The following is a 57671-nucleotide window of genomic DNA, read 5'->3' on the forward strand; positions in this document are numbered from 1 at the left end:
AGGGCGGGAGTGCTCACAACGTCGGCCGCGAAGGGCGGATCATGGCCGCACTCAACGACAGCAGCGTGCCGGTGCCGACGGTCCTCGACATCGTCGATGACCCCGAGGTCCTCGACGTGCCCTTCGTGTTCATGGATCACTGCCCCGGATTCCCGATCAATACCCCTTCTGAGTGGGAGTCGATCCCTGCCGAGAACCGCCGCAATTGCGCCTTCGGCACGGTCGACGCATTGGCTGCCATCCATTCCGTCGATGTCGATGCCGTCGGCTTGTCCGATCTGCGCCGACCGGGCGGACTCATCGACCGCCAGCTGCGACGCTGGATCGGACAGGTCGAGGCGATCGCAATGCGCGAGACCCCGATGATCCACGAGGTCCACGATGCGCTCCGCGAGGCCATGCCCGACCCAGCACGCTCACCCGTGGGAATCGCGCATGGGGACTTCAAACCGAACAATATGATCTTCGCACCCGATGGTTCGGTCAACGCCGTCGTCGACTGGGAGCTGACGGCCATCGGGGAGGTGCTCACCGACCTCGGCTATTTCATCGCCATGCTCACGGTGCCGGACCAGTACACCAGCATCTGGGTGCCTCGACCCGACGACGGCTTCCCCACCACGGACGAACTCATCGACCACTACCAGGACGCCACGGGCCACGAAGTCCACGATGTCGGCTACTACTCGGCCTTCGCGATGTGGAAGCTCGCCTGCATCCGCGAAGGCGTGTACACGCGACTGGCGACGGGAAAGATGGGCGACCTCGATCTCGACCCCGAAGAGGCCGGAGCAGGAGTCGAAGACCTCGCACGTCAGGCACTCGGTCTGTTGGAGAAGTCATGACCTCGGCCTTGGCAGGCAGGCGGGCAGTCGTCACCGGAGCCGCCGGAGGAATCGGCGCGGCACTGGCCGCTGAGCTCATCGACCGCGGGGCCGCCGTCGTCCTCGCCGACCTCTCCCCTGCCGTCAGCGACACTGCCGCCGGTCTCGGCACATCGGCATTCGCGTGGACCGGGGATGTGTCCTCGGTCGAGGGAATCGGTGCGCTCATCGACTTCGCCGACGACTGCCTCGGCGGGATCGATCTGTACTTCGCCAATGCTGGGATCATCGGGCCGGCGATGCTCGGTGAGGACGACGCGGACTGGGACTCGATCATCGACGTCAATATGCGCGCTCATATCCGGGCCGCTCAGGCGCTCGTCCCTCGCTGGCAGGAAGCCGGGTCCGGATATTTCGTCGCCACCGCCTCGGCGGCGGGCCTGCTCACGCAGATCGGTTCGGCCGCCTACTCGGTGACCAAGCACGCTTCGGTCGGATTCGCCGAATGGCTGGCCATGACCTACCGCGACGACGGAATCCGCGCCTCGGTGATCTGTCCGATGGGAGTGAACACGAATCTGCTCGACGATGCCGGATCCGGCGGAGGTCCCGCGCAGAAAGCCGTGACCTCAGCCGGGACCGTCCTGGAACCCGCCGAGGTGGCCACCATCGTTCTCGACGCCGTCGAGGACGAGCAGTTCCTCATCCTGCCGCACCCTGAAGTCCTCGAGATGTATCGGATGAAAGGCAGCGACTACGACCGCTGGCTGCACGGAATGTCCCGTTACCAAGCCCGACTCAACGCAGAGTGACAGCGAGCCTCGCCACCGGGTGAGACCCGCCTGAGACCAGACCTCACAGCAGTGTGAGACCCACCGAGAAACAAGGAGCCCACGTGTTGGAAACCAGCGAACGCGGACGCGAGTATCAGGAGCGCCTCAACGCGTTCATGGACGAATTCGTCTACCCGGCCGAGCCGGTCTACGCCGAACAGATGGCTGCAGCGGCCAGTCCCCACACGCAGCCGCAGATCCTCGAAGACCTCAAGGCCGAAGCGAAGAAGCAGGGCCTGTGGAACCTCTTCCACCCGCACCCGCAATGGGGTCCCGGCCTGACGAACCTCGAATATGCGCCGCTGGCCGAGATCACCGGACGCAGCCTGGAGATCGCCCCCGAAGCAATCAACTGCAATGCTCCGGATACCGGCAATATGGAGGTCTTCACGGTCTTCGGCACCGATGAGCACAAGGAGAAGTACCTCAAACCGCTGCTTGCCGGAGAGATCGCTTCGGCCTTCGCGATGACCGAGCCGGCCGTGGCCAGCTCCGATGCGACGAACGTCGAAATGTCCATGGAACGCACCGAGGACGGTTTCGTGCTCAACGGCCGCAAATGGTTTGCATCGAACGGAATGCACCCGAACTGCCGCGTGCTCATCGTCATGGGCAAGACCGATCCCACCGCCGAGGTGCACCGGCAGCAGTCGATGCTCGTCGTGCCGATCGATGCCGCCGGAGTCACCGTTGTGCGCAACCTTCCCGTGTACGGCTACGCCGACCGGGAGGGCCACGCCGAGATCATCTTCGAGAATGTGCTCGTGCCGTTCAAGGACATCCTCAAGGGTGAGGGCGAAGGCTTCGCCATCAGTCAGGCGCGGCTGGGTCCGGGCCGCATCCACCACTGCATGCGTGCCATCGGTGCCGCCGAGCGGGCGCTCGAGCTCATGGTCAGACGTGCCGAAGCTCGCGTGACCTTCGGTGAGAAGCTGTCGAATCGAGCGAACATCCAGGACTGGATCGCCGAATCCCGGATCGAGATCGACCAGGCTCGGCTGCTGACCCTGCACGCTGCGGACATGATGGACAAGTACGGCAACAAGGTCGCAAAGAACGAGATCGCCCAGATCAAGGTGGTCGCACCGACCATGGCGTTGAAAGTCATCGATTGGGCGGTTCAGGTCCACGGCGGCGGCGGAGTCACCGAGGACTTCCCGCTTGCCCGCATGTGGGCGCATATGCGCACCCTGCGTCTGGCCGATGGACCGGATGAAGTGCACAAGCGCTCCATCGCCCGCAACGAGATCAAGAAATACCGCGGCTGAGATCGCCTCTTCCGCAATCTAGTGAGAGCCCACCGGGCCCGGAGCAGTGCGCACGAGCCCGGTACCACCTGCGAAAGGATGTTCAATGACGAACAATTGGTTTGAGGACCGCCCCTGGATCACCACTTTGGGTGATCTCGCTCAGGAGCCCTATGTGCTGCCGGACTCGACGCCCTTGGCCGACCTGGCCGCTACTGTCGAGGCCCGCGGCGATGAGGAGGGCGTCAACTACTACGGATTCACCCTGACCTGGGCGGAGTTCGACCGGTGGTCGACGGCGTTCGCTGCCTTCCTCTCGAGCCAGGGCATCAAGCCCGGTGACCGCATCGGCATCTATGACCAGAACACCCCCGCGTTCGTGATCTCCACGTATGGGATCTGGAAGGCCGGCGGCACCGTCGTCCCCCTCAACCCCATGTACCGCGGCGAGCTCGAGCACATCTTCGCCGATTCCGAGGTCAAGGGACTCGTCGTCTCTCAGGCCGCCTATCTCGACCGAGTCAAGGACTATACGGCGGACCTGCCGCTGGTCGTGCTCAGCGACGACCGAAGCTTCCAGACGGATGGCCCGGAAGCGATCTTCGCAATGTTCGACAAGCTGCCGCGGTTCGAGGAGCTGCCGCCGGCCGAGGGACGTTTCGCGTTCGCAGACGCTGTTGAAGACCATCTCGATGCCGATTTCGCCCCGCACTCCCCTGCCCCGTCGGATCTCGGCCTCATCGCCTATACGTCCGGCACATCGGGACGGTCGAAGGGAGCAGCTGCCACTCATGCGAATATCTCGAGCAACTCGCGTTACTGCCTGCGCAACCCGATTCTGGGCCCCGGCGACGGCTACGTCTCATTGGCGCCGCTGTTTCATATCACCGGGTTCATCTGCCAGTTCCTTGCGGCTGTCGCAGGCGGTGCCCGCCTCATCCTCAACTATCGTTTCGACCCGGGTTCGCTCATCGCCCTGTGCGATCGGGAGAAGCCCGCGTACATGGCCGGCCCGGCCACGATCTACACAGCGATGATGGCGCACCCGGATTTCAGCGCCGAGAAGTTCGCGTCCTTCAAGTCCCTCATGTCCGGTGGCGCGCCGCTGCCCGAGGGGCTGGTCAACAAGTTCGAAGAACGCGCCGAGATCTACGTCGGTCAGGGCTACGGCCTGTCGGAGACCTGCGCGCAGGTCGCCACCGTGCCGCACGGTTTCCAGGCCCCGGTCGACCCGGACAGCGGAAACCTCGCCTGCGGTCTGCCGCAGCCGGACGTGATGATCCGCATCCTCGATGACGACGGTCAGCCCGTGGGCCCCGGGGAGGTCGGTGAGGTTGCGATCTCCGGACCGCAGGTGGTCTCCAGTTACCTCAACAACCCGCAGGCCACCGCAGAGCAGATCCCCAACGGCGAGCTGCACACCGGCGATGTCGGGTTCATGAATGAAGACGGGTGGCTGTTCATCGTCGACCGGAAGAAAGACATGATCAATGCCTCCGGCTTCAAGGTCTGGCCGCGAGAGGTCGAGGACGTGCTCTACATGCATCCCGCCGTGCAGGAGGCAGCAGTCGTGGGCATCCCCGATGACTACCGCGGAGAGGACGTGGCGGCCTTCGTCACGCTGCAGCCCGGCGCCGAGGCGACCGCAGAGGAGATCGTCTCCTTCTGCCGGGAGCGTCTCGCCTCCTATAAGGCACCGCACCAGGTGACGTTCATCGATCAGCTGCCGAAGACGAGTTCCGGCAAGATCCTGCGGAGGACCATCCGCGCCGATGCCGTCGAAGCCGCTCAAGCGGCTAAGCAGGCGGCCGCTCCCGCCGACTGAGGCTGGAGCGGCTCATCGCATCACATTTGGTGCAGACGCCCCCACCTTTGGTGCACTGCGCTTTCACATTTCGTCCCCTGCATCTGGCTCGAAACAGTTGCAGGGGACGAAATGTGTTCTGCCCGCACGGAACGTCCGCAACTCGTTCAGTCGGGCAATGTCAAAGGCGGTTCAGCTCAGGCTGACGGTTTCGGCGCCGCCGATGGAGCTGAAACGATCGGGCTGGCAGGTGAGCAGGATGACCTGAGCCGTGCGACCGACATTGCCGAGAATGACGTTGAGTGCAGCCAGTCGCTGCGCATCGGAGAATCCGAAGGCATCGTCGAGGATGACCGGGGCACCGGATTCCCCATCGACGAGCGTGGCCACGGCAAGGCGGCCGATGAGCGCCAGCTGCTCCTTCGTTCCGCCCGAAAGCGCGTCGAAGGCGACCGTGCGCCCGTCGAGCGTGCGGGAGACGATTTCGAGATTCTCGGAGATCTCCACCGACAGTCCCTGACCGAAGATCACTCGCCCAAGCTTCTCGATCGCTTCCTTGAACGGGGCGACGTACCTCCGCTGAGCCTCTTCCTTGTGCGCGAGCACGGTATCGCGCAGCAGACGGATCGCATTCGCCTGACGCTGCATGCGAGCCAGCCTCGATCGAATGGACTCCAGGTTCTGCTCTGCGACTTTGAGCTTGTCGTAGATGCCTTCGGCCGCGCGATCCTCGATGAGGGCCGAGAGCTGATCGACTTCCTGTCGGTCCTTCTCCTGCTGCTTCTGCTTGCTCTCGAAGAGCTGGAGAGCATTCTGCCGACGCATCTCCAGGGTCTCCGGGTCGGCGGCGTCGTATTCGGAGCGTGCGGCAGCGGCCTCGTCCTCCAACCGCGTCAATGTTGCCGCGGCGGCCGTCAGTGCTTCGTCGAGCGACTCATCGGAGTTCGATTCCCTGTCCGTGCTCAGGCGGGTACTGAGGTTCTGCAACGTCGTCGCCGCCTGCTCGTGCGTCGACTGTGCACGCACCGCAGCCACACGTGCCTCATCTCGGTCGGCGCGGATACGGTCGAGCGCGGTCCTGGCCGTATCGACCTGTGCACTCGCATCGTCGACGGCTGCCGTCGTCGCTTCGACTCTGGCTTGGAGATCGTCGATCGACGTGGCGGAATCGTTCGTGTCTGATTCGTCTCCCGCCACATGTTCGGCTCGGGTGAGGGCGGCATTGAGCTCATCGCGGTCGTCGTCCCCGATGAGCACACGCAGAGTCGATGTGGCTTCTGCCAGCACTGCCTCGGCATCGGTGCGCACCTCGCTGCGTTCTCGTGCCTCCTCAAGGGTGGCCACTCCGAGGCGGTCGAGCTCCGCGTCGAGATGTGCCTGAGCGGATTCGAGATGCCGGTCGAGCTCGGCCGGCGACTGCCCCGGTCGCACGGTGATGTCGACGACGGAGTCGATGAGGATCTGCAGGTCCGAGGTGACGGCGAATTCCTCGGCAGAATCCTTCGGCACATCGGTTCCGTCGATGCTCACTGCGGTGTCGCCGAGGCGGCGGGCGACGATCTGTGCCGCAGCCGCCGTCTTCGCGTTCTGCGCAATGCGCAGCTCGGTGAACAGTCCCCCGAGTTTCTCGACGTCCTTCGCGGTCACAGTGATCGACCCGATCGTCGCTTTCGCTTCGGCGACACGATGTTCCTGCTGACGGATATCGGTCAGTCTCTTCCGCAGAGTGTCGACCTCTCTGCGTGCGCGGACACGAGCGAGTTCGGCAGATGCGCTCTTCGCCTGGTCCTGCGCGCTGACGAGTTCGGCCTGTCTGGCCTCGAGGCTCTTCTGCGCTTCGGCGAGAGTCGAGTCCTCTTCCTGCTGTGCGGCCGTGACCTTCTCGAGTGCGGCGTCGGCAGTCTTCACTGCCTTTTCAGCCGAGGCGACCTCAGTGATGAGTGCCTGGCGACGGTCACGTGCCTCCTCGGCACGCTGTCGTTCTCTCTGCGCGGCGCTTGCGCGTTCGAGCGCACGGTCGAGTTCAGCCTTGAGCCCGGACACAGCCTGCACGGCTGCCTCAGCGTCTTTGCGTTCGGTCACGGCCGACTCCAGTTGGGCACGCACACCCTTCAGCCGCTCAGTTGCTCGAGCATGTCGGTCGACGAGCGCGTCCATGTCGGCGCTGCGAGCCACCAAATCACGATACTGTTCTTCGGCGGCGGGAAGCTGCTCGGTGAGTCTGCGCAGTTCACCGGTCTCTTTGCCTTTGGCCGTGAAGAACCTCAGGTATTCGGATTCGACTCGGTCGAGGAAGGCATCGTGGTCGGCCGGCTCCTCCCCGGCATCGCCCAGAGCCCCGTGCAGGGCCTTGATCTCGGCCAAAGACGCCTGATCGAGGCTGCGTCCCTGAGCGACGTCGAGGGCATCGAGCAGGTCGACGTCGACGGTTTCGTCGAGGATCGCCAAGAATCTTTCGTGTGCCTCGTTGCCGCTGAGCTGTTCGGAGACAGGCTTGAGAATGCTCAGTTCGGTGAAGGGCTGTTTGATCCAGCGTTTGCTGTACCGGAGCTCGTAGCCCCCGGTGCTCAGGTGCAGGTTGACCCGTGGGCCGACGTCGGAGCCGACCGGCTGGGTGTCTTTGACGCTGGCCTTGCGCGAACTGTCCTTGTCCTCACGCAGCTGTGTGATGGCTTGGTGGATCGAGGACTTCCCGACCTCGTTCGGACCTTCGACGATCGTCACTCCGGAGCTGAAGTCGACAGTGGCGTCGCTGATTGCTCGGTAGTCGATGAGGCGAATGGAATGAAGTCTCATGAACCGCTCCTGGCGAATCGGAAGAGCAGGCCGAGTGCGTCTTGGGCCGCGACCGCTGCGTCGTCGTCTGCTGTGGCTCGTGTGGAGAGTTCGTCGAGGGTCTCCTGCAGATACCCGCTCAGTCCGAGATCGGCGAAGTCTTCGTCGGCGGCGACGACCGCCAAGTCCATGTGCCGCTCCCAGAGTGAGACGAGGGCGAACAGATCGGAGAAGTGATCGAGCTGTTCATCGAGGCGGGCTTTCGCCGCCGTCGGCAGAGTGCCGCGCAGGATCAGCCACACCGCCGTGCGGTCCTTGTCGGGGACGGCGTTCATCCGCTCATCGAACTCGGTGACATCCTCGGTGGAGTTGAGGTCGGCTTCGATGACGGTGAAGGCCCAGGTGCCGACGTGGACCTTGTCGACCTCGGCCCGATGGGTGTCGGGATCGATGTCGACGACGAGGACGTTGCCCGGATCGGTCTCACGTCGAGAGGTCACCTCCGGTGCCCCCGGGTACCAGATGCGGTCGGCGACTTCGAAGGTCGCGTGCCGGTCACCGAGCGCGACGAACTGGGCGCGATCCTCACGCAGCAGAGCCTGCAGATGGTCGGTGTCGATCGTCGCCAGCGACTCCCGGTCAGGGTCAAGGACGCTGACGGCTCCGTGTCCGGCGATGATGCGGATATCACCGGCAGCCACCTCGGCGAGGTCATTCGTCGCCGCTGCGACGAGATCCCCTTGGGGATGTTTGGAGAACCAGGGGGCTCCGATGATCTCGACCCCGGGACCGACGGTGAAGGGACCACTGTCGCGCAGGACGTGCACATGGGAGGGCACTCGCGAGGAGAATGCTGCGGAGTCGTAGATCGAGGCGGCGTCCAAGGGGTCGTGGTTGCCGGGAAGCAGGACGACCGGGACGGTGAACGCGTTGAGGACTTCGAAGGTGCGGGCGATGATCGCTCGGTCGAGCTGGTTGGTTTCGAAGACGTCTCCGCAGACGAGGACGAACTCCGCGTCCGTCTCGGCGGCGAGCGCACCGATGCGAGCCACGGCATCGAGGCGTGCGCGGTGGAACCTCGGGCGCGCCTCGTCGCTGAGGTAGTGCGCGGTCATGCCCAGCTGCCAGTCCCCCGTGGCGATGAATCTCATCTGCTCCTCCTCGATCGGTCCCATCTTACGGTCGCGGGCTCACCATATCGGCCGCCACTGACATAAGTGATGCACAGCACACTTTGCATCGCCGCCAGAGGTCCCACCTGGGCGGATGCCAACGACGCACCGCGCAGACCTCGCTCGACCAACGAGTTCCGTCCCTCAGCCATACCACCACTCGTCGACTTAGGTTAGGCTAATCATTTGTGAACGCGATTGCACTGACTGCCACCGGCCTCAACCTGGGCTACGACCGCACCGAGGTCGTCCATGACGTGAGCCTGACGATCCTCCCGGGACGGGTGACCGCCCTGCTCGGCCCCAACGGATCGGGCAAGTCGACCGTCCTGCGATCACTGGCCCGACTCCACCCGATCGCCTCGGGCGATGTCGTCATCAGCGATGCAGATGCGGACACTCCGTCGAGCACTCTGACAGCCAGAGAATTCGCCCGGTTCGTCACCCTGCTGTCCCAGTCTCGCCCGCACCCGTCGGGCTTGAGCGTCCGTGAGATCGTCACCTTCGGCCGTCACCCCCACCGCAAGCGCTTCGCCGGTCTCACCGAGGCCGATCGCAGCGCGGTCGATCGTGCACTGACTCTCACCGGCACCATGGCGATGGCCGATCGTCCGGTCGACCAGCTCTCCGGCGGTGAACTCCAACGCGTGTGGCTGGCGACCTGCCTGGCGCAGGACACCGGTGTGCTCCTGCTCGACGAACCGACGAACCATCTGGACCTGCGCTACCAGGCGGAGATCCTCGACCTCATGCGCGAACTCGCCGATGACCACGCCATCGCCGTGGGCGTCGTCCTCCATGATCTCGAGCATGCGGCCACCGTTGCCGACCACGTGGTCCTGCTCGAACAGGGCCGCATCCGTTCGGTCGGCACCTGCGAGGACGTCTTCACCGCCGAGACGCTGAGCGAGGTCTACGGGCTGCCCATCGCGACTCGCATCGATGCGGACACCGGCCTGGTTCGGGTCGAGGCCCTCCACCGACGGACCCGCCGTCCGGCCGCAGCTCACTGAAGCGCCCACGCTCCACCCTTTGACGTTCACACCCTGATATCGCACCGCCTCGAATCCGATCGCCGATCGGCCCACAGAAAGAAGACCATGACCACAACACCTCTGTCGCGCACCTCGTTCGCCGCCTTCGCTTCGGCAACAGCGGTCTGCGCACTGGCCCTCACCGGGTGCGGAACGACCGACACCGACGCTCCCGCCGATGCGAAGTCACAGACCTCGGCATCGTGCGCGGACGACTCGAGCACCACCTCGGCGGATCCGGTAACGGTCACCGACGACACCGGTCACGAGATCAAGCTGGACAAGCCGGCGGCGAAGGTCGTGTCCCTCGAATGGCAGTACACCGAAGATCTGCTCTCCCTCTGCGTCGATCCCGCCGCTGTCGCCGATGCGAAGGGCTTCACCACTTGGGACACTGCGGAGAATCTTCCCGAGTCGACCACCGACGTCGGCACCCGCCAGGAACCCAATGTCGAGTCGATCCTGTCGGCCGACCCGGATCTCGTCATCATCGAAACGACGAACCGCAAGGACAAGATCGTCGGTCAGCTCGAGGACCAGGGAATCCCCGTGATGGCGATGGCCGGCGCCGACAGGAAGGATCCCGTCAAGCACATGAAGGACACATTCACCACCGTCGCCGAGGCCACCGGTCGCACCGAGCGCGCAGAAGCCGTCCTGACCGACTTCGATAAGAAGCTCGAAGAATCCAAGAAGGCCATCGCCGAGGCGGACCCGGAGACCACCGAGTTCGTCTACTTCGACGGCTGGGTCAACGGTTCGAATGTGGCGTTGCGCCCCTTCGGCCAGGGTTCGCTCATCGGCGAACTCGGCGAGGAGCTGGGCCTGAAGAACGCATGGACCGGTGAGGTCGACCCCGCGTACGGATTGGGACAGACCGATATCGAAGGCATCTCGAAGGTCGGCGACGCGAACTTCTTCTACACCGGAACCGAGGACCCCGAGTCCGAGGACTATGTCGAGCTGCTGAAGAAGAACGACATCTGGGCGAACATTCCCGCCGTGAAGGACGACCGCACCACGGCCTTCCCCGCAGGGATCTGGACCTTCGGCGGACCCAAGTCCTCCGAGAAAGCCCTCGACGCCTACGTCGACGCTCTGACGAAGTAATCCGTGGCCTCTCCCCTGACCCGCCAGATGACGCCCAGCCCGACGACAGCGACACCGGAACCGACCGTGGTTCCGGTGCGCGGTCGCGGTGTCGTCGGTGCTCTCTCGACCGCCGCCGCCCTGCTCGGGCTCGTCGCCATCCTCGTCATCGCCTCCGCATGGCACATCACACAGGGGACCTCGGGCATCGGCATCAGAGAGCTGTTCAGTGCCGTGACCGGCACACTCTCCCCCGCCGAGGATGGCCCCAGTGCCCGTGACATCCTGCTGGGGTCCCGGCTGCCGCGCGTGGGGGCAGGGATCCTCGTCGGCATCGCCTTGGGCGTTGCCGGTGCCCTGTTCCAGTCGCTCGCGCGTAACCCCTTGGCGTCGCCGGACACCCTGGCGGTCACCGGTGGGGCATACTTCGCCGTCACCGTGGTCACGGCCTTCGGCATTGCGATTCCGATCTGGGCCTCGGGCGGGGTCGCCTTCCTCGGCGGTCTGCTCGCCGCGGCCCTGGTCCTGGGTCTGGCTGGAGGCGCCGGTGCCTCGACGACTCGGCTCGTGCTGGCGGGCACGGCCACGGCGATGGCGCTGCAGGCGGGGACGTCGACGCTGCTCATCCTCTTCGCCGAGGAGACGACGAGTCTCTTCTCCTGGGGTTCGGGCACTCTCAATCAGCTCGACGGCTCCGCGGCTCTGCGCAGCATTCCGGTCATCGCCGTCATCGCTGGTGCTGCGATCCTGCTGTCGCGGCGTCTGGATCTGCTCGGGCTCGGGGATGATGCCGCCTCGGTTCTCGGAGTCCCGGTCAGGTCGACTCGGGCCATCGGCATCCTCCTCGCCGTGATGCTCACCGCCACCGCGGTGACTCTGGCCGGCCCGATCGGCTTCGTCGGTCTCTGCGCCCCGGTCATCGCCAGACTCCTGGCCCGCATCATCCCGGGCCTCGGCCGTCACGCCGTGCTCTTTCCGGCCGCCGGGCTCATCGGTGCGATCGTCGTCATCGTCGCCGATGCCCTGCTGCGCGCCATCGTCGGCGCCACCGAGGCGATCACCCTGCCCTCGGGAGTCACGACGACCGTGCTCGGGGCGATCGTCCTCGTTCTGCTGGCGCGGTCGATGCGCACGGCATCACCGGCGACGACCACCTCGGCGGCGAATTCGACGGTGATCGGTCCCCGCCGGGCCGGTCTCGTCATCGCTGCCGGCGTCCTGGTCCTCATCGCCGTCGCAGTTCTCGGTCTGCTCACCGGGGAGCGGTTCTACCTCCTCGGCGATGCGCTGCTGTGGCTGCAGGACCGGGCGGCGCCCGTCATCGACTTCGCCTTCGATTCGCGTGCGCCCCGAGTCGCCGCGGCTCTGGCAGCCGGTGCAGCGCTCGGACTCTCCGGCACCCTCGTCCAAGCCAGCGCGCGCAACCCTCTGGCCGAACCCGGGCTGCTCGGCATCACCGGCGGGGCCGGTCTTGGTGCCGTCATCGTCGTCACCCTCATTCCCGGCGCCGGGGTCGGCCTCGTCTCTGCGGTCGGGATCGTCGGTGCGCTTCTCGCCTTCGCCATCGTCTACGGACTCTCGTGGCGGGGCGGGATGAACACGGACCGTCTCGTCCTCATCGGCATCGGCCTGTGGTTCGGGTTCACGGCTCTGACAACGCTGTTCCTCGTCCGGGCGAATCCCTGGGACACTCCGGCCCTGTTCACCTGGCTCTCCGGTTCGACGTACGGACGGACCTGGGCCGATATCGCGCCGGTGGCGCTCGCTCTGCTCGTCGCCGTGCCGCTGGCGTTCGTGTGGACGCGCGAACTCGATCTGCTCGCGCTCGACGATGACACCCCGCGGCTGGTCGGGGTTCCGCGGGAACCGGTGCGCCTCGCCGTGCTCATCACGGCGGCCATCCTCGCGGCGGTGAGTGTGTCGGCCGTCGGTGTCGTCGGATTCATCGGTCTCGTCGCTCCGCATGCTGCACGGGCCCTGGTCGGCGCCCGTCATGCTCGGGTCGTGCCCACAGCAATGCTTCTCGGGTCCGTCGGCCTCGTCGTCGCCGACGCCCTGGGGCGCACGGTCATCGCGCCGGCGCAGATCCCGGCCGGACTCATCGTCGCCCTCATCGGCGCCCCGTACTTCGTCTACCTGCTGGCCCGGACCCGCGCGTGAGGATCAGTCCTCGTTCGACCCGTTCGCCGCGTTTTCGCGGATGAAGTCGCGCAGATGCTCGACCACACGGCCGGGCCTGCGGACGGCTGAGCACAGGGCGATCTCACGAGCATGAGCGGGACCGTCCAGAGCCACCTCGGTGATTCCCTCGACCGGGCGCACCGCAGGTGGGATCAGTGCCACTCCCATTCCGCGGCCGACGAATTCGCGGATCGTCGAGAATTCGGTGACTTCGATCTTCACCTGCGGGTCGAAGCCGCTGTCCCGGCACCACTGATCCGTCAGCTCCCGGAGGTTGTAGGTCGCAGGAGTGGAGATGAACTCCTCGTCGGCGAGCCGGTCCAGGCTGATGCTGCGTGCTCCCGCCAGCGGGTGCGTATCGGACAGGGCGGCGATGATCGTCTGCCGCGCGAGCACCTCGTGGTTGACCTCGGGTGGAGGCGGAATGATGATCGCCAGATCGAGGGTGCCCGCCTGCAGGTCAGCGACGAGTTCGGCACCGTGAGCCTGTTTGAGGTCGAGGCGGATGCCCGGATGTTCGCGGTTGAAGACCGCGAGCAGATCGGGCACCTCACCGGCACCCATCGTCAGGGGAAACCCGAACCTGATCCTGCCGTGTTCGGGATCGGCCGCCTCGGCGAGATCGACCAATGCCGCATCGATCTCCCTCAGCGGGGCACGCACCGCGCCCACGAGATCGATGGCCGCCGTCGTCAGACCGATGGCGCGACCGCGCGGGACGGTCAATGCCATGCCGAGGTGGCGCTCGAGTGCGTGGATCCGTCGACTCATCGTGGACTGGGGTATGCCGAGGGCGGCCGCCGCCTCGGTCAGGTGACCGTCCTGATCAGCCAGTTCGACGAGTTCTCGCAGCGCCGTCAGCGGCGCCGTCCGAGCATCGGATGATCGTTCCATATTCGGATCATACATATCCGATCACTCATTGGACGGATGATTCGCGTAGGCGCATGGTGAGAACATGACCGCTAACCCCACGCACACCAATCAGCTTCCGGATGCCGACGTCGTCCTCATCGGCGCAGGCATCATGTCCGCAACGCTGAGCTCGATGCTGACCCTGCTCGATCCCGATCTGCGGATCCTCGTCCTCGAGAAGGCCACGGACTCAGCCGGAGAGAGCAGCGAGGCGTGGAACAATGCCGGCACCGGACATTCGGGGTATTGCGAACTCAACTACATGCCCGATCCCGCGGACGGATCGAAGCCGCGACACATTGCCGAGCAGTTCCACCTCACCCGGCAATGGTGGGCACGTCTTGTTCGGCAGGGCGTGCTCGATCCGACGGATTTCATTCACACGACTCCGCATATGAACCTTGTGTTCGGTCGTGACGATGTCGCTTATCTGCGCCGCCGTGTCGACACTCTGCGTGCCGATCCCCTGTTCGCGGAGATGGAGTATACGGAGGATCCGGACACCATTGCCCAGTGGGCGCCGCTGACGATGGAGGGTCGGGTCGACGACGGCGAACCGATCGCCGCCGCCCGGCACCTCCGCGGCACCGACGTCGATTTCGGCGCCCTGACTCGGGCTCTGCTCACGCTCGGATCCACCGAGGTGCTCACCGGTCACGGGGTGACCGGGATCGAGCGGGAAGCAGACGGATGGTCGATCACGGGATCGTCATCAATGGGATCGTTCGCTGTGCGGGCAGGCACCGTCTTCGTCGGGGCGGGCGGCTTCGCGCTCAGACTCCTGCAGAAAGCGAAGGTACCCGAAATCCGCGGGTATGCGGTCCTGCCTGTCGGTGCCGCCTTCTATCGGTGTGCGGCTCCCTCGGTCGTCGCCCGGCATGAGGGCAAGGTCTACGGTCAGGCCGACGGGGGCGCTCCGCCGATGTCGGTGCCGCATCTGGACCGGCGCGTCGTCGACGGCGAGGAGCATCTGATGTTCGGTCCGTATGCGACATTCAGCACGAAGCTGCTCAAGCACGGTCGGCTCTCGGATTTCTTCACGACTGTTCGACCCGACAATCTCCATGTCATTGCCGCCACTGGCCTGCAGAACCTCGACCTCGTGTCATTCCTCGTCAGGGAACTCGCGGCCAGCCCGACACGGAAGTTCGCTCAGCTGCAGCGCTTCTTCCCACGGGCCCGACGCAACGAGTGGACGCTGCTGCCCGCCGGGCAGAGAGCGCAGCTGGTCAAACCGGATCCGAACAAGATCGGCGTCCTGCAACAAGGCACCGAGCTCATCGTCTCCGCCGACGGATCGATCGCGGGTCTCATCGGAGCCTCCCCCGGAGCGTCGACAGCGGTGCCGATCATGTTCGATCTGCTCGAGCGGGCCTTCCCCGCCCAGTGGCACGGCGGCTGGAAGTCACAGATCGCCGAGGCGGTCCCCGACCTCGATCGCACCGACTGGACCACCGAGGATGTCGCCCGATCTCATACCGATACAGACGCGGCCCTCGGACTTTCTCCTTTCAGCTCCGAGTAGCCCGCGCGTATCTCCGCTGTGCGGGCTCGGCCGGCGAACGATGGGTCTGACGACTGCCGACAGAAGTCGCAGATCAGAAGTCTCATCTCGCCGGTCGAGACGTTGGCGGAAAGACACAGTGGAAATCCGCGAGCTTTGTGGCAGGTTGAATTGCATGGCAGGCGTTTCGACCTTAATGTGACTCACAACACTTACTGTTAGGGAGATCACACATGAGGCGCCTGTCCCGCAATCTCGTCGCAATCTGCTCCACCCTCGCACTGACCGCTGGGCTCGCTGCCTGCGGCGGCGGCTCCGACGAAGCCGGCGGTGCCGGCGACACGATCGTGGCCGAGACCGCCTTCAACCTCAAGACGATCGACCCCCATCGACAATTCGAGTTCACCGGGTCGACGATCGACAACGCCATCTATCAGACGGCCCTCGAGTTCGAGGACGGTGACCTCACCAAGCCGACCGACGGACTCTGCTCGTACGAGATGTCCGAGGACGACAAGGAGATGACGCTGACCCTCAAGGACGAGGACGCGAAATTCTCCAACGGCGATCCCGTCACCGCCGACGACATCGTCTTCTCCTTCGAACGTCTTCAGGGCATCAAAGGCAACCCCTCCTTCTTCCTCGCCGGAGTCAAGGTGAAGAAGGTCGACGACAAGACGGTCACGCTCACCAGCGCAGAACCCAACCCCGCACTGCCCTACATCCTCCCCAACTCCTCGATCGGCATCGTCAATTCGAAGGTCGTCAAGGAGAACGAGGGAACCACGGACGAGAACGACGGTGCCGAACAGTTCCTCAATGAGAACTCCCAGGGCTCGGGACCGTACAAGGTGGAGAAGTACGACGCCGACAGCCAGGTCGTGCTGACCGCGAACGAGCACTACAACGGTCCCGAACCGAAGTACAAGCGAGTGGTGCTGCGCAATGTCTCCGCCGAGACGCAGCTGACCGATATCCAGTCGGGTCAGGCGCAGGTCGCCTTCGACCTCAACGCCGATCAGGCGAAGCAGATCGATGAGTCGATGGGCAAGATCTCCAGCCTGCCCTCGACTCGCAGCCTCTACATCTTCAACAACACGGATGAGAAGATCGGCGGCCCAGCAGCAGACCCGGACTTCCGCAAGGCCGTCATGGCGGCGATCGACTACGACAAGCTCACCGACCTCGCCGGTAAGGGATCGCAGCGGATGGCCAGCCTCGTACCGAACGAGTTCGTCGGTGCCGTCCCGAAGGACCAAGCACCCGAACGCGACCTCGCAAAGGCGAAGAAGCTGCTGAAGAAGGCCGGCTACGACGGTGAGAAGGTTCCTTTCCACTACTCGAGTGACCAGGCCGTCAACGGAGTCGACCTCGCGCAGCTCGCCGAGACCCTGCAGGCACAGCTGAAGGAGGCCGATATCAACCTCGACCTCAAGCCGGCCCCGAGCTCGACTCAGCTCGACGGCTTCCGCTCGGCCAAACAGCCGATGGGCATCGGAACCTGGGGCGCGGACTTCCCCGATCCGACGAACTACAACGTCTTCATTCCCGGCGGCGACGTCGCCGATCGCGTGAACTGGAAGGACGACCCGAAGCTGAAGAAACTTGCGGACGAAGCGGCCGAGGCGAAGGGCGATGCCCGCGACGCCGCCTACGCGAAGCTGTTCAAGGCGACCACCGACACCGCGGTGTGGATCCCGCTCGTCCAGCCGGTCAGCACCATCGCCGTCGGTTCGGGCATCACGAAATTCGTGTCCAACGCCGACGTCTCGTTCGACTTCGCAAAGGCAGAGTGAGGATGGCGGAAGCCACCACAGCGCCGCACGATGCTCCTGCCGCGTCCGCCTCTGGTGAGACGGACGCGGCGCAGCGGATCAAACCGCCGAAGCTCCACCCGCTCCTCCGATTCATCCTCATCCGGATCGGGATCTCGATCATCCTGATCTGGGGCGTGACCGTGGTGACGTTCCTGCTCACCAACCTCGTGCCCACCGACCCGGTCGCGGCCATCCTCGGCGACCGGGCGGCAGCAGATCCGGAGATCGTCGCGCAGACACGGGAGAAGCTCGGCCTCGACCAGCCGCTCCTCGTCCAGTACTTCACCTACCTGGGCAATCTGCTCCAAGGAGATCTGGGCGTCTCCAACCAGACCCGCACGCCCGTGCTCGCCTCGATCGGTCAGGTCTTCCCCGCATCGATCGAACTCGGCATCGGAGCGATTCTCATCTCCGTCCTCCTCGGACTGCTGCTCGGTCTGCTCAGCGCTCTCAAACAGAACAGCATCGTCGACCACGCGATCCGCACCCTCAGCCTTATCGGCATCTCGGCGCCGACGTTCTGGATCGCCACCGTCGCCTACTTCGTGTTCTTCTTCCAGCTGCGAGTCGTCCCCGGCGCCGGACGACTCGACCCCTGGATCACCCCGCCGCCGAAGGTGACAGGCCTCTACACCGTCGACTCCCTCTTGGCGGGACAGATGGCGACATTCGCCAACGCTCTGGGCCACCTCGTTCTGCCCTCGTGCGTTCTCGCTCTCTTCACCATCGGTCTGCTCACCCGGTTCAGCCGCTCCAGCGTTCTCGACATCATCCGGCTCGACTACGTCACTGCGGCCAAGGCGAAGGGCCTGCCGGCACGGACAGTGGTCTTCAAATACATCTTCCGCGGCGCCTTGGTCCCGATCATCACCGTCGTCGGTCTGGCGTTCGGTTCTCTGCTCTCCGGTGCGGTGCTGACCGAAACCGTCTTCGCCTGGAACGGACTCGGCCAATACGCCTACCGCGGGGCAACCACATTGGACCTGCCTGTCATCATGGGTGTGGGCCTCGTCATCGGCATCGTCTACATCCTCGTGAACTTCATCGTCGACCTGATCTACGGCTTCGTGGATCCGAGAGTGAGGGTGAGATGAGCATCGGCACCCCGAAACAGCCCACCAATGCCCCCATCACCGAGGCGGCCCGCCGCGATCCCGTCGACCCCGGCCGGAAGAGGTGGCAGTTCCGCTTCCCGAAGGCCCTGCGCACTCCGCTGGGATTCGTGGGGGCCGGGATCCTCGTGATCTGGCTGCTCGTGGCGATCTTCGCACCGCTGCTGGCCCCGTTCGATCCTCTGGCGCAGAACTTCCCGCGGCTGTCGGCTCCCAACGGTGTGAATCTTCTCGGCACCGACACACTGGGTCGGGACGTGCTCTCCCGCATCCTCGTCGCCGCCCGCACCACCCTGCCCGCCGCGGTGTTCGTCGTCATCTGTTCGGCACTGCTGGGCTCGGTGCTCGGCGCCATCGCCGGATACTTCGGTCGAGCTGTCGACGAGATCATCATGCGCATCGCCGATCTCGTGTTCGCCTTCCCCACCATCATCCTCGCCATGGTCATCGCAGCCGCCCTCGGACCGGGGCTGAAGAACGCGATCATCGCGATCCTGCTCGTCTCGTGGCCGTCCTACGCCCGTGTCACCAGATCGCTGGTGATGACGGCGCGCGGCAGCGAGTACGTCATCGCCGGACGCCTGCTCGGATTCAGTGCGGGCCGATCACTGGCCCGCGAAATCGCACCGAACGTCATCTCCCCGGTCGTTGTGCTCGCCACCCTCGATGTCGGTTCGGCGATCCTCACGATGGCCGGTCTGTCGTTCCTGTCTCTCGGCGCCGTTCCGCCGACGCCGGACTGGGGCGCGATGATCAGCGAAGGAGTCTCTCAGTTCGCGGCCTGGTGGATCGCGTTCTTCCCCGGACTCTGCATCCTCACCATCGTCATGGCGTTCAACTTCATCGGCGACAGTCTGCGCGACACTCTCGACCCGCATACCGCCCAGGAAGTCGGTGAGACGACCTCATGAGCATGATCAGCATCAGAGACCTCAATCTGTCGGTCACCTCAGGGAAGAAGACCACTCATATCCTCAAGGACGTCTCCTTCGACCTCGACGCAGGTCGCATCACAGGCGTCGCAGGAGCCTCAGGTTCCGGTAAGACCCAGACCGGTCTCGCCGTAATGGGACTCTCCCCTGCAGGCGCGGAGCTGAGCGGAAGCATCGACTTCGATGGAGTCGAACTGGTGGGAATGCCCGCCAAACAGCACAACCGTCTGCGCGGAGTGCAGCTGTCGATGGTCTTCCAGGATCCGGCCTCAGCGTTCCATCCCATGCTCACTGTCGGCGACCAGATCACCGACCACCTTCGCCACCACCAGAAGGTGTCGAAGAGAGCCGCCCTGGCCAAGGCCATCGAGATCCTCAGCCGAACCAGGGTTCCGCGTCCGGAAGAAGCGGTGAAGAAATACCCCCACCAGTTCTCCGGCGGACAGCTGCAGCGAATCGCATTCGCCTCAGCGATCATCTGCGACCCCAAGGTCCTCATCGCCGACGAACCGACCACGGCACTCGATGTCACCGTTCAGGCGGGCATCCTCCGCCTGCTGCGCGAACTCTGCGACGATCTCGACCTCGCGGTGCTGCTGGTCACCCACGACTTCGGAGTGCTCTCCTCGGTCGCGGACACCATCGTCGTCATGAAGAACGGTGTCGTCGTCGAAACCGGTGAACGGGAGGCTGTCATCACCGCTCCTCAACACGAATACACGCGTTCGCTCATCGAATCGCTGCCACAAGCGGAGGTCTCCCCATGACATCGATCGACCAGGCTCCCACCGCCACCGCCGGTCACTCCCCCACAGCTGATGCTCCTCTGCTGTCGCTCGATTCCGTGGCGTGCGAGTACAAACTCGACGGCGGAGGTCGCTTCCGGGCAGTCAACGGAGTGTCTCTGCAGCTGGGTCGGTCGGAAGTGCTCGGACTCGTCGGCGAATCCGGCTGCGGAAAGTCGACTCTGGCCAAACTCATCTGCGGATTGGAGAAACTCGCGGCCGGCTCCATCACCTTCGATGGCAACCCGGTCAGAGCCCTCGGTCTGAAGAAGAGAGCGAAGGAACTGCTCGGGATTCAGATGGTCTTCCAGAATCCCTACGCGTCTCTCAACCCGCGCCGGCGCATCCGCGACCAGCTCGACGATGCGCTGGCCCTCAATCCTGAGGGCACGTGGACCGTCGAAACGCTGTTGGACGCCGTCGACCTGCCGACCGACTCCGCACAGCGCTATTCGCATTCGTTCTCCGGCGGACAGAGGCAGCGCATCGCCATCGCTCGAGCCCTGGCTGCAGGTCCGAAGGTGCTCGTCGGTGATGAACCCATCGCCTCACTCGATGCGTTCCTCCAGGCACGGATCGCTCGAATGATGCGCGACCTCGCCATCGACTCCGGGGCCTCGATGATCTTCATCAGCCACGATCTCTCGATCGTTCGCGATATTGCCGACAGGGTCGCAGTGATGGAAGCGGGTAGGATCGTCGAGGTCGGTTCGACGGAACAGATCTGGAACGATCCGAACCACCCCTATACACAGAAACTCCTCGCTGCCATCCCGAAGGTGGACGGCAAGGGGTTCATACCTGGTTAGCCACGACAAGGAGAGGCCATGACATGGTGATATTGCTGCAAGGGGCCGAAGTCTTCGCCCCGGAACGACTCGGTCAGCAGGACATTCTCATCGAGGGGCAGCAGATCACCTACATCGGGGAGGCCCCCGTCGAAGCGGTGACCGACCTGCCGCATGCCTCTGTCATCGATGCCCGCGGTCTGACCGCCGTGCCGGGGTTCATCGACCCGCACGTCCACATCGCCGGTGGCGGTGGTGAGGGCGGTTACGCCAACCGCACCCCGGAGATCCTCGTCAGCGACATCGTCAGCGCCGGGGTGACCACAGTCGTCGGCTGCTTGGGCACCGACGGAGTGACTCGCAGCCACGCGGATCTCCTCGCCAAGGCCGCGGGCTCGAGGCCGACGGCATCTCCACATATATCTACACAGGCAGCTACCAGGTCCCGGCACGAACGCTGACCGGCACCGTCGTCGACGATGTCGTCCTCATCGACAAGGTCATCGGCGTCGGCGAGGTTGCGATCTCGGATCGGCGTTCCTTCCAACCGACGGTAGAAGCATTGGCCGAGCTCGTCAGCCACAGCCATGTCGGTGGGCTGCTCAGCGGCAAAGCGGGCGTCACCCACTTCCATGTCGGACCGTACTCGTCGCGTCTGGCCCCTCTGCACCGGCTGCTCGACGAGTACCCGATCGCCCCGCAGGCCGTCTATGCCACTCACATCACCAGGAGCACCGAGCTCCTGGCCGATGCGGTGAGCCTCGCAGCCAAGGGCGCCACCGTTGACATGACCGCTGGCTCGACGACCGCAGAGTCGGTCAGAGACTACATCGAACTCGGCGGCGACCTCACCCGACTCACTCTGTCGTCGGACGCCAACGGCAGTCTGCCCGAATTCGACGCGGACGGGCGGCTGATCGGCTTGGAAGTGGCCAAGCAGACCACCCTCTTCGAACAGGTGTGGGAGTGTGCCGAATTGCCCGGTATGGACCTGTCTCAGGCCCTCGCCCTCGTCACCTCCAATACGGCTGATGCTCTCGTGCTCGGGCACAAGGGCCGTCTCCGAAGCGGGTGCGACGCCGACGTCCTCCTCACCGATGACCAACACACTATCCGACTCGCCTTTTCCCGGGGACGCGAGATCGTCCGCGACGGCGAACCCCAGATCCGAGGAACTTTCGAATGAGCCGCGAACCCGGCACCACGACGACCCACACGGCCGACGCCGAGGAGAAGCTCCCGCCGCTGGGATGGTCTCTGGTTCCCCTGGGCGCGATGCTCGTGCTGCTGGCTGTGGGCTACGGCGTCCTCGGCCTCGCCCCGGAGCCGCTGTTGATCCTGTCTGCGATCATCGCCGGCTTGGTGGCTCTGCGCATGGGGTTGACCTGGGAGGATATGCTGCTGGGGATCAGAGAGAAGCTCGATACGGCGATGCCGGCTCTGCTTGTGCTCATCTCCATCGGCATCCTCATCGGCACATGGATGATCGCCGGGACCATTCCGATGATGATCTACTACGGTCTCGGCCTCATCAGCGCGAAGTTCATCGTCCTCATCGCCTTTGTCATCTCGGCGATCGTCTCGGTCATCACGGGAACGTCCTGGGGTTCGGCCGGAACAGTGGGCGTGGCCCTCATGGGCATCGCCACGGGCCTCGACGCCCCGCTGGCAGCGACAGCAGGAGCGATTGTCGCGGGCGCGTACTTCGGCGACAAGCTGTCTCCACTGTCGGATACGACGAATCTGGCACCGATAGCTGCGGGAACCACCCTGTGGGAGCACATTCGCCACATGCTCTACACCACGATTCCAGCCACACTCGTGGCGCTGGCGCTCTACCTGTTCGTCGGCATCAATCAGCAATCGGGCAGCACCGATTCGGACCAGATCAGCGCCGTCACAGGTACCTTGGACGGTCTGTTCTCCTTCAACGTCCTCCTGCTTCTGCCGATGGTCATCGTCCTCGCCGGAGCCGTGCTCAAACTGCCGACGCTGCCGACGATCATCGGATCGTCACTGGTAGCGGGGATCCTTGCGGCGATCTTCCAGAAGGTCAGCGTCGAATCGATCTTCGCCTCGACGGTCGACGGATTCACCCCGGACATGCTCGAAGTCGGGCCCTCAAAGCTCGAGAGTCTGGACCCCGATGTCGTCGAGTTGGTGTCGCAGGGCGGGATGGCGTCGATGACCGGTGTCATCCTCATCGCGTTCAGTGCCTTCGCGTTCGCCGGAATAATGTCGCGGTCCGGTGCCCTCGAAACCATCATCCGCTCGCTGTTGAAGTTCGTGAAGCGCACGGGAGACCTCGTTCTCTCAACTGTCCTGTCATGCATCACGATGGCCGTCGTGACCGGCAACTCTTACCTCTCGATCATCGTGCCGGGCGAACTGTTCAAGAGGGCCTACGCCGACCGCGGCCTGGATGCCAAGAACCTCTCGCGGACCCTCGAGGACTCCGGCACCGTTGTAGTCCCACTCATTCCGTGGTCCTCAGCGGGCGTCTACATGGCAGGCGTCCTTGGGGTCTCCGTCCTCGACTACGCACCGTGGGCGGTGTTCTGCTATGTCGGCTTCGCGTTCGCCATCATCCTCGGCTACACCGGGTTCGGCATCGCCAAACGTCGCTGAGACGCCTGATCGGATGATCTTTCCTCGACGCTTCCGGGCCACTTTCAATTTCGGCTGATGCGCGCAGTCTTCCGCTGCGCGTACTCGGCCGGACTGAAGCCGGTGACGCGAACGAACTCCGTGCCGAAATGCGATTGGTCGAACCAGCCGAAGTGCGCGCCGAGGTCGGCCAGAGTTCCGTCCCACCCGCGGTCGATCGCTGCGACCGCGTCGATGATCCGCGCCCTGGCCAAGACCTTCTTCACTCCGACTCCGCAGAAGCTGCTGAACATCCGCTGCAGCGTACGCTCACCGATATCGGCTCTCTCCGCGAGGATCTTCAGGCTCACGACTTCAGGGTCGGACAGTATGTCGAGCACCCGTTTCAGCCGTTCGAACGACGGGGTCATCTCCGGCCGCCAGGACAGCAGCCAACTTTCCACCGAAGCGGCCAATTCGCTGAAGTCGGGCGCCCCGGCTCTCTGCGAACGCGCAAACATCTCGGAGAGTCCGAGGTCGGCATCCAGCCTCGGAAACCACAGTTCGGCAGGGACGGTCGAATCACGGATGCTCGCCGGCTTCTCCTCGGAGAACGCCAGTGTCGCACCCGGCTGAAAGTTCACGCCGAAGACTCCGCCGCGTCCGAAGATTCCCACATCGAAGCGCCGCTTGGTGACCGGACCGGTCACCCACGCTCCGGGGCCGTCCACGTGCGCCCGTCGGCTGTTGCCGAACTCGAAGGTCAGATGGATGGTCGGTTCGGACAAGGTCGCCGTCTGATAGCTCTCGCCCTCCGGCAGATCCCATTCGACAGCCCAATAGCGTTTGACGAACGGGCGCAGGCGCTCGGCGACGACACGAACGGACGAATAGCGCGCATGCTCGAGCATCTCCCCCGGCTTGAGCACACGTCCGAAGAAGTGCTGCGGCAGTGACGCATTTTTCCTAGTGACGTCGTCGTCCATGGCACAAGAATGTCAGACATGACTGAAACACAGAAGACCGACACCACCGCGACCACCGCCGACGACTCCACCACAGCACCCGTCGCCACACTGGCGATGGTCACCCTTGACGCCCCGAACGCTGCCGTTCTCGGAGAGTTCTACTCTTCCGTCCTCGGCTGGCCCATCGCCTATACGGACGAGAACTATGCAATGCTCACCGGTCCCAGCCATGCACTTGGCATCGGCACGATCCCGGACTACCAGCGACCGAGCTGGCCCGACGACGGACACAAGCAGTTCCACCTCGACCTCACCGCTGACGACATCCAAGCGGCAGCCGATCGCTGCGTCGAACTCGGAGCCACCCGAGCCGAGCCGCAGCCCGGTGAAACCTGGGTCGTTCTCCTCGATCCCGCCGGTCATCCGTTCTGCCTCTCGGACGCGAAGAATTGGGGCTGAGCAGCCCCGCAGACCTGACAGCCGAGCTCTCAGCTCTGTCCGACCTTGTCCACCCGCACGATGTAGTGAGACCCATCGAGACCATCGACGAGGATCGTCGCCTCATGCTTCGCATTTCCTCCGGAGACGATCCAGTTAGGCTTGATCACTCCGCGCAGACCGCCCGCCGGAGTGATCTCGATGCCCATTCCGAGCTTCACCGTCTTGACGACTTTCGCGCGCGCCAATGATCGCGCAGTCCGCTCCGCCTCGTCCCGAGTCGGCAGCGGTCCCGACTGCCCGCCGATCAGACTCGACCACTCCGATGATCCCGCCGTGGCGCCGCGAGGGGTGAAGTCGGCGATCATGCCCCTCCCCGACACTGCGTTGACGAGCACGTCCATCCGCTGCCCCGGCCCGGATGCGCTCCGACGGAAGAGTCCGCGAGTGCGCACATCGAGGGCAGCCCACCAGAACGGATGATGGACCGCTTGGACCGCGGCGAGCGCGCCTGGGAGTTTGCGTTGGAAGACAGCGAGCGCCTCGGCAGCGGTGACGTGCGGATCCATCCGCACCGGCTCCACGACCTGCAGATCCGGGCCGACCGGGCGACCGGTTCCGGTCTCAGCGCTCATCTCGGGCATCCTTCGGAACCTGACCGGCCAGGGAGTCGTTCTGGCCGGTGAGCATGGAAGCTGGGATCGCGCCGATCCGGTCTGTCTCCTGCATCGCTTTGAGGACATGGGCAGGCACCGGATGCGATCGCTGAGTGGCCAGGGAGAGGAGGATGAGGGCCAGGGTCGAGCACACGATGCCGATTCCCATGGGGTCGATTCCGGTGACGTCGACGAGTCCGGTGAGCTGCCACACGACGGAGGACACGGTGCCGGCGATCATCGAGGTGATCGCACCGGGCACGTTCGCCTTCTTCCACCAGGCGGCGGCGATGTAGACGGGGACGAATGCGGCGCCGAGCACCGTGGTGGAGAAGATGACCACCTCGGCGACTGCGGGCGGATCGTTCACGGCGACGAAGTAGCCGATGATCGCCAGCACGAGGACGGTGAACCGCGAGACCCAGACGGACTGTTGGTCGGACATGTCCTTTTTGAAGAAGCGCTGGAACAGGTCCTGGCTGGCGATCGTGCCCGACTGCAGCAGCAGAGCGTCCGCGGTGGACATGATCGCGGCCATGATTCCGGCCATGACGATGCCCACGGCGAAGTCCGGCAGCACCGTGTCAGCGACTTGGAAGACCGCGAGTTCCGGGTTGTCCAGGGTCGGCAACAGGACGAGCGCCATGATGCCGACGATATAGGGGGCCGGGATGAACAGCAGGTTGAACCCGGTGGCGTAGAGGCTGGCGCGCCGGGCCACCGAGGGACGCTTCATCGCCATATGGCTGACGTTGACGTGCGGCCATCCCATATAGCCGATGGAGAAGACGAGGACGGCGCCGACGATGACTCCCCATTGGACGGATTCGATTCCATCGGGTCCCCACATGGTCAGCAGGTTCGGATTGATCTGCCCGACCGCCTCGTTGCCGGCCGTCCATCCGCCCACAGCCTGCAGACAGGCGATGAGTATCCACACCATGCCGATGAGCATGACGATCGCCTGCACGAAGTCGGTGTAGGCCACGGCGAGGTAGCCGCCGAGGAAGGTGTAGAAGACGATGACGCCGACGGCGATGAGCAGCGCCCAGGCATACGGGATGCCGGTGACCATCTCGAGGCCGCGTCCGCCGGCGATGAACTGGCTCATGACATAGAAGAAGATGCAGAACAGTGCGACCGGTGCGGCGATCGCGCGGATCCACTTCGACGGATACCGATGTTCGAGGTATTCGATCGATGTGAGCGATCCGAGGATCTGCGAGAGCTTGCGCATCCGCCGGCCCAGGATCGAGAGATTGAGGACGCCGCCGCCGATGTCACCCATCGCGTACCAGAGTGAGAAGTAGCCCTTCGTATAGGCCAGCGATCCCGCACCGAGGAACATGTACCCCGACATCGACGACGACTGCAGACGCAGAGCGGTGACCGCGGCGCCCAGGCTGCGGCCGCCGAGCAGATATCCCTCGCTGCCCTTCGACCCGATCTTGAGCGTCCACACGCCGATCCCGCCCATGGCGACGAAGTAGATGACCAGGAACCAGGTTTCGATGTTCATGCCGCTCCCCCGTTCCCGTTCGCCGAGGCGGCCCCGCCGTCTCGTCCGTCCGTGCCGTTCGCGGTTCGCGCCAGTGCCTGATCCTCGGCCACGTCCTCGGCCTTCCATCCGCGGGAGAGGAAGACGAAGACAAGGGTGTAGATCACCCAGATCGCAGGGATGCCGACAATGATGACGACCGTCGCCGTCGGGAGACCGAACACCTTGACCACCTCGTTGTGACGTGAGTAGAACAGCTTCTGTGAGTGAGATTACAACGTATCGCGAGAAGCCTGAGACTGCCGCACCGTGCTCGCATGGTGGGAAGCTCTGGTCAGAGTCGCGTCCGTTCAGTCCGGTCCCACCTCGTGCGCGGCATCATTCGACGGTGAACTGGCGTTCGTGGAGTCCCGTCGCGGCACCGGGAATGGCGGGCCTGCGCTCCGAGGTCTGCACGTTTCCGTCCTGGTCGATCGCGCGGACGCTGACGGTATGCGTGCCCGTGCTCAGTCCCGTGTGCTCGCACCGCCACTGCCGCCACGTATCGGCGGTGAGTTCCTCGCTCAGTTCCGCTTCGGTCCAGTCCCCGTTGTCGATGCGCACCTGCACATTCTCGATGCCGGTGTGCTGCGCCCAGGCCATGCCTGCGGTGACGATCCGGTCGCCGCTCTTGGGCGTAACGGTGGCGCCGGGGCGGGGCACATCGATGCGGGAGGCCACCAGCACGGGTCCGTGGGAGGACCAGCCGCGGGTCGTCCAATATGCTTCCTTGTCCGCGAACCTCGTCACCTCGATATCAGTCACCCATTTCGTGGCTGAGACGTACCCGTAGAGTCCCGGGACGACCAGCCGGGCCGGGTATCCGTGGTCGCGTGGCAGGGCCTGGCCGTTCATGGCCACGGCCAGCAGGGCCGCCCGGTCATCGGTGAGCACTTCGAGCGGGGTGGAGGCGGTGAATCCGTCATCGGAGCCCGAGAGCACCATGTCCGCGCCGGCGTGCGGTTTCGCCCTGGCGAGCAGATCCCGGATCGGATAGCCCAGCCATTTCGCATTGCCGACGAGGTCGCCTCCGACCTCGTTCGAGACGCAGGCCAGGGTCACATAGTGCTCCTGGAGTGGGAGGTCGAGGAGTTCGGCCATGGTGATCGTGAACTCGTTCTCGACCATTCCGTGGACGCGCAGCATCCACGTTCCCGCTTCGATCGACGGCGGGAAGAGTGCTGTGTCGATGCGGTAGAAGTCAGAGGTCTCCGTGACCAGCGGGGTCAGTCCGGGTACGTCGAGTTCGGCGCCCGTGGGGATCTCCGGCGCCGAGGCGGCCGGCCGTGGCAGGACGAGCTTCGTCACCGTTCCTGCCGCACTGCGCGCCAATGTGGCCGCGGATTGTCCGGCCGCGACGGCGGCGATGCCGACCGCGCTCAGTCCCGCGGCCAGCCCGAAGAAAGCCCGCCGACCGGGCTGGGCAGGAGATGAAGGGGTTTCCGAGGGCGTGTCGGCCGCGCCTTCTCCGGCTCGAGTCGGAGCCTCGGCGAGGTGGAGGAGAACGAGGAACGCTGCGGCTCCGGCCGCAATTCCGCCGAGGCTCGGCAGAGTGGCCACCAGACCGGCACCGGAGCTGAAGCCGACGACGGCCGGCAGCAGTCCGAAGCCGATGAGCAGAACGAGCGCGAGGCCTCGACGTCGGGCGCCGATCCACCCGATGATCGCTCCGAGTCCGGCACCGCCTCCGACGATGGTGATGACGAGAGCGAGTTTGTCGTGAGTGCCGAAGACCGCGATCGCGGATTTGATGAGCACGGTGGGCATCAGCGGGATGAGGGCTTGGCCGATGAGCAGCGCCGGGGCTGATGCCACGTCCAGACTGCGGGCGATGAGTTCGGCGGTGCCGAAGTAGATGAGGGTCGCGACGATCCCGGCGACCACGGGAGGCCATGTGCGTCGAGTACTCGCCATCATGCGTTCCCTGTCCTCATCCTCAGGCCAGGGTGCGACGGAGACGCACGGCCGCCTCGGTGAGGGTGTCGATGCGGTTCTCACGATCGGGTTCGGGCAGCGTCTGGGCCGCACGCAGTCCGTGTTCGAGGAGCACGACGACCTGGTCGGCGAGGTTCTGATCGCCGAGTTCCGGAACCGGTCGGGCATCGGAGCCGATCGACGAGAATTCAGCCAGGGCCCCGCGGATGGCGGCACGCCGGCTCGGTGCCGGTGGGGCCGCCTCGTCGAGTTGGGCAGTGGTCAGGGGGATGATCCGAATGCGCAGACGGCGCACCTCGGTCTCGAGTTCCGCCGCTGCTGTGGTCATGGACCCATGATAGTCCTCAGGCGTGGCGGCAGCGACGGAACCTCAGACGATGCTCAGGAGTCGGCCACCCAGACGGTCATGGTCTCCTGATAGGTCTCCAGCGCTTCCGGGCCGTTGTCGCGGCCCCAGAATCCGGACTGTCGCATTCCGCCGAACGGGGTGGCTTCGGTGCCTTCGCTGTAGCCGTTGACGGCGAGCGTGCCCACGCGGATCCGGCTGGCCCACCACCGGACTTGGCCGATGTCCTCGCACCACACGCTCGAGGCCAGACCGTAGGGTTCGCCGTTGATGAGGTCGACGGCATCGTCTCGACTGGTGCATCGCAGCAGCTGAGTGACGGGACCGAAGATCTCTCCGCGGCCGAGTTCGCTGTCGTCGGGCACGTTCTCGATGACGGTCGGCGGGTACCAGGTGCCGGTGTCGGGGACGTCGGCACGGGTGTTGAGGATTCGCGCTCCCTTCTCCACCGCTTCATCGACCCAGGAGGTGATGCGGTCGTGGGCGCGGGCATTGATCACCGGCCCGACGTCCGTGCCGTCGTCGAAGGGATCGCCGACGGTCAGTGCCTCGGTCGCGTCGATGAGCGCGGTGCGGAATTCGGCGAACCTCTCGTCATCGTCGCCGACGTAGATGACTCGAGATGCGGCAGTGCAGTTCTGGCCGCTGGTGCCGAAGGCGGCGCCGGCGATGTCGGCGGCGATAGCTGGGAAGTCCGTAGCGTGTGCGGAGTCGACGACATAGCCGGCGCGTCCGCCGAGTTCGAGCGACACCTTCTTGAGGTTCGATCGCGCGGAAGATTCGAGGAAGGATCGGCCGACGGGTCCCGATCCGGTGAAGGTGAGCACGTCGATGCCGAGGTGCATACCCATGGCGGCACCGATTCCCGCACCGGTGCCCGTGAGCACGTTGAGGATGCCGTCGGGCACCCCTGCTTCGGTGGCAAGTCTGGCGAGGTGAAGGGCACTGAGCGTCGAATCCTCCGAGGTCTTGACGACCATGGCATTGCCGGCAGCCAGGGCCGGGGCGAGCTTCCAGCCGAGCATGGCGACGGGATAGTTCCACGGCAGGATCGCTCCGACGACTCCGCTGGGCACTTTCGTCACCCAGCCCCAGCCGTCAGAACCCTGCAGATAGCGTCCGTCATCGCGGGAGATGAGGTCGGCGCTCAGTCGGAAGTTCGCGGCGACGTCGGGGACGTCCTCCTCCACGCTGCCGAGCGCGACCTTTCCGGCTTCGATGCCGTCGAGATAGGCGATCTCCTCGGCGTCGGCTTCGACGAGGTCGGCGAGACGGCGCAGCACGCGGGCTCGCAACTTCGCATCGTCGACCCAGTCGGCTTCGTTGAAGGCGGTGCGTGCTGCGGCGACCGTCTCATCGAGCTGCTGCTCGCTCGCCGCGGTGAGGCTGCCGATGACCGTTCCGTCGCTCGGTGAGATGAGACCGATCTCGTCTCCGGTGCCGGTGACGGCTCGGCCGCCGATCCACTGTCCGAGGTTGCCGTCGATGATGGCCCGCAGCGCGGTTCGACCGCGGTCGACGAGGGTGTTCTGTGCTGATGTCGTGGTCATGGTGTGTGTTGCCTCTCCAGTTCGGCGATCGCGTCGAGCAGCGCTGCCAGTGCTTCGGGTGCGGCGGTGGGCAGGGGCGGACGCACCGGTCCCTGTTCACGGCCGGACTTGCTGAGTGCCTGTTTGATGAGTGAGATGAATGCGGAGTCGCCCTCGATGAGTCCGAGTGTGTGCCCCAGGCTTCTCCAGAGGTCGACGGCACCGGCCCACTCGTCGCTGTCGGCCAGCTCCCACAGTCTCTGGCAGTGCTCGGGCAGCAGCCAGGCCGAGGCTGCCACCCAGCCGCTGGCACCCTGGGCGAAGCCCTCGAGGGCGATTCCGTCGGCGCCGACGAAGATCTCGGTGTCCTCGCCGAGGCGACTGCGCAGCTCCCGTATCCGAGTGGCCTCTCCGGAAGTTTCCTTGACGCTCCAGAGTCCGCCGGTGTCCTGGAGCGTTCCGAGGTGGTCCGGGAGCAGGTCGGTGCCGGTGGAGTGGGGATTGTTGTAGACCATGACCGGCAGTTCGGAGGCGGTGAGGACCGGCCGCAGAGCGGCGATGACGGCGTCTGGTTCGAGCCCGCCGTAGAACGGAGGGGTGACCATGACGGCGTCGGCACCCCAACCTGCGGCCGCGGTGATCTGGGCCGACATCTCCGCCGGGGTGTATGCCATGCATCCGATGACCACATGTGCCCGACGTCGACGGCAGAGACGATGGTATTGATCTGAGCTTCCCTCTCCGCAGCGCTGAGCGCCAGCGCCTCCCCCGTGGCGCCGAGGCCGAGGAGACCGGTCACACCCGAGGCGAGCACCTCCTCGATCCGGCCGCCCAGGGCCTCGAGGTTCTGGTCTCCATCCTCGGTATAGGGAGTCGTGGGAACGGCGAACACACCGCGCATCGGATTCGTCATCGAATCGTCCTCTCAAGCCATGAGATCTCTGGTCCGCACTTCAGCGATGAAGACGGTCCGCCGACGGTTGTCGTCGGTATCTCAGACGATAGGCAGAAAAGTGATCACAAGCAATGGCGACGACGAAGGGCGGACCCCCATTTCGGGGATCCGCCCTTCGTTCAGCGCTCGGTCGCAGCCCACAGGCGTGGGGTGCGTTCGGGTCTCAGTCTCTGAAGTACGAGATGAGGCGCAGGATTTCGATGTAGAGCCACACGAGGGTGACCATGAGCGAGAAGGCGCACATCCAGGAGTACTTCTCCGGGATCTTGTGCTTGACACCCTTTTCGATCATCTGGAAGTCCATGATCAGGGTCATCGCGGCGAGCACTGTGGCGACGATGCCGATGATCACGCCGAGGGGGAACGTCATTCCCATAAAGCTGATCTCGATGCTGCGGGCACCGCCGGAGCCGGTGAACATGGCGAAGAAGAAGTTGATGACCGAGAAGATCGCGTAACCGCCGACGGCGATCACCAGGAACTTCTTCATCTTCGACCCGTAGCGCACTCCCTTGAACCTGAACAGGGCGAGCGTGACGCCGAAGACGCAGAGCGTGGCAAGGATGGCCTGGACGACGATTCCGGGGAACGCAGCCTCGAAGATTCCGGAGATTCCGCCGAGGAAGACGCCCTCGAATGCGGCATAGCCAATGATGAGGGCCTTGCTCGGTTCTCTCTTGAAGGCGTTGACGAGTCCGAGGACGAGGGCGATGAACATCGCCGGGTATGTCAGCACCGGCACGAACCAGCCGACGACGGCACCGGCGAGGAGGATGGCGAAGAGCACACCGGTCTTCATCATCACATCGTCATAGGTCATCGCACGGTCGGCGACCTGAGGCCCGGCGTTGCGGTTCTGCGCAGCCGGCTGGTTGAAGAGGTGGTTGAGCTCGTCATCGGACATGACCGGCTGGTTGCGTCCGGACTGGGCTCCCTGATTGATAGCCCGGTTCATCATGGGGTTACTCACGGTCGAGATCCTTTCGATCTGAGCAGAATGTGCACAGCCGGGAGGCTGCGCAGATGATCGTTCACGGTCACAGTCTAACCGGACGGTCTGGACGGGAACTGAGGATCCCGGCCAACACGGTCCGACGTTGCACGATCGTGATCCTGAGCTGGACAACACCCGCATCGGGCGGAGAATTCCCGGATCGACCCAACGGGCAGAGACAGTTCAGCCCATCTGGTAATGAGTCGCCACACCTGGTCCCCACGGGATGCCGGTGGCCCACCAGATGAAGAACAGGAGTCCCCAGAAGATGAACATGCCGAAGGACAGCGGGATCGTGAACGAGAGCACCGTGCCGATGCCCGCGTCCTTCTTGTACCGCTGCACGAAGCCGAGGACCACGACGAAGTACGGGCTCATCGGAGAGATGATGTTCGTCGTCGAATCACCGATGCGGTAGAGAGCCTGGGTGGTCTCCGGGGAGATCGACAGAAGCATGAACATCGGCACGAGCACCGGCGCCATGAGGGTCCACAGTCCCGAACCGGAGGTGAGGAACAGCGCGCCGAGCGCCACGAGCAGCCATCCGCCGAGGAGGATGACGAAGGAGCCGGTGTTCAGGGCCCCGAACACCTCGGCGCCCTTGATCGCCATGATCTCGCCGAGGTTGGACATCTTGAACAGCGCAAGGAACTGGCTGGCGGCGAAGAACAGGACGATGACCGGCACGAACGGCAGCAGCCCCTTGCCCATCATCTCCGGGATGTCGGCGGTGCGCTTGATCGATCCGGTGGCGTAGCCGTAGACGATGCCGACGATGAAGAAGCCGAAGCCGATGATCGCGGCGATTCCGGCCATCAGACCCGATTCGGGACCGAAGCCTCCGGCCTCATCGCGGAGGAAGGATCCGGCTGGCCAGGCGAGAGCGAACAGCACTGCGGCGCAGACGATGATGGAGATGACGGCGATGACGATTCCGCGCTTCTCATTGGCATCGAGAGCCATCTTGACGTCGAAGTTGTCCGGATCGTCGTCGGTCTCCTCGTCGAGTTCGATCTGGTCGGCTCGCTTGGACAGGACCAGCTCCGTCACCAGGGTCACCGCGGCGGCGACGACGAACATTGAGACGAAGTTGAAGTAGAAGTTCGCGACCGGGCTGACGGTGTAGTCGGCGTCGATGATCTGCGCTGCCGAAGTCGAAAGACCGCCGAGGATCGTGTCGAGCGAATTGACCATGGGCGCAGCCGAATAACCTCCCGAGGTCGCGGCGTAGGCGACGAGGCAGCCGAGCAGCGGATTGCGTCCGACGGCTTTGAAGGCGAGCCCGCCGAGCGGAATCATGATCATGTAGGAGGCATCGGAGGCAATCGACGCAGCGGTTCCGGCCAGGGCGACGATGAAGGTGATCCACTTCGGCGAGGCCCCGGCGATGGTTCCACGCAGCATCGCCGGGATGAGTCCGGACTGTTCTGCCACGGCCACGCCGATGAGCACGATGAGGACGAGTCCCAGCGGTGGGAAGGTGACGAAGTTGTTCGTGGCTCCGGCAACGATCTCACGCAGCGATTCGGTGGAGAAGAGGTTCGTCACCGTCACCCTCTCATCCGTGGCCGGATTGACGGCGTTGAGGCCGGTGGACGAGAAGATCGCCGAGAGGATCATGACGACGACCGCGAGAGACAGGAACAGCCAGAACGGGTGAGGCAGTTTGTTGCCGGCCTTCTCGATGATGACGAGGACGCGCATGAGCCAGCTCAGCTCGGAATCGTCTTTCCTCTTCTCTGCGGCCGCAGGTGTGGTGCTCGACATCAGGTCTCCTCGGTCGGGGTGGCGGTGGCGAATGCGTTGAGCCCGGTGTCGCCCCTGTGAGTGCGATCACCTCAAGGAGCAAGTCTCATGGACAATCGGCGTTGTGTCACGGAAATCTCATATTCCGGATGTTAGATCACGGCCGGACGCGCCCGTCCGCCGCCGAGGCGGCCGTGCGGTGTCAAACGAACCGACGTTGATGGTCGCATTCACTGACCGTGGTGAATAGAGGAGGGCGCCGACCGCAGATGTCTGCGGTCGGCGCCCTCTTGAGCCGGCAGGCGACTCAGCACTCGGGATGAGGGTGGGCCGCCTCGGCGAAATCAGCGTTCGATATCGCCGCGGATGAAGGCTTCGACGGCCTCGTGGGCGGCGTCGTCGTCCTTCTGCTCCGGGGGCGACTTCATGAAGTACGAGGAGGCGGAGATGAGCGCTCCGCCGATTCCGCGGTCGAGGCCGATCTTCGCCGCGCGCACGGCGTCGATGATGACGCCGGCGGAGTTCGGTGAGTCCCATACCTCGAGCTTGTACTCCAGGGACACCGGGGCGTCGCCGAAGTTGCGGCCTTCGAGGCGGACGAAGGCCCATTTGCGGTCGTCGAGCCATTCGACGTAGTCGCTGGGCCCGATGTGGACATCGCGGTCGGCCAGCTGGGCGGAGGTGTTCGAGGTCACGGCCTGGGTCTTCGAGATCTTCTTCGACTCGAGACGCTGACGCTCGAGCATGTTCTTGAAGTCCATGTTGCCGCCGACGTTGAGCTGATAGGTGCGGTCGAGGACAACGCCGCGGTCTTCGAACAGCTTCGCCATCACACGGTGAGTGATGGTCGCACCGATCTGGGACTTGATGTCGTCGCCGACGATCGGGACTCCGGCGGCACGGAACTTCTCGTCCCATTCCTTGGTGCCGGCGATGAACACGGGCAGGGCGTTGACGAAGGCGACCTTCGCATCGATGGCGGCCTGGGCGTAGAACTCGACGGCCCTCTGCGAACCGACGGGCAGGTAGCACACGAGGACGTCCGCCTCGGCGTCCTGCAGCGCCTTGACCACGTCGACGGCCTCGCGGTCGGATTCGACGATCGTGTCGCGGTAGTACTCGCCGAGTCCGTCGAGTGTGGGTCCGCGCAGGACTTCGATGCCGGTGGGCTCCACATCGGCGAGTTTGATGGTGTTGTTCTCACTCGCCGTGATCGCCTCGGCGATGTCGACGCCGACCTTCTTGCCGTCGACGTCGAAGGCGGCAACGAAATCGATGTCACCGACATGGTAATCCCCGAACTCCACGTGCATGAGGCCGGGAACCTTCGTCCCGGGCGAGGCGTTCCGGTAGTACTCCACGCCTTGGATCAGGGACGAGGCGCAGTTGCCCAGTCCGGCAATCGCGACTCGAATCGATTTCGTTCCCACAATTCTCCTTTGTCTGTACGGGTTTCACCGAGCGGCGGGAGAAGTCCCACGCGGGCGGTCAGCCCTGCGGGGCTTCGCTTCGGCCCCAGCTATCCATGATAATGTCCGCGTCAAAATGCCGGATACCGGCATCCGTTCGCAGCTGCGCTCGTCTCAGCTGACGACCAGAGGTTCGAGGACAAGGTCGGGGTGGTTCTTCTGCACGCCCTGCAGCCGCCACCTGTCGGAGAACAGCGCCAGCAGCTCTCCGTCGGAACGGTGGAGGACCTCGACCGAACGCTCCCGAGCCAGGGTCGGCACGCATTCGGGGGTGGTGCGTCGGGCGAGGGAAAAGTTCAGTCGCTCCAGGGTGCAGGGAGCGTTGAATTCGTTGTTCATCCGGTCTTCGGCCACTTCGAACTGCATGGGTCCGACCGCGCCGAGCACGGGCGCCTGATCACCGCGCAGGTCCGAGCGCAGCACCTGGATGACGCCTTCGTGGTCGAGCTGTTCGATGCCGCGACGGAACTGCTTGTACTTCGAGGAGTCCTTGGCGCGGATGACCATGAAGTGTTCGGGCGAGAACGTCGGGATTCCGGGGAACTCGACCTTCTTGTCGAGGTAGAGGGAGTCACCGACGCGCAGTGCGGAGGCGTTGACCAGGCCGACGACGTCGCCGGGGAATGCTTCGTCGACGACGTCGCGGTCGCGGCCGAAGACCTGCTGTGCGTACTTCGTGGCGAACGGTTTGCCGGTGCTGGCATGGGTGAGCACGGTTCCGCGCTCGAAGACTCCCGAGCAGACTCGGATGTAGGCGAGCCGGTCACGGTGGTTCGAATCCATTCCGGCCTGCACCTTGAACACGAAGCCGGAGAAGGGATCGTCGACGTGGCGGGGCTCATCGTCCTTGTCCAGGCGGGCCTCAGCGGGCGGGGCGAGATCGACGAGGAGATCGAGGAGTTTGTGGATGCCGAAGTTGAGCACGGCCGAGGCGAACATCACCGGCGTCGACTTGCCGGCGAGGAAGGTCTCCTGGTCGTGGTTCTGGTCTTCCATCTCCAGCAGCTCGGACTCATCGACAGCGGTCGTCCAGGCATCGCCCTCGAGGTCGGCGGCCGCCTCGACGGTGTAAGTGTCCTCACCGGCGATCGTGGCACCGCCGCCGGTGCGGGTGTACTTCGTGTACTCGCCGCTGGTGCGGTCGAGGACTCCCCGGAAGTCTCCGGACTGGCCGACGGGCCAGGTGATCGGGGTGGGCAGGAGGCCGGTGCGCTGCTGGACCTCGTCCATGAGTTCGAGCGCGTCGAGGCCGGGGCGGTCCCACTTGTTGACGACCGTGATGATCGGGATGTTGCGATGGGCACAGACTTCGAAGAGCTTCATCGTCTGCGCCTCGAGGCCCTTGGCGGCGTCGATGAGCATGACGGCGCAGTCGACGGCGGAGAGCACGCGGTAGGTGTCCTCGGAGAAGTCGGCGTGGCCGGGGGTGTCGACGAGGTTGAACACGGCGTCGCGGTACTCGAACTGCAGGGCGGCCGAGGAGATCGAGATTCCGCGGTCCTGCTCCATCTGCATCCAGTCGGAGACGGTGGCACGACGGCCCGCCTTGCCATGGGTGGCTCCTGCCTGGCCGATGGCGCGAGCGTGGAGGGCGAGCGCCTCGGTGGTCGTCGATTTGCCCGCGTCGGGGTGCGAGATGACAGCGAACGTGCGGCGGCGGGACGCCTCGTGTCGGATGTCCTTGTCGGAATACTGGCCAGAAGTCACCGCAATATCCTATCGTTCTTCGCACGTGTCCGGCGTGTCCGTTCAGTCACAGTGGTTGGGGGCGCTTTCAGCACCTGTGCGTGCAGGCCCGCCGTCGCTGGGCGTTGCGTCCAGCGTCCTGTCGGAATCTGCCCATATGCTGGGGTGCGATGTCTGAGGAATTCGTCGAATACGCCGGCCGTTCGGAGCCGAGGGAACGCTGGCTCAAAGCCCTGCCGCTCATCATCGCGGGAGTCCTGGGCGTCCCGCTGCTCTGCGCGGCGATCTGGTTCTCCTGGCAGATCGCGCAGACGACGAAGTACCTGTTCGATCTCGGCACCTCCGGCGGAGAGGCGGCCGGGATGGTGCTTCTCAGTCTCTCGGGAGCCTTCTGCCTCGTCTTCTATCTCGCGTTCCTCTTCATCGGCACCCGTCGCCGCACCTGGAAGTGGCGCATCTGGTGGGCGGTTGCGACCCTTCTGGCCGCCGGGGCGCTGCCGCTGTGGTGGCTCTTCAGCGGCTTCTTCGCCGACGTCTAGTCTCGCTCCACACCGGTCCTCGCAATCCGTACATTTACCCGCAACTCCTCGCGCCGGCTGCTTCTCCTACAGGTGCTCATGCATCAGTCACTCTCCGCGCCACTCCACCCCGGTGCAACAGTGCGTTGTGGCGTTGCCGGTCAGGGATGCTCGAGTCAGAGCTGAGCGAGGGCCTTCGCGATGCGCTTCTCCGACACCGGATGTGCCGTGCCCAGCGAGTTCGCGAACAGTGAGACGCGCAGCTCTTCGAGCATCACGACGACCTCGACCCATTCGGTGGGCAGAGACACGATCAGCTGCGACCATTCGGCCTTCGCCAATGCTGGGAAGCGATTGCCGATCTTCTTGAGCACATCATTGCCGCTCCCGGTGACCCGGTCCATGAGCTGCTTGTCCCGGATCGGTGAGTCCTGCATCCCGCCGATGCGCACCACTTCGGCTCGCACCCACCGCGGCAGTTCGCGCAGCATCTGCGGAGTCATCGCCGCAATGGCGGCGGTACTCATCCGGGAGGCGCTCCACGCCTGCACATCGGCGAGGTTGGCCAGGATCGCCAACGAGGAGGCCTTCGACACGAGCTTGTCGAGCTCGGTCGCCGTCCTCAGCGCCTTCATCAGGACCGGCAGCAGTGCCGAACAGGTCAGCGGCAGCTCGGCGTCGACGTGCTTGCGCAGTCGTGCGAACTCCTCGGCGGTGGACACCCACGACGTTTCGGCCGGCCCCAACCGGTCGGCGACGAGCCCGCGGATCCCGACCCGAATCAGCCCGACGAGCAGTTCGTCGGCAGTCATCTGATGGCCGGCGAGGACGAGCTTCTCCTGAGTCGTCAGACCATCCTGCAGGTATTTCAGTGCTTCACCGGTGTGCTGTGCCAGCAGGGTGATGATCGCTTCCCGCGTGGCCAGTCGTGCCTGCGCTGCGGTGTCGAAGGCGACGAGGTCGACCGACGTCGACCGGTCTGCCAGCCCTGGAACGACGCCGGACGGGGCCTGATCGGGATCGGCCAGTTCGCCGAACGACCAGCCCGTCAACCCGGTCTTCGGGGTGAACGCGCTCTGCTTCTGTCGGGCCTTGCGCACCTGCGGTTTGGCTTTCGTCGTCAGCGCAGCGAGGTCCTCGCCGAGACCGACGGTCTTCTTCCCGTCGACGACCCGGAAGGTCAGCCGCAGGTGGGCAGGAATCCGTGACCTGTCGAAGTCATCGGCGGTGACCGTGATCGGCACGAGGTCGTTCAGCCCTCCCCCGCCGGCGCGTTCGCTCAGATACGCGGCGAGCACGTCCGGCAGACTTCCCTGATACGGGGTGAGCGCCGGCAGGATTTCGCGAGCGACGTCGGGAGCGGGAACGAAATAGCGGCGCTTGCTCTTCGGCAGGGATCGGATTAAGGCGGCGACGAGTTCTTCGCGCAGCCCGGGGACCTGCCAACTGAACTCGTCCGCGTCGACCGCGGGCACCGCCTCGGCGGGGATCTCCACTGTCACCCCGTCCTCGGTGCTGCCGGGGTCGAACGAGTAGCGCAGCTTCGCCCGGGTGCCGTCGGTCAGTTCCCATTCCATCGGGAAATCCGAGGCCACCGAGGCGGTCAATTCCTCGCTGTCGTCGCTGAGCAGCACCGAGGTGGTGAGGTCGAGCAGGTGCCCATCCCGTCGCTTCTGCTTCTTCCACCACCCCCGGAAATCCGCCGCCGAGGTGATCCCCTCCGGAATCCGCTCATCGAAGAATTCGTACAGGGCATCGTCCTGGTCGAGCACGCGACGGTTCCTCGTCCGCGAGGCCAGTTCTTCGGCCTCCTCGATGACGGCAGCATTGTGGTCGAGGAAGCCGAAGCGTTCGTGCCAGTCGCCTTCGATGAGGCCCTTGCGGATGAATGCGTCGCGTGCGGCTTCCGCGTCGATCTGTCCGTATCCGACGCGACGGTCGCTGACGAGAGTGACCCCGTAGAGGGAGATCTTCTCGTACACCATCGAGGCGCCGGCCTTCGTCGACCAGTGCGGGTCCGAATGCTGACGGGTGACCAGATCACCGCCGGCTTCGACGACCCAGTCCGGGTCGATCGCGGCCACGGTGCGTGCCCACAGGCGGGAGGTCTCGACGAGCTCGGCGGCCATGACGAAGTCGGGATTGACCTTGAAGAGTCCGGAGCCGGGGAAGATCGCGAAGCGAGTGCCGCGGACTCCCTGATAGTCCTTGTGCCGCTCCGAGCGTGAGCCGATCATCGTCAGCAGCCCGGTGAGCAGGGACCGGTGGATGGCAGAGGCGTGCGGGTCGAGTTTGGCTGCGGCCACCTGTTTCCCGGTGTCCCCTGCCGGTCCGGTCGCCCCCTGCTTCTTCGCACTGCGCTTGGCGGCACTGAGCTCGGCGAATCCGATCTTGCCGTTGGCACCGCGTCCGCCCTGAGCGTTCCCAGCGCCACGACCGGGTTGAGCCTTCTGAGCGTCACGAGCACCCTGGCCCTCACGGCCACGACCGCGTCCGCCGCCACGACCTGCTTGACCGGCTTGCCCTCGGTCGGAACCGTCGCCGGCCCCACCCGTCGCCGCGTTTCCGCTGTCCGCGCCGAGTTCGGACCCGCCGTCGTCGGTCGGCTGCCAGACGGACTTCTCGATCCTGATCCCGGCGGAGCCGAGCAGTGAGCGCAGCTGACCGACGAGGTCCTGCCATTCGCGGATGCGCACGAAATTGAGGAACTCGTCCTTGCAGCGCCGACGGAACTTCGACGACCCCATGTCCGCCTGCAGACTCTGCAGATAGTTCCACATGTTGAGGTAGGACAGGAAGTCGCTGCCCCGATGGGTGAATCGGGCGTGCTTCTCATCGGCGGCGGCTCGGACCTCGGCCGGTCGTTCCCGGGGATCCTGGATCGACAGTGCGGCGACGATGACCGTGACCTCTCCCCCACAGCCGGCTTCCGCACCGGCGATGACCATTCGAGCCAGGCGCGGATCGATCGGCAGCACGGTGAGCTTCCGACCGATCTCGGTGACGTGGATCTTCCCAGCAGAGTCGCTGGTCAGCGCCCCGAGTTCGGTGAGCATCGTGCGTCCGTCACGGACGGCTCTGGCCTCCGGCGGGGTGAGGAACGGGAAGTCGAGGATCTCCTGATCGCTCGAGGCGAATCCCAGTGATGTCATCTGCAGGATGACGCTGGCGAGGTTCGTGCGCAGAATCTCCGGATCGGTGAATTCGGGGCGCGATTCGAAGTCCTCTTCCGAGTACAGCCGGATGCAGATGCCGTCGCTGGTGCGCCCCGAACGGCCCTTGCGCTGGTTCGCGCTGGCCTGGGAGATCCGCTCGATCGGCAGACGCTGCACTCGGGTGCGGTTGGAGTAGCGGGAGATGCGGGCGGTGCCGACGTCGATGACGTATTTGATTCCGGGCACCGTCAGCGAGGTTTCGGCGACGTTGGTGGCCAGGACGATACGGGGACGCGAATGCGGTTGGAAGACCTTCTGCTGCTCCCCTGCTGAGAGCCGCGCGAACAGCGGCACGACTTCCCAGTTGCTCATTCGCGGACGTCTGCGCAGGTGGTCGGTCAGGGCGTCGGCGGTGTCACGGATCTCGCGTTCTCCGGAGAGGAAGACGAGGATGTCACCGGGGTCCTCGGCGGCGAGTTCGTCGACGGCCGAGATGATGCCATCGGTCTGCTCCTCGACTCCGGTTTCGTAGTTTCCGGACTCGCCGGGCCCGTCGACATCGTCATCGGCAGGATCATCTCCGAACGGCCGGTAGCGGACCTCGACGGGGAAGGTGCGGCCTTCGACGGAGATGATCGGAGCGTCATCGAAGTGGGCGGAGAACGATTCGGGATCGATCGTCGCCGAGGTGATGATGACCTTGAGATCGGGACGTCTGTCGAGGACTTCCTTGAGATAGCCGAGCAGGAAGTCGATATTGAGGCTGCGTTCGTGCGCCTCGTCGATGATGATGACCTCGTAGTCGCGCAGCAGTTTGTCACGCGAGAGCTCGGACAGCAGGATGCCGTCGGTCATCACCTTCACCCGGGTGGAATCGGCGACCTGCGCGGTGAACCTCACCTGGTAGCCGATCGTGCTGCCGAGCTCTTCATCGAGTTCGTCGGCGATGCGCTCGGCCACGGTTCTGGCCGCGATGCGCCGAGGCTGCGTGTGGCCGATGAGTCCGTCGACGCCGAGGCCGAGGTCGAGGCAGATCTTCGGCAGCTGGGTGGTCTTTCCCGATCCCGTCTCACCGGCGATGATGACGACCTGGTTGTCCCGGATCGCGCCCGCGATCTCGTCCTTCGCGGCGGTGACCGGCAAGTCCTCGGGGTACGTGACTGCGACCGGATGAGCCGCGCGGGCGGCTGCCAGTCGGCCCGACGTCACGATGTTCGGCGCCGGTGTTCCGACGCCGAGAGTTCCTTCGCCGGGGCGGTCGCTTCTCCTGTGTGCCTTGCTTCCCGTGCGTTCCCCGCTTCTCCTGCGGGTGCGCCTGCGAATGCCCGGAGCGATCCTGTGCGGGAGTACGCGGGGCCTGAGTCTCATCCTGCGGGGTTCGCTGCAGTCCTCGCGGAGACGATGATGCTGAGTTGTTTTCTGCCATGTGGATCCCAGTTTATCGTCTGCCCCTCCAAGTTGGTCCTTCTCACGTGGTGTCCGACCGTCGCCCGCTCTCCGGGCCAGTGCGGCACCGTGCCCTGGGCATCGAGATCGAGCTGGTCGATCGTCTCATCGGCGAAGGTCCACACTCGCCGGTACAGGCCGAGGATGTGCTCGGCAGATTCGGCAGAAGTCGCGTACCAATCGGCCTGCGGGTCGGTCGCGATCTGGTCAAGGCTCACAAGCTCCTCGGGTTGCGGCCAGGAGCGACCGAAGGTTTCGCCGAAGTATCCGACCTCCACATTGGCCATGTGCTTGACGGCTCCGAGCAGGTTGAATCCGGTGGGTGTCTGCGACAGTCGAAGGTCTCGTTCACTCAGTCCTCGAGTTTCCACAGCAGGTCGCTGCGGCCGGCCTGCAGTGAGTTCTTGAGAATGGCCTTCATCGCATCGTTGCGGGACATGGTCTCAGTCTGCCCCGGTTACGGTCGGATGACCATAGTGTGTGTGCCTTTTATCCTCCCCACAGCGGTGCCAGCGCCGAGTAGAGCTGCTGGACGCCGAGGATGATGAAGAGCAGCGCGGTGATCGCCAGGGCGATGTTCGTGTGCAGCTTGTTCGCCCATTCCTTCGGGATCTTCTTGCCGTTGAGCAGCCCGAGGAGGGTGATGGCCAGGAACGGCATGAACAGCGAACCGAGCACACCGTAGGCGAGGATGAGGCCGATCGGCTTGCCGAGGATGAACAGCAGCATCGGCGGGAACGTCAGCCACAGCACATAGAACTTGAAGTACTTGCCGCCGGTCAGGGTGTCGGGGTGTCCGCCGGGCTTCTTGCGCATATGGCCCCAGAAGTCGGCGAACATCAGGGACACTCCGTTCCAGACGCCGATGATCGAGGAGAACGAAGCCGCCCAGAAGCCGATGAGGAATCCGATGCCCACGACCTCGCCGTAGCGGGCCTTGAGAACGTCGGCGAGGTCGAGCAGTCCCTTGTCCTCGGCGGAGATGGAGACTCCGGCGGCGCGAACGACCTCGGCGCCGACGATGAGCATGGCGATGACGAAGATGCCGGTCATCACGTACGCCATCGAGTTGTCGATGCGCATCACCCGCATCCACTTCGGGGTGTGCCAGCCCTTCTCGCGCAGCCAGTAGCCGTAGGCGGCCAGGGTGATGGTGCCGCCGACTCCTCCGGCGAGCGCGAGCGTGTAGATCACTCCGCCTTCGGGGATGATCGGGATCAACCCGGTGAGCATGTCGGGGATGTTCGGTGCGGCGATGATCGCCAGCCCCACGACGGTGATGAACATGATCCCGACGAGGATGGCGGTGATCTTCTCGAACACCCCATACTTGCCGAACCACACCATGACGAATCCGGCCAGCCCCATGAGCACCGACCACACGGTGAGGCTGACCCCGGGGAACAGCGCTGCCAGCGGCAGTGCCGCCGAGCTCATCGCCGTGGCTCCGTAGACGAAGCCCCAGATGATGATGTAGGGACCGAAGTACCACGTGGTCCAGCGGCCGAGCGAACGCCAGCCTTCGAAGATCGTCTTTCCGGTCGCGAGGCTGAATCGGCCGGCCCCTTCGACGAGGACGATCTTGAGGATGACGCCGACGATCACGGCCCACAGCAGTCCATAGCCGAATTGGCTTCCGGCGACGAGGGTGGCGACCATATCGGCGGCCCCGACACCGGTGGCCGCGACGACGAGTCCGGGACCGATGACCTTCCATTTGGCGGGACCAGAGGCCTCTTCGACTCCGGATACGGCCTCGGGGTCCCCCGCCTCGCCGGGACTCACACCGTTCGGCTGCTCACTCAAGGTGTTCTTCGCTTTCATCTTCGGCCGCGCACAGACTCACCATCTGGTCGGGGATCCTCCAATGGGTTCCCCGCACATCGGCGGCGCAGCGGTCTCCGTATGTTCACAGTCATGATAGGTGACAACAGCTCCTGCATGTCACCAGTCTCATACCGTCTGCCGTTATCCTCGAAGGGTGAGTGACGACAATTCTTCACAGGACTCCCGCAGCCGCATCGCCCGCCGGGTCTTCCCCGACGGCGTCGACCCCGATCCTCGCTTCACCTTGGCCAACGAGCGGACCTTCCTGTCCTGGATCCGCACCGCTCTGGCATTCATCGGCGGCGGAATCGCCGTCGAGGCCTTCACCTCGGAGATCTTCACCACCGGCCTGCGGGCGACCCTGTCGATCGTACTCATGGTCATCGGCTTCATCCTCGCCGCCGGTGCCGCCGTCCGCTGGCATCGCATCGAATCCGCGATGCGTCGCAAGACCTCGCTGCCTCTGCCGCTCATCATTCCCATCGTCAGTCTCGCCTCGGCGCTGGGTGCCGGTCTGCTCGTTCTGGTGTTCGCCGGCCTGCTGTGATGTCGGAGCCCTCCGGGCCCGAATCCACCGGACCCCACCAACCAGACCACTCATCGCGCGGGCGGCCACGCCTGCCGCGACCCACCCAGCGCTCTCCCCGCCCGCAGCCGCATGCCGATCCGGCCCTGCAGCCGGAACGCACCGTACAGTCATGGCTGCGCACGAGCCTGACGCTGACGGTCGTCAGCCTCGTCTTCATGCGCTTCATCAACGTCTTCCAGGGGTGGTCGGTGGCGATCTTCGTCGTGTGTATGGGCATGGCCATCATCGCCATCGCCATGCAGGTCAGGCGCTACCGGCTCGGTTCGGACTCGATCCAGGCCGAACGCGGCCGCCCGACCCCGTGGGCCGTCATCTTCCTCACCGCCTCGGTGTGCCTCATCGCAGCGCTGAGCATCGCCTCGGTCATCAAGATCAGCCTGCTCTGAGCCTCCCTGCCCGCACACGGGCACAGGCTCCCTGCCCACGGGGACGCAGCTTCCTGGCCAACGCACCCGACCCGATTCCCGTTCCTCGTTATGAGACCGCCGTCCGAGCCGCTGACCTGCACACCTAAACTGGTCGGTATGAAGGATGCACGCAAAGTCTCCACCGCTCCACTCGTCGCCGTCGGCCTCATCGGCGGTTTCCTCACCGCCCGCGAGACCGGGATCCGCCCCCTCGGCGGAGTCGTCCTCGCCGCGGCCGGCGCCTACGCCGCCCGTTCCTGGTATGTGAAGAAGGGCTGGCCGGCCGCCACCGGTCTGAGCTTGGCCTATCTCGGCGGGTTCGGCGCCTCACACCCTCTGGCGAAGAAGATCGGTGCCTGGCCGGCCGTGTTCGCCGTGAGCGCGGTCAGCGCCGCAGCGTCCTACGTCGTCTCCGACATCGCCGAGGCGGACTGACACCAACCGTTCCAGATTGAATTCGACAATTCCGGACTGACACCGCCCGTCCCAGACGCAGGAAGCGAGGACCCCGAGTAGCCCATGCTGGCCGTATTCGAAGGTTTCGCCGTCATCGCCGGAGTCATTCTGGTCGGGTTCATCCTCGGCCGCTCCGGCGTTCTCGGACCCCACGGCCAGCAGGTCATCGCGAAGCTCGTCTTCTACGCCGGCACCCCGACTCTGCTCTACGTCACGGTCGCCGAGACCGACCTCGGGCTGATCTTCAACACCGCGCTCTTCGCCACCGGCGGTTCCGCACTCATCGTCGGTGCCGCCCTCTTCGTCCTCACCAAGTGGATCAGGCGGCGCAGCACCGGTGAGGCGATGTTCTCCGCTTGGGCGACCAGCTACGTCAACATCGGCAACTTGGGCATCCCGATCGCCGCGTACGTCCTCCACGACATCGGCTACGTCGCCCCGGTCCTGCTCTTCCAGCTGCTCTTCCTCGCCCCGATCGGCATGGCCGTCCTCGACTCGGCCGGCAAGAAGCAGCTCGACTCGCACTGGTATTCGGGCATTCTCGCCGTGCTCAAGAACCCCATCGTTCTCGGCGCCGCAGCCGGTGTGGCCGCCTCGGCGACGCAGTTCGAGCTGCCGCGGTTCATCTTCGAACCCATCGACATGATCGGTGCGACTGCGGTCCCCGGCGCCCTGCTGGCCTTCGGCATCTCGCTCAAGGACGGCTGGGGCATCCCCAGCAAAGGCAGCCGCGCACAGCTGAGCTACATCACCGTCGCCAAACTCATCGGCCAACCGCTCATCGCCTGGGCCATCGGCGGACCTCTGCTCGGCTATGACGGGATCGACCTGTTCGCCATCGTCGTCACCTCCGCCCTGCCGACCGCGCAGAACGTCTACATCTACTCGATGCAGTACCGACAATCCGAGGCGCTCATGCGCGACGCCGTATTCATCACCACGGTTCTGTCCGTTCCAGCCCTCGTCATCATCGCCGCCCTCCTCGGCTGACTCCGCGGTGCCGCCTCGGCGAGGGACCCGGTGAAATCGGCCGTCGTGGCGTGTCCTCCCCCGCTTGGACCACGTGGTCGCTGACAATGGGGATGTGTCCAGAGACGAGAAGAACGAGACCGAAGACCTCCTGAGCAGGCGGATGAGTTCAGGGTCTGCCAGTGCTGCCGATAAGCAGTCGCAGGCTCCTCTGGAGGCGGCAAATGATCCCTCGACCGACACCGAGGCGTTCGATCCGATCACGGATCCCATCGCCGAGGATGCCCCTAAGCATTCCGCGGACGCGAAGCCCTCGACGGGCCCGGTGAGGGTGACTCCCGCCCATTCGACGAATCCGCACTCTCAGCCGGCGACCGCGAGTACGCGTGCCGCCAAGCAGAACTCCGCGCAGAAGTCCACGGGGACGGAATCGGCTGCCGCGACGTCAGCTTCGACCGATACCGGTGCCACACGCGAAGTGCCGCAGAACGCGCGCACCGCGGTGATGAGCGAAGCCGATTGGGCTGCAGTGTCGAAGGCGGCGACGTCGACCGATGTCCGCGATCCCGAGGTGCCCGAGCGGCGCCGGTCGGTGCTCGATGTCATCGGCACGATCTGGATCATGCTCGCCACCCCGTTCGTCCTGTTGGCTCTGGCAGTGCGCTTCGTCGCCTCGGGGATCTTCCTCAAATTCGAGTACTTCCGGCCCGGATTCCCGGCCGATCAGTTCGGCTTCAGTGCCGCCGACCGTGAGCACTACGGAACCTATGTCATCGACTACCTGCACAACTTCGATTCCCGGCGCTACCTCGCCGATATCGTCATGCCCAACGGAGAGCCGATCTTCATCTCCGAAGAGCTCGGCCATATGGCTGACGTCAAGGGTCTGATCTCGCTGCTCTACCTCGTGGCTCTCGTCGGCATCATCGGATCTGTGCTGTTCGGCATCTACATGTGCCGCAAGAACGGATCGGGCATCCATGCAGGCGTGCGTCTGGGGTCGATCTTCAGCATCATCTTCATGGCCGCTGTCGCCGTTATCGCCGTCCTCGGCTGGGACAGCTTCTTCCGCGGGTTCCACAAGGTGTTCTTCGCCGATGGGACCTGGGAGTTCTACGCCGATGATTCGCTCATCCGCCTCTTCCCGCCTCAGTTCTGGGTCGATGCGGGCATCGCCGGCGGCGGACTCTTCGTGCTCCTGGCGATCATCCTCTTCCTGCTCAGCTTCACCGGTCACAAGAAGCGCCGGGCGCTGCGCAAGGCACGTAAGGACGCCGAAGCAGAGATCTGATTCGGTTTCGCCGCGGTCCGGAGCATCGGCCTCCGGCGGCACAGCAGCACGTCACTGCACAGCGGGTTCGAGTCCCGCTCCACGGTTCCGGCCGGGTGGTCTTTCCCCTTCCACCCGGCCGAATTTCTGTCCGGAATCAGTCGTCGACGGCGTCGCGGCCGCGGCGGACCAGAAGCGGGTCGGCTTCGTAGACGACCGACGGGTCTTTGTCCTCATAGTCGAACTGGTTGAGGAAGTAGCGCATCGCGTTGAGGCGGGCGCGTTTCTTGTCATTGCTCTTGATCGTGATCCACGGAGCGTGGTCGGTGTCCGTGCGGCGGAACGTCTCTTCCTTCGCCTCCGTGTAGTCGTCCCACAGGTCGAGGGACTCGAGATCCATCGGTGAGAGCTTCCACCGCCGCACCGGGTCGATCTGACGGATCGCAAACCGGGTCCGCTGCTCTCTCTGGGTCACGGAGAACCAGAACTTCGTGACGTGGACTCCGGAGTCGATGAGCATCTTCTCGAACACGGGAGCCTGTTCCATGAAGGTCTCGTATTCGCCGTCGGTGCAGAATCCCATGACTCTCTCGACGTTGCCCCGGTTGTACCAGGAGCGGTCGAACATGACGATCTCCCCGCTCGTGGGCAGGTGGGAGATGTAGCGCTGGAAGTACCACTGTCCGGCTTCGCGGTCGGAGGGTTTGTTGAGTGCGACGACGCGGGCGGCGCGCGGGTTGAGGTGTTCGGTGAAGCGTTTGATCGTTCCGCCCTTGCCAGCGGCGTCACGACCTTCGAAGACGATGACGTGTTTGGCGCCCGTGTCCTGACCCCAGTACTGGAATTTCAGCAGTTCGACCTGCAGTCTGTACTTCTCGAGTTCGTACTCTTCGCGGTCCATCTGTTCGTCGTACGGGTACCCTTCCCGCCAAGTTTCGACGGCCCGGCCCATGGGGTCGATGAGGTGCGGATCCGTGGTCTGACTGTCCTCGACGGTGTATCCTTCGAGGCGGAGTTTGTCGATGTACTCCCGCAGATTCTCTTGGAACAGATTGTTCACGAGATCCTTCCCTTTCGCTGTCGACACCGGGGTGTGCCTCGTGCACGATAATGCGCCGAGATGAATATCAGGTTATGCGATCGACGTCGCGTCGCGGGATGATTCCGACGCTCAATAGTGGCGCGATGGCGATGAGTCCGAAGGACAGCGGATAGCCGAACGCCGTCACCAGAGCACCGAATCCGGGGCCGAGCAGGGCCGACATGACGAACTGTCCCGTGTTCTGGGCTCCCAGCGCCTTGCCCGACCAGCGCGGTCCGGCGGCTTCGGCCACCGCGGCGAAGGCCAGTCCGTTGTCGGCCACGGAGACGGCTGAGGCGAGGATGAAGACGACTGCGGCGACAGCGGGGAGCTCAGTCAGCGACAGGATGGCGATGGCCACCACGAATATCACGGCGGCGACGGCGACGATGCGCATGAGGCCGACGCGGGATCCCGTGCGGTCGGAGAGCGCGCCGACGACCATGCGGCCGACCGCGCCGATGATCTGCGCGATCGCGACGATCGCTCCGGCGGCGCCCGCGCCGATCCCCTGGACGACGATGAGCCAGACGAGTCCGTAGGTGGAGAACGCGAACTGCGGGACGACGAGGAGCGCGGAGACCGCGTGGATGCGCCACAGGAAGGAATCGCTGCGGTAGGGATTGATCGCCGAGGCGGCGCTGGGCTCCCCCTCCCCCGCCGAGGCGGTGCCCGGTCCGTCCTGTTCGTGGCGTTCTGTCTCCGGTTCGGTGTCGCGGCCGGGGTCGGCCACCTCGGCGCGGGTGGGGGTCGGGTCCGGTGGGTTGCGAATGAGGGCGAAGCAGACGAGGGCGAGGACGCCGGTCACGGCGGCGACGAACCAGAGGTAGGCGGGGAATCCGCCGGCCGCGGCGATCCCCGGGATGGTCACGGCGGCCACGCTCGTGCCCAGGGGTTGGGACATCTGGCGGATGCCCATGGCCAGCCCTCGGCGGTGGCGGGGGAACCAGCCCATGACGACGCGGCCGGAGGCAGAGTTCACCGAGGCGGCTGCGGCACCGGAGGCGGCGATGACGATGACCATCCAGATCGGCGAGTCGACGACGAGGACCGCGGCGGCCGAGAACACAGTCGTCAGCCCGATTCCCAAAGTCATCGCCAGACGTTCGCCGAAACGGTCGGCGAATGCGCCCCAGGCGATGAGGGTGAGGATGAGTCCGAAGCTCGGTGCGGCAGCGACGGTGCCGGCCTGGGTGAGTGTGAACCCGAGGTCGGAGTGCATGTATGGGATGAGGAAGGCGGGTCCGGCGATCGCGATGGTCGCCGCCATCTGCGTGAGGACGCCGACGACGAGGATCACCCAGGCCTGTCTGGTGGGTCCGTTCGTCGTCATCGCTCCAGGTTAGCCGTGTGCCCGGATCGTCCGCGGGATGTCTCAGATCGCGGTGGCCGGGCTTTGCCGATAAAGTGTGTTCTGAGCATTCCCCCTATAGCCCAATCGGCAGAGGCAGTCGACTTAAAATCGATTCAGTGTGGGTTCGAGTCCCACTGGGGGGACCATTGAAATTGCTTCTGACCTGAGGCGATTCACAGCGAGGACCAGGCCGATTCCTTCACCGCCTCTGCGCTCAGGACAGGCGCAGCCACCCAGGTGCCCGGGCAGAGAACTCGTTCCGATCGAGCCTGTCTCCGACTCCGGCGGGAATCGCTCCGAGGACAGGTGCCATCGCCGACAGTGCAGCCCAATTGTCACGGTCAACCGGAGACGCCTTTTCGGGCCACGAACCGATGATGATGCCGGTGGTCGAAACCCGCCGTCTCTCAAGGGCTTCAGCGGTGAGAGCAGTGTGGTTGAGGGTCCCTAGGCGGGAGCGGACGACGATGGCGGCGCCGACCGAGTTTTCTCCCTCCGACAGTCCGGCTGCGATGTCTGCGACGGTATGCTCTCCGAAATCGACGAGGACTCCCCCGGACCCTTCGATGAGGACGTGGTCGGCTTCGGTTCGTGCGAGTGCCGTACGGATGAAGTCCACGTGCTCGGCTGCGCTCGGCAGATTCGAGACTCCGTCGGCCCTTGGGGAGTCCGGATCGGGTGGTACAGCGCCAGCTGCCTCATCATCGACCGACTTGAGCCCGTCCCATTCGGCTTTGGCGGCGGGAACCGGAGCCATCGGCAGGCGGAGGGTGGTGTTCGTGAACGTATGGATGCCGGTCAGCCGAGCCACGGCCTCCGCGTCGGATTCTGTGACGACGTCGCTGTAATCGGACTCGAGCTGCTCACGTTCAGGATCGTCGAACCTGATATGCCCCGTCTGGATCGGCTTGCACATGATCACTCGACGTCCAGCCGCATTCAGTGCCGCGGCCAACGCCGCGGTGGCGATGGTCTTGCCGACGCCGGTGTCCGTTCCGGTGACGAGCAGGAAGCGCGGGATCATGCCGCCGACTCCGCAGCGCAGATTTCGGCGATCGCCCGAATGCGCTCACAGGCGTAGGCCAGCTCCCCAGGGCTGAGTCCGGCACGAGCTGTCAGCCGCAGACGCGTGATGCCGTCGGGCACCGAAGGAGGGCGGAAACAGCCGACGAGGATCCCCTCCTCGCACAGCAGTTCGCGCGCCCGGACGCCTGATTCCGGACTCGGCATGGGAACGGACAGCACGGCACCGGCCGGGACCGGCACATCAAGTACAGCTGCCAGTTGTGAGCGGGCGGCCTTCATCGACGCCACCCGCTCAGCGGTAACGAGGTCGAGTGCGGCACGCGCCGCGGCCGCCATGGCAGGGGAAAGACCGGTGTCGAAGATGAAGGTGCGAGCCGTGTTGACCACAGCATCTCGGACGAGACCGGCTCCCAGCACAGCCCCTCCCTGGGAGCCGAGCGCTTTCGACAGCGTGGCGGTGACCACGAGGCGGTCGCGGAATTCGCTCACCGCGGCGGCCGCTCCCATTCCGACGGCGGTCTCGGCGCCGGTCACACCGATCCCGTGCGCTTCGTCGACGAGCAGCAGAGCGTCGTAACGAACGCAGAGGTCAATAAGACAAGGCAGGTCCGCGGTGTCACCGAATACGGAGTACACGGATTCGACGACGACAAGCGCCTCTGGCTGCTGACGACCAGCCAAAGCGGCTTCAACGGCCTCCAGGTCGTTGTGGGCGACGATTCTCGTCGGAGCTTTTGCCAGACGGCAGGCATCGATGAGTGACGCATGGTTGTGGGCGTCGGAGATGATGAGAGTATCAGGGCCGGCCAGAGCAGTGACGGCGGCGATATTAGCCAGATAACCGCTGGAGAAGGTCACACACGCAGGGTGCCGCAGCCGTTCGGCCAGCGCAGCTTCCAATCGGTGGTGGGCGTGTGTGGTCCCGGTGACGAGTCGCGATGCGCTGGCCGAGGTGCTGCTGCGTTCGATCTCCTCGATCGCTGCGGCACGCACCAGCGGATGCGCCGAGAGCCCGAGGTAGTCGTTCGAGGCGAGGTCGAGTCCGTCGAGCACGAGGTCACTGCGATGAAGACCGACAGCACTTCGGCGCTCGGCGGCTGCGGAAAGGCGGGAGAAGAGGGCGTTCACGATGCAACCTCGAACTCGCACCCATCCCCGTGTGCCGCGGCTGCCGCGACAATCGCCTTCGTGATGGTGTCCACCACCGCCGGAGTCGAGATATAGGGCGGCATCGTATAGATGTGCTGCCGAAACGGCCGCAGCCACACCCCGTGTTCGGAGGCTATGCGCGTGGTCAGCGCCACGTCGACCCGGCGGTCGAGTTCGACGACGCCGATGCCGCCGGTCACCCGCGCCTCGATGACATGATCCAGCCGCCTGGCAGGAGCGAGGCCCGTTTCGAGGGCCTGAGAGATCCGTCCAATGGCCGGCTCCCAGCCGCTCGTCTCGTCATCGATGAGGAGGCCGACAGACGCATTTGCCGCAGCACACGCCAGGGGATTCGCCATGAACGTGGGCCCGTGCATGAGCGCCCGGTGGGACGAAGTGGTGATGACGTCGGCAACCGTTCCACTGCACAGCAGCGCCGCCAATGTGAGATAGCCGCCGGTCAGAGCCTTGCCCAGGCACATGACGTCCGGGGTGATCCCCGCGGCTCGACAGGCGAAGTCAGAGCCCGTGCGTCCGAAGCCGGTGGCGATCTCGTCGGCGATGAGTACGGCATCGATCTCGGTGGCCAACCGCCGCAGTGACTGCAGGGCGGCGGGGTGATACGGGCGCATACCTCCGGCACCTTGGAAGAGGGGTTCGACGATGATGCCGGCGATCTCTGCCCCGTGCGCATCGACGAGGTTTTCAGCCTTGACCAACCATTCGTGCACCTCGGCAGCGGACGCCTCCGGCAACGGCGGACGAGGCAGGAACAGCTGGGTTGCGAGCAGCCCGGCGAAATCGTTGTGCATTCCCCCAACCGGGTCGCACACGCTCATCGCCCCGGTGGTGTCACCATGGTAGGCACCTTCGAGGGCAAGGAAGCGCCTGCGGTCGCGGCCGCGGGCCAGCTGGTATTGGATGGCGAGCTTGAGCGCGACTTCGACCGAGACCGAACCCGAGTCTGCGAGGAAGACATGGTCGAGTCCGTCCGGTGTGACTGCGACGAGCCGCTCGGCTAGTTCGACGGCCGGTTCGTGGGTGAGACCGCCGAACATGACGTGCGAGAACGATCCGATCTGGGTGGTCAGTGCCGCATCCATGACCGGATGCTGGTATCCGTGGACGACCGACCACCACGAGCTCATCCCGTCGAGCAGTCGATGCGTCGATCCCGAAGCATCTCGCAACTCCACATAGGGCCCATCTGCGCCGGTGACCGAGAAGTGCGCGCCGGCGTCGAGCGGACCGTAGGGGTGCCACAGCAGGCCGGAATCGCGTTCGAGCGTGCTCGTCGGCATCCGTTGTCCCGCCTCAGACATTGGGCGTGAGCTCTGTGCCCGCGCCGCGGCGCCGGATCGTCGGAATCATCACTCCGGAGTCGTCGGCTTCTTGACCAGCCGTCGGCAGAGGTTTGCCGCACGGCAGGGTGCTCGCGGTCTTTGCTGCCTCAGCGGACGTTCCGTCGCTCTTCATGTCGCCGGGCGCCACCTCGGCGAAGGCGGCCTGATGGGCTGCCCGGTGAGCCTTGAGCTCATCACGCAGTCGTTCGGCACTCTCTGCTCCGACGATCTCGAAGCCTCCGTCGACGATCATGTCGAGGTCTTCCTCGGCGGCCTGCCCCTCCGAGGTCAGATAGTCGCCGAGGAAGAGCGAATTGGCCACATGCAGCGACAGCGGCTGCAGCGTACGCAGGTGCATCTCCCGACCTCCGGCGATGCGCAGCTCGCGGTCCGGGCACAGGAATCGCACGGCGCAGAGAATCCGCAGGCAATGCTGCGGGGTCAGAGTCCAGGTTCCTTCGAGCGGTGTGCCGTCGAAGGGAATGAGGAAGTTGACCGGGATCGAATCGGAGTCAACGGCCTTGAGCGATTCGATCGCCTCGATGATCTGCTCGTCCGTCTCCCCCATTCCGACGATCAGCCCCGAGCACGGGGAGAGCCCTGCACCACGCGCCTTGTCCACGGTGTCGACACGGTCGGCGAACGTATGAGTCGTGCAGATATCGGGGTAGAGAGATTCGGCAGTGTTGAGGTTGTGGTTGTACGCGTCGACGCCGGCGTCCTTGAGTCGCTGTGCCTGACCGTCCTTGAGGAACCCGAGGCAGGCGCAGACCTCGACGTCGGGACTGGATGTCTTGATCTCCTCGACCATCCCCGAGACGCGCTCGACGTCCCGGTTCGAAGGACCGCGTCCGGACGCGACGAGGCAGACCCGCGAGGCTCCCCCTGCCAGACCGAATTCCGCCTGCCGCTTCGCCTCATCCTTCGGCAGCCATGAGTACTTGAGAATGTCGGCTTCTGAGCCCAAACGCTGCGAGCAGTATCCGCAGTCCTCCGGGCAGAGTCCCGATTTGAGGTTGACGAGGTAGTTGACCTTGACGCGATTGCCGAAATGTTCGCGGCGCAGCCGGGAGGCAGCGGCGACAAGGTCGAGGAGGTCCTCGTCGGACGACGACAGGATCGTGCGGGCATCGGAGGCGGTGGCCGGATCGCCGGCGAGCACGCGCTCGGCGAGTGTTTGATAGCTATCCATGTTGTCATTATTGAACACTGTTCAATAGAGTGCCAAATCACACTCTCCGCCCGAACAGGCAGAATGGTGTTATGACCTTCGTCCTTCTCACCGCCCGCGATCATCCCCGGTTCGTCGACGGCACCGATGATCCGAACCTCGCCGAGGCGGCCGGACCCGCCGTACTCATCGCCGTCGACAGCGCTGCCGACGACTCCAACTCCGGCCCTGACATCGGCAGCGAGGCGCCGTCGCTGAACGCATGCATCGACGCCCCCTACCGTCCTCTCGCCTACCGTGAGTCGGGAGCCGACTGGTCGGACATTGATTTCGAGGCCGCCGATCATTGGGTGCAGATGGGACCGGAGCTGCGGCGCCGCCTCGTCGAGGATCAGCTCGCGACGCTCGCTGTCGGAGAGTTCAAGGTGGCGACGAACAACGGCAGCGCCTCGATCATCACGAACAACTGGGTGTACTCGGGCTCACCGCGCACCTACCGCGCCGCGGGCCGCCTGAGAGAGCTCATCACCGTACTCGGCGAACTCACCCGCAAGGCCGATCAGCGCGCCTGAGCATCATCGATCTCGGCCTGGCGATCACGATTGTCGATCAACTCGGCGACATTGCGCTCGGCCCACCTCCGCAGCGCGGTCACGGGAGCCTGCAGCGAGCGACCGAGATCGGTGAGCGAATACTCCACCCGCGGGGGCACTTCCCCAAACGACTGCCTGGTCACCAAGCCGTCGGCGACGAGTGATCGCAGCGTCGAGGTGAGCACCTTCGGGGTGATGCCCCCGATCGCCTGTCGGATCTCGCCGAAGCGCTTCGGGCTGTCATCGAGGATCTCGATGATGAGCACCGTCCACTTGTCACCGACCCGATCGAGGATGACTCGGGTGGGGCACTCCGGATCGAAGGCATCGCCTTCCCAAGAATCTCGGATTTTCATGTCCCAATAGTATCTTTGAGGTACTCCCTTTCCAAACGATAGTGTCGAGATGTCATCACAGAAGAATCCACCTCGGCGCCGCGAACCCGACGCCGCAGCAGAAAGGGACACACCATGAAGATCGCACTCTTCGGAGCATCCGGAATGATCGGCTCCCGCGTCACCGCCGAGGCGGCCGGCCGCGGCCTCGACATCACCGGCATCACCCGCTCGGGCAGCGACGTGCCCGGTGCCGCCCGCAGCATCAAGGGCGATATGGCCGATGCCGAGTTCGACGCCCGCATCGTCGCCGAACACGACATCATCGTCTCCACCACCGGTCCCAGCCGCACCGGCGGGGACCACCAGGAGTGGCTCGACGCCCTGAAGACCTTGGCCGAGAACAGCGGCAACACCCGCATCTTCGTCGTTGGCGGCGCCGGTTCCCTGTGGGTCGGTGACACCATGCTCAAGGACACCGAGGGCTTCCCCGCGATCTACAAGGCCGAATCGGAGACCGGCACCCGTGCGCTCGAGCTGCTGCGGACAGGCAACTGGTCGCCCTGGACGCTCATCTCCCCCGCACCGGAGATCGCCCCCGGGGAGCGCACGGGTTCATACAAGACCGAGCTGGAGGTCCCGGCCGGTGACGCAATCTCGGCCGAGGACTTCGCGGTCGCCATGGTCGATGAGATCGTTGAACCGAAGCACATCGATGTCCGGTTCACCGTCGCGAACTGACCGAACTGACGGTCGATGACCATGCGTGGCGGCTCCCGACGCCCAGAGGAGAGCCAGCCACTCGCGGTCATGCGAACATGACAGCGCCGGGGATGCACAATGCATCCCCGGCGCTGTCGTCTCATCAGGGCTTGTCGCCGGATGGCACCGGCTGCCTCGAGTCAGGCCTTGGCAGGCTCCTTCTTGGGAGCCGGCTTCGAGTTCGCGGCTTCGACGAAGTTCTTGCGCGGAACATCGAGATCGGCCAGCGGCATGGCATCGCGGCCGAGGACGGCGCTGACGAACCAGTTGCCGAAGACCCTGACCTTGCGGTCCATGGTCGGGATCGCGTAGCCGTGGTAGGCACGGTGCATGAGCCAGGCGAGGAGTCCGCGGGCTTCGAAGTCACCCATCTGCGAAACGCCCTTGTACAGACCCAGACCGGCAACCGTACCGATGGTCTTGTGGAAGTACTGCTTGAACTCGGTCTCTCCGCGCAGAGCGGCGAGCACGTTGGCGGCCAGCACAGGAGCCTGACGCACAGCGTGCTGAGCGTTGGGAACGCAGAAACCGGCCACTCCGCCGCCGGACAGGTCGGGCACAGC

51 protein-coding genes, 1 tRNA gene and 1 pseudogene (2 of these 53 only partly in view) are annotated in these 57671 nt (G+C 64.8%); 26 read left to right on the forward strand and 27 right to left on the reverse strand.

What is annotated here, in order from left to right:
* The 4 genes from AC2W7L_RS07320 to AC2W7L_RS07335 all read left to right on the forward strand — a co-directional run.
* Positions 1 to 845: the 3' portion of a phosphotransferase family protein gene (locus AC2W7L_RS07320; RefSeq protein ID WP_062241622.1), read on the forward strand. 178 nt of this gene lie to the left of the window's left edge; the window shows 845 of its 1023 coding nt (coding positions 179–1023); its start codon lies beyond the left edge, outside the window; its stop codon occupies positions 843 to 845.
* Positions 842 to 1636: an SDR family oxidoreductase gene (locus AC2W7L_RS07325; protein ID WP_486003915.1), complete on the forward strand. Its 795-nt coding sequence runs from the start codon at positions 842 to 844 to the stop codon at positions 1634 to 1636. The genes AC2W7L_RS07320 and AC2W7L_RS07325 overlap by 4 nt, the downstream gene beginning before the upstream one ends.
* An 83-nt stretch (positions 1637 to 1719) precedes the next feature.
* Positions 1720 to 2925 carry an acyl-CoA dehydrogenase family protein gene (locus tag AC2W7L_RS07330; protein WP_486003916.1) on the forward strand — a complete coding sequence of 402 codons (1206 nt, stop codon included), beginning with the start codon at positions 1720 to 1722 and terminating at the stop codon, positions 2923 to 2925.
* An 85-nt stretch (positions 2926 to 3010) separates the two neighbouring features.
* Positions 3011 to 4729, forward strand: a complete 1719-nt coding sequence (locus tag AC2W7L_RS07335; protein WP_486003917.1) for a class I adenylate-forming enzyme family protein — start codon at positions 3011 to 3013, stop codon at positions 4727 to 4729.
* A gap of 171 nt (positions 4730 to 4900) precedes the next feature.
* Here the strand turns inward: AC2W7L_RS07335 and AC2W7L_RS07340 are convergent, their stop codons facing one another.
* Both AC2W7L_RS07340 and AC2W7L_RS07345 read right to left on the reverse strand, forming a co-directional pair.
* The gene (locus AC2W7L_RS07340) at positions 4901 to 7504 is read right to left on the reverse strand and encodes an ATP-binding protein (protein ID WP_486003918.1); all 2604 of its coding nucleotides are present in this window, start codon (positions 7502 to 7504) and stop codon (positions 4901 to 4903) included.
* Positions 7501 to 8634: a metallophosphoesterase family protein gene (locus AC2W7L_RS07345; RefSeq protein ID WP_486003919.1), complete on the reverse strand. Its 1134-nt coding sequence runs from the start codon at positions 8632 to 8634 to the stop codon at positions 7501 to 7503. Before AC2W7L_RS07345 ends, AC2W7L_RS07340 begins: the two co-directional genes overlap by 4 nt.
* 209 nt (positions 8635 to 8843) lie before the next feature.
* On the opposite strand from AC2W7L_RS07345, the gene AC2W7L_RS07350 reads away from it, so the two are divergent.
* From AC2W7L_RS07350 to AC2W7L_RS07360, 3 genes are all read left to right on the forward strand, one after another.
* On the forward strand, positions 8844 to 9668 hold the full coding sequence (locus AC2W7L_RS07350) for an ABC transporter ATP-binding protein (RefSeq protein WP_486003920.1): 825 nt from the start codon (positions 8844 to 8846) through the stop codon (positions 9666 to 9668).
* Positions 9669 to 9755: 87 nt separating this feature from the next.
* The gene (locus AC2W7L_RS07355) at positions 9756 to 10799 is read left to right on the forward strand and encodes an ABC transporter substrate-binding protein (protein WP_486003921.1); all 1044 of its coding nucleotides are present in this window, start codon (positions 9756 to 9758) and stop codon (positions 10797 to 10799) included.
* A 27-nt stretch (positions 10800 to 10826) separates the two neighbouring features.
* Positions 10827 to 12938: an iron ABC transporter permease gene (locus tag AC2W7L_RS07360; protein WP_486003970.1), complete on the forward strand. Its 2112-nt coding sequence runs from the start codon at positions 10827 to 10829 to the stop codon at positions 12936 to 12938.
* 3 nt (positions 12939 to 12941) lie between these two features.
* On the opposite strand, the gene AC2W7L_RS07365 is transcribed toward AC2W7L_RS07360, so the two are convergent.
* Positions 12942 to 13853, reverse strand: a complete 912-nt coding sequence (locus AC2W7L_RS07365; protein WP_486003922.1) for a LysR family transcriptional regulator — start codon at positions 13851 to 13853, stop codon at positions 12942 to 12944.
* Between the two features lie 64 nt (positions 13854 to 13917).
* On the opposite strand from AC2W7L_RS07365, the gene AC2W7L_RS07370 reads away from it, so the two are divergent.
* The 9 genes from AC2W7L_RS07370 (at position 13918) to nhaC (ending at position 23440) form a co-directional block, all read left to right on the forward strand.
* Positions 13918 to 15399, forward strand: coding sequence for a malate:quinone oxidoreductase (locus AC2W7L_RS07370; protein ID WP_486003923.1), 1482 nt, complete (start codon positions 13918 to 13920; stop codon positions 15397 to 15399).
* A gap of 212 nt (positions 15400 to 15611) precedes the next feature.
* Positions 15612 to 17174 (forward strand): ABC transporter substrate-binding protein, encoded by a 1563-nt coding sequence (locus tag AC2W7L_RS07375; protein ID WP_486003924.1) that lies wholly within the window; start codon positions 15612 to 15614, stop codon positions 17172 to 17174.
* A 2-nt stretch (positions 17175 to 17176) separates the two neighbouring features.
* A complete protein-coding gene (locus AC2W7L_RS07380) occupies positions 17177 to 18289 on the forward strand; it encodes an ABC transporter permease (protein WP_244195053.1) in 1113 nt (370 codons plus the stop codon).
* Positions 18286 to 19218: an ABC transporter permease gene (locus AC2W7L_RS07385; protein WP_486003925.1), complete on the forward strand. Its 933-nt coding sequence runs from the start codon at positions 18286 to 18288 to the stop codon at positions 19216 to 19218. Before AC2W7L_RS07380 ends, AC2W7L_RS07385 begins: the two co-directional genes overlap by 4 nt.
* Positions 19215 to 20006, forward strand: a complete 792-nt coding sequence (locus AC2W7L_RS07390; protein ID WP_486003926.1) for an ABC transporter ATP-binding protein — start codon at positions 19215 to 19217, stop codon at positions 20004 to 20006. Before AC2W7L_RS07385 ends, AC2W7L_RS07390 begins: the two co-directional genes overlap by 4 nt.
* Positions 20003 to 20833 (forward strand): ABC transporter ATP-binding protein, encoded by an 831-nt coding sequence (locus AC2W7L_RS07395; RefSeq protein ID WP_486003927.1) that lies wholly within the window; start codon positions 20003 to 20005, stop codon positions 20831 to 20833. The genes AC2W7L_RS07390 and AC2W7L_RS07395 overlap by 4 nt, the downstream gene beginning before the upstream one ends.
* Before the next feature lie 23 nt (positions 20834 to 20856).
* Positions 20857 to 21273 carry an amidohydrolase family protein gene (locus AC2W7L_RS07400; protein WP_486003928.1) on the forward strand — a complete coding sequence of 139 codons (417 nt, stop codon included), beginning with the start codon at positions 20857 to 20859 and terminating at the stop codon, positions 21271 to 21273.
* A gap of 101 nt (positions 21274 to 21374) precedes the next feature.
* Positions 21375 to 21998 carry an amidohydrolase family protein gene (locus AC2W7L_RS07405; protein ID WP_486003929.1) on the forward strand — a complete coding sequence of 208 codons (624 nt, stop codon included), beginning with the start codon at positions 21375 to 21377 and terminating at the stop codon, positions 21996 to 21998.
* The gene (nhaC, locus tag AC2W7L_RS07410; protein WP_486003930.1) at positions 21995 to 23440 is read left to right on the forward strand and encodes a Na+/H+ antiporter NhaC; all 1446 of its coding nucleotides are present in this window, start codon (positions 21995 to 21997) and stop codon (positions 23438 to 23440) included. Before AC2W7L_RS07405 ends, nhaC begins: the two co-directional genes overlap by 4 nt.
* A gap of 44 nt (positions 23441 to 23484) precedes the next feature.
* On the opposite strand, the gene AC2W7L_RS07415 is transcribed toward nhaC, so the two are convergent.
* Entirely contained in the window at positions 23485 to 24384 is a 900-nt protein-coding gene (locus tag AC2W7L_RS07415; protein WP_486003931.1) for a DUF6597 domain-containing transcriptional factor, read from the reverse strand.
* An 18-nt stretch (positions 24385 to 24402) separates the two neighbouring features.
* Between AC2W7L_RS07415 and AC2W7L_RS07420 the strand changes: the two genes are divergently transcribed.
* On the forward strand, positions 24403 to 24825 hold the full coding sequence (locus AC2W7L_RS07420; protein WP_486003932.1) for a VOC family protein: 423 nt from the start codon (positions 24403 to 24405) through the stop codon (positions 24823 to 24825).
* Between the two features lie 29 nt (positions 24826 to 24854).
* Here AC2W7L_RS07420 and AC2W7L_RS07425 read toward each other — a convergent pair whose 3' ends face one another.
* The 12 genes and pseudogenes from AC2W7L_RS07425 to AC2W7L_RS07480 all read right to left on the reverse strand — a co-directional run bounded on the left by AC2W7L_RS07425 (position 24855) and on the right by AC2W7L_RS07480 (position 37678).
* Positions 24855 to 25439, reverse strand: a complete 585-nt coding sequence (locus AC2W7L_RS07425) for a hypothetical protein (RefSeq protein ID WP_486003933.1) — start codon at positions 25437 to 25439, stop codon at positions 24855 to 24857.
* On the reverse strand, positions 25429 to 26979 hold the full coding sequence (locus tag AC2W7L_RS07430) for a sodium/proline symporter (protein WP_486003934.1): 1551 nt from the start codon (positions 26977 to 26979) through the stop codon (positions 25429 to 25431). The genes AC2W7L_RS07425 and AC2W7L_RS07430 overlap by 11 nt, the downstream gene beginning before the upstream one ends.
* Positions 26976 to 27182, reverse strand: coding sequence for a hypothetical protein (locus AC2W7L_RS07435; protein ID WP_167194909.1), 207 nt, complete (start codon positions 27180 to 27182; stop codon positions 26976 to 26978). The genes AC2W7L_RS07430 and AC2W7L_RS07435 overlap by 4 nt, the downstream gene beginning before the upstream one ends.
* A 154-nt stretch (positions 27183 to 27336) precedes the next feature.
* Positions 27337 to 28914, reverse strand: a complete 1578-nt coding sequence (locus AC2W7L_RS07440) for a molybdopterin-dependent oxidoreductase (RefSeq protein WP_486003935.1) — start codon at positions 28912 to 28914, stop codon at positions 27337 to 27339.
* A gap of 19 nt (positions 28915 to 28933) precedes the next feature.
* Positions 28934 to 29260 (reverse strand): hypothetical protein, encoded by a 327-nt coding sequence (locus tag AC2W7L_RS07445; RefSeq protein ID WP_486003936.1) that lies wholly within the window; start codon positions 29258 to 29260, stop codon positions 28934 to 28936.
* 53 nt (positions 29261 to 29313) lie between these two features.
* Entirely contained in the window at positions 29314 to 30828 is a 1515-nt protein-coding gene (locus tag AC2W7L_RS07450) for an aldehyde dehydrogenase family protein (RefSeq protein WP_486003937.1), read from the reverse strand.
* The gene (locus AC2W7L_RS07455; RefSeq protein WP_486003938.1) at positions 30825 to 31481 is read right to left on the reverse strand and encodes a dihydrodipicolinate synthase family protein; all 657 of its coding nucleotides are present in this window, start codon (positions 31479 to 31481) and stop codon (positions 30825 to 30827) included. Before AC2W7L_RS07455 ends, AC2W7L_RS07450 begins: the two co-directional genes overlap by 4 nt.
* An 86-nt stretch (positions 31482 to 31567) precedes the next feature.
* Positions 31568 to 31720: pseudogene (locus AC2W7L_RS07460) on the reverse strand (dihydrodipicolinate synthase family protein); the annotation flags it as partial.
* Between the two features lie 205 nt (positions 31721 to 31925).
* Positions 31926 to 32720, reverse strand: a complete 795-nt coding sequence (locus tag AC2W7L_RS07465; RefSeq protein WP_486003971.1) for a Bax inhibitor-1/YccA family protein — start codon at positions 32718 to 32720, stop codon at positions 31926 to 31928.
* Between the two features lie 219 nt (positions 32721 to 32939).
* Positions 32940 to 34523 (reverse strand): AbgT family transporter, encoded by a 1584-nt coding sequence (locus AC2W7L_RS07470; RefSeq protein ID WP_486003939.1) that lies wholly within the window; start codon positions 34521 to 34523, stop codon positions 32940 to 32942.
* 323 nt (positions 34524 to 34846) lie between these two features.
* Positions 34847 to 35932: an inositol-3-phosphate synthase gene (locus tag AC2W7L_RS07475; protein WP_486003940.1), complete on the reverse strand. Its 1086-nt coding sequence runs from the start codon at positions 35930 to 35932 to the stop codon at positions 34847 to 34849.
* 153 nt (positions 35933 to 36085) lie between these two features.
* On the reverse strand, positions 36086 to 37678 hold the full coding sequence (locus AC2W7L_RS07480; protein ID WP_486003941.1) for a peptide chain release factor 3: 1593 nt from the start codon (positions 37676 to 37678) through the stop codon (positions 36086 to 36088).
* 149 nt (positions 37679 to 37827) lie between these two features.
* Here AC2W7L_RS07480 and AC2W7L_RS07485 point away from each other — a divergent pair, with 149 nt between their 5' ends.
* Positions 37828 to 38196, forward strand: coding sequence for a hypothetical protein (locus AC2W7L_RS07485; RefSeq protein WP_486003942.1), 369 nt, complete (start codon positions 37828 to 37830; stop codon positions 38194 to 38196).
* A 155-nt stretch (positions 38197 to 38351) separates the two neighbouring features.
* On the opposite strand, the gene hrpA is transcribed toward AC2W7L_RS07485, so the two are convergent.
* From hrpA to AC2W7L_RS07500, 3 genes are all read right to left on the reverse strand, one after another.
* Positions 38352 to 42698 carry an ATP-dependent RNA helicase HrpA gene (hrpA, locus tag AC2W7L_RS07490; protein ID WP_486003943.1) on the reverse strand — a complete coding sequence of 1449 codons (4347 nt, stop codon included), beginning with the start codon at positions 42696 to 42698 and terminating at the stop codon, positions 38352 to 38354.
* On the reverse strand, positions 42695 to 43147 hold the full coding sequence (locus AC2W7L_RS07495; protein WP_486003944.1) for a mycothiol transferase: 453 nt from the start codon (positions 43145 to 43147) through the stop codon (positions 42695 to 42697). Before AC2W7L_RS07495 ends, hrpA begins: the two co-directional genes overlap by 4 nt.
* Before the next feature lie 118 nt (positions 43148 to 43265).
* Entirely contained in the window at positions 43266 to 44600 is a 1335-nt protein-coding gene (locus AC2W7L_RS07500) for an Nramp family divalent metal transporter (RefSeq protein WP_486003945.1), read from the reverse strand.
* A 157-nt stretch (positions 44601 to 44757) separates the two neighbouring features.
* Between AC2W7L_RS07500 and AC2W7L_RS07505 the strand changes: the two genes are divergently transcribed.
* From AC2W7L_RS07505 to AC2W7L_RS07525, 5 genes are all read left to right on the forward strand, one after another.
* Positions 44758 to 45150 carry a YidH family protein gene (locus AC2W7L_RS07505; protein ID WP_167194876.1) on the forward strand — a complete coding sequence of 131 codons (393 nt, stop codon included), beginning with the start codon at positions 44758 to 44760 and terminating at the stop codon, positions 45148 to 45150.
* Positions 45150 to 45578: a YidH family protein gene (locus AC2W7L_RS07510; protein WP_486003946.1), complete on the forward strand. Its 429-nt coding sequence runs from the start codon at positions 45150 to 45152 to the stop codon at positions 45576 to 45578. Before AC2W7L_RS07505 ends, AC2W7L_RS07510 begins: the two co-directional genes overlap by 1 nt.
* 138 nt (positions 45579 to 45716) lie before the next feature.
* Positions 45717 to 46034, forward strand: coding sequence for a hypothetical protein (locus AC2W7L_RS07515; protein ID WP_486003947.1), 318 nt, complete (start codon positions 45717 to 45719; stop codon positions 46032 to 46034).
* 84 nt (positions 46035 to 46118) lie between these two features.
* Entirely contained in the window at positions 46119 to 47045 is a 927-nt protein-coding gene (locus AC2W7L_RS07520; protein ID WP_486003948.1) for an AEC family transporter, read from the forward strand.
* Positions 47046 to 47139: 94 nt separating this feature from the next.
* Positions 47140 to 48315 carry a TIGR01906 family membrane protein gene (locus tag AC2W7L_RS07525; RefSeq protein ID WP_486003949.1) on the forward strand — a complete coding sequence of 392 codons (1176 nt, stop codon included), beginning with the start codon at positions 47140 to 47142 and terminating at the stop codon, positions 48313 to 48315.
* Positions 48316 to 48451: 136 nt separating this feature from the next.
* Here AC2W7L_RS07525 and ppk2 read toward each other — a convergent pair whose 3' ends face one another.
* Together ppk2 and AC2W7L_RS07535 are read right to left on the reverse strand one after the other, a co-directional pair.
* Positions 48452 to 49354: a polyphosphate kinase 2 gene (gene ppk2 / locus AC2W7L_RS07530; RefSeq protein ID WP_486003950.1), complete on the reverse strand. Its 903-nt coding sequence runs from the start codon at positions 49352 to 49354 to the stop codon at positions 48452 to 48454.
* A 67-nt stretch (positions 49355 to 49421) separates the two neighbouring features.
* Positions 49422 to 50708: an MFS transporter gene (locus tag AC2W7L_RS07535; RefSeq protein ID WP_486003951.1), complete on the reverse strand. Its 1287-nt coding sequence runs from the start codon at positions 50706 to 50708 to the stop codon at positions 49422 to 49424.
* A 90-nt stretch (positions 50709 to 50798) separates the two neighbouring features.
* Between AC2W7L_RS07535 and AC2W7L_RS07540 the strand changes: the two genes are divergently transcribed.
* Positions 50799 to 50875 (forward strand) — tRNA-Leu (locus AC2W7L_RS07540).
* 68 nt (positions 50876 to 50943) lie between these two features.
* On the opposite strand, the gene bioD is transcribed toward AC2W7L_RS07540, so the two are convergent.
* Genes bioD through bioB form a run of 4 tightly spaced genes read right to left on the reverse strand, consistent with a single transcriptional unit; the run spans position 50944 to position 55439 of the window.
* Positions 50944 to 51753 carry an ATP-dependent dethiobiotin synthetase BioD gene (bioD, locus tag AC2W7L_RS07545; protein WP_486003952.1) on the reverse strand — a complete coding sequence of 270 codons (810 nt, stop codon included), beginning with the start codon at positions 51751 to 51753 and terminating at the stop codon, positions 50944 to 50946.
* Positions 51750 to 52883, reverse strand: a complete 1134-nt coding sequence (locus tag AC2W7L_RS07550; protein WP_486003953.1) for an aminotransferase class I/II-fold pyridoxal phosphate-dependent enzyme — start codon at positions 52881 to 52883, stop codon at positions 51750 to 51752. The genes bioD and AC2W7L_RS07550 overlap by 4 nt, the downstream gene beginning before the upstream one ends.
* On the reverse strand, positions 52880 to 54205 hold the full coding sequence (locus AC2W7L_RS07555; protein ID WP_486003954.1) for an adenosylmethionine--8-amino-7-oxononanoate transaminase: 1326 nt from the start codon (positions 54203 to 54205) through the stop codon (positions 52880 to 52882). The genes AC2W7L_RS07550 and AC2W7L_RS07555 overlap by 4 nt, the downstream gene beginning before the upstream one ends.
* A gap of 13 nt (positions 54206 to 54218) precedes the next feature.
* The gene (gene bioB, locus AC2W7L_RS07560; protein ID WP_101545145.1) at positions 54219 to 55439 is read right to left on the reverse strand and encodes a biotin synthase BioB; all 1221 of its coding nucleotides are present in this window, start codon (positions 55437 to 55439) and stop codon (positions 54219 to 54221) included.
* A gap of 71 nt (positions 55440 to 55510) precedes the next feature.
* Between bioB and AC2W7L_RS07565 the strand changes: the two genes are divergently transcribed.
* Positions 55511 to 55990 carry a hypothetical protein gene (locus tag AC2W7L_RS07565; RefSeq protein ID WP_062241559.1) on the forward strand — a complete coding sequence of 160 codons (480 nt, stop codon included), beginning with the start codon at positions 55511 to 55513 and terminating at the stop codon, positions 55988 to 55990.
* On the opposite strand, the gene AC2W7L_RS07570 is transcribed toward AC2W7L_RS07565, so the two are convergent.
* Positions 55978 to 56367: a winged helix-turn-helix transcriptional regulator gene (locus tag AC2W7L_RS07570; protein ID WP_101545149.1), complete on the reverse strand. Its 390-nt coding sequence runs from the start codon at positions 56365 to 56367 to the stop codon at positions 55978 to 55980. The genes AC2W7L_RS07565 and AC2W7L_RS07570 overlap by 13 nt on opposite strands.
* A gap of 114 nt (positions 56368 to 56481) precedes the next feature.
* On the opposite strand from AC2W7L_RS07570, the gene AC2W7L_RS07575 reads away from it, so the two are divergent.
* Positions 56482 to 57087: an NAD(P)-dependent oxidoreductase gene (locus tag AC2W7L_RS07575; RefSeq protein ID WP_486003955.1), complete on the forward strand. Its 606-nt coding sequence runs from the start codon at positions 56482 to 56484 to the stop codon at positions 57085 to 57087.
* Positions 57088 to 57248: 161 nt separating this feature from the next.
* Here AC2W7L_RS07575 and AC2W7L_RS07580 read toward each other — a convergent pair whose 3' ends face one another.
* Positions 57249 to 57671, reverse strand: partial view of an NAD(P)/FAD-dependent oxidoreductase gene (locus tag AC2W7L_RS07580; protein ID WP_486003956.1) — the 3' end only. The gene runs 951 nt beyond the window's last position; only the last 423 of its 1374 coding nucleotides appear in the window; the start codon falls outside the window, past its right edge; its stop codon occupies positions 57249 to 57251.

It is taken from the genome of Brevibacterium sp. LAARM3_SD1 (assembly GCF_057364765.1).

Coding starts and splice junctions, on each gene's coding strand:
- AC2W7L_RS07335 (WP_486003917.1), top strand. CDS start 3,011: ATGACGAACAATTGGTTTGAGGACCGCCCCTGGATCACCACTTTGGGT.
- AC2W7L_RS07425 (WP_486003933.1), bottom strand. CDS start 25,439: ATGAGCGCTGAGACCGGAACCGGTCGCCCGGTCGGCCCGGATCTGCAG.
- AC2W7L_RS07470 (WP_486003939.1), bottom strand. CDS start 34,523: ATGTCGAGCACCACACCTGCGGCCGCAGAGAAGAGGAAAGACGATTCC.
- AC2W7L_RS07370 (WP_486003923.1), top strand. CDS start 13,918: ATGACCGCTAACCCCACGCACACCAATCAGCTTCCGGATGCCGACGTC.
- AC2W7L_RS07555 (WP_486003954.1), bottom strand. CDS start 54,205: ATGCCGACGAGCACGCTCGAACGCGATTCCGGCCTGCTGTGGCACCCC.
- AC2W7L_RS07375 (WP_486003924.1), top strand. CDS start 15,612: ATGAGGCGCCTGTCCCGCAATCTCGTCGCAATCTGCTCCACCCTCGCA.
- bioB (WP_101545145.1), bottom strand. CDS start 55,439: ATGGATAGCTATCAAACACTCGCCGAGCGCGTGCTCGCCGGCGATCCG.
- hrpA (WP_486003943.1), bottom strand. CDS start 42,698: ATGAGACTCAGGCCCCGCGTACTCCCGCACAGGATCGCTCCGGGCATT.
- AC2W7L_RS07390 (WP_486003926.1), top strand. CDS start 19,215: ATGAGCATGATCAGCATCAGAGACCTCAATCTGTCGGTCACCTCAGGG.
- AC2W7L_RS07500 (WP_486003945.1), bottom strand. CDS start 44,600: ATGAAAGCGAAGAACACCTTGAGTGAGCAGCCGAACGGTGTGAGTCCC.
- AC2W7L_RS07385 (WP_486003925.1), top strand. CDS start 18,286: ATGAGCATCGGCACCCCGAAACAGCCCACCAATGCCCCCATCACCGAG.
- bioD (WP_486003952.1), bottom strand. CDS start 51,753: ATGATCCCGCGCTTCCTGCTCGTCACCGGAACGGACACCGGCGTCGGC.
- AC2W7L_RS07445 (WP_486003936.1), bottom strand. CDS start 29,260: ATGACCACAGCAGCGGCGGAACTCGAGACCGAGGTGCGCCGTCTGCGC.
- AC2W7L_RS07535 (WP_486003951.1), bottom strand. CDS start 50,708: ATGACGACGAACGGACCCACCAGACAGGCCTGGGTGATCCTCGTCGTC.
- AC2W7L_RS07520 (WP_486003948.1), top strand. CDS start 46,119: ATGCTGGCCGTATTCGAAGGTTTCGCCGTCATCGCCGGAGTCATTCTG.
- AC2W7L_RS07420 (WP_486003932.1), top strand. CDS start 24,403: ATGACTGAAACACAGAAGACCGACACCACCGCGACCACCGCCGACGAC.
- nhaC (WP_486003930.1), top strand. CDS start 21,995: ATGAGCCGCGAACCCGGCACCACGACGACCCACACGGCCGACGCCGAG.
- AC2W7L_RS07450 (WP_486003937.1), bottom strand. CDS start 30,828: ATGACCACGACATCAGCACAGAACACCCTCGTCGACCGCGGTCGAACC.
- AC2W7L_RS07575 (WP_486003955.1), top strand. CDS start 56,482: ATGAAGATCGCACTCTTCGGAGCATCCGGAATGATCGGCTCCCGCGTC.
- AC2W7L_RS07365 (WP_486003922.1), bottom strand. CDS start 13,853: ATGGAACGATCATCCGATGCTCGGACGGCGCCGCTGACGGCGCTGCGA.
- AC2W7L_RS07400 (WP_486003928.1), top strand. CDS start 20,857: ATGGTGATATTGCTGCAAGGGGCCGAAGTCTTCGCCCCGGAACGACTC.
- AC2W7L_RS07465 (WP_486003971.1), bottom strand. CDS start 32,720: ATGATGAACCGGGCTATCAATCAGGGAGCCCAGTCCGGACGCAACCAG.
- AC2W7L_RS07360 (WP_486003970.1), top strand. CDS start 10,827: ATGACGCCCAGCCCGACGACAGCGACACCGGAACCGACCGTGGTTCCG.
- AC2W7L_RS07455 (WP_486003938.1), bottom strand. CDS start 31,481: ATGGCATACACCCCGGCGGAGATGTCGGCCCAGATCACCGCGGCCGCA.
- AC2W7L_RS07380 (WP_244195053.1), top strand. CDS start 17,177: ATGGCGGAAGCCACCACAGCGCCGCACGATGCTCCTGCCGCGTCCGCC.
- AC2W7L_RS07395 (WP_486003927.1), top strand. CDS start 20,003: ATGACATCGATCGACCAGGCTCCCACCGCCACCGCCGGTCACTCCCCC.
- AC2W7L_RS07355 (WP_486003921.1), top strand. CDS start 9,756: ATGACCACAACACCTCTGTCGCGCACCTCGTTCGCCGCCTTCGCTTCG.
- AC2W7L_RS07565 (WP_062241559.1), top strand. CDS start 55,511: ATGACCTTCGTCCTTCTCACCGCCCGCGATCATCCCCGGTTCGTCGAC.
- AC2W7L_RS07485 (WP_486003942.1), top strand. CDS start 37,828: ATGTCTGAGGAATTCGTCGAATACGCCGGCCGTTCGGAGCCGAGGGAA.
- AC2W7L_RS07345 (WP_486003919.1), bottom strand. CDS start 8,634: ATGAGATTCATCGCCACGGGGGACTGGCAGCTGGGCATGACCGCGCAC.
- AC2W7L_RS07510 (WP_486003946.1), top strand. CDS start 45,150: ATGTCGGAGCCCTCCGGGCCCGAATCCACCGGACCCCACCAACCAGAC.
- AC2W7L_RS07570 (WP_101545149.1), bottom strand. CDS start 56,367: ATGAAAATCCGAGATTCTTGGGAAGGCGATGCCTTCGATCCGGAGTGC.
- AC2W7L_RS07340 (WP_486003918.1), bottom strand. CDS start 7,504: ATGAGACTTCATTCCATTCGCCTCATCGACTACCGAGCAATCAGCGAC.
- AC2W7L_RS07415 (WP_486003931.1), bottom strand. CDS start 24,384: ATGGACGACGACGTCACTAGGAAAAATGCGTCACTGCCGCAGCACTTC.
- AC2W7L_RS07430 (WP_486003934.1), bottom strand. CDS start 26,979: ATGAACATCGAAACCTGGTTCCTGGTCATCTACTTCGTCGCCATGGGC.
- AC2W7L_RS07440 (WP_486003935.1), bottom strand. CDS start 28,914: ATGATGGCGAGTACTCGACGCACATGGCCTCCCGTGGTCGCCGGGATC.
- AC2W7L_RS07515 (WP_486003947.1), top strand. CDS start 45,717: ATGAAGGATGCACGCAAAGTCTCCACCGCTCCACTCGTCGCCGTCGGC.
- AC2W7L_RS07325 (WP_486003915.1), top strand. CDS start 842: ATGACCTCGGCCTTGGCAGGCAGGCGGGCAGTCGTCACCGGAGCCGCC.